Origin of the sequence: Polynucleobacter sp. QLW-P1DATA-2, assembly GCF_001870365.1 — a bacterium.
Taxonomy (GTDB): Bacteria; Pseudomonadota; Gammaproteobacteria; order Burkholderiales; family Burkholderiaceae; genus Polynucleobacter.
The window spans coordinates 113,406-168,426 of sequence record NZ_LZMQ01000003.1; the positions used below are offsets into that span (position 1 = coordinate 113,406).

Here is a 55,021-nt window from a genome sequence, read left to right on the forward strand (position 1 = left end):
TGGAAAATTAGAAGGATCTTGGTAGACCAAGAATATGCTCAGCCACGTAGGAGTAGATGAGGTTGGTAGAGATGGGAGCTACTTGATAAAGACGCGTCTCTCTAAACTTTCGCTCGACATCATATTCATTAGCAAAACCAAATCCACCATGGGTCTGTAGGCAAACATTAGCAGCCTCCCACGATGCTTTTGCAGCCAAGAATTTGGCCATATTAGCTTCGGGACCACAGGGCAGTTGTTGATCAAATAATTCACAAGCTTTAAAGCGCATGAGATTGGCTGCTTCAGTTTCAATATAACTATCTGCAATCGGAAACTGAATGCCTTGATTTTTACCAATCGGGCGATCAAAAACTACGCGATCATTGGCATAACGTCTAGCGCGATCAATAAACCAGTAAGCATCGCCAATACATTCAGCGGCAATGAGGACACGCTCTGCGTTGAGGCCATCTAGGATGTATTTAAAACCCAGACCTTCCGTGCCGATTAAATTTTCCGCTGGGATTTCTAGGTTGTCGAAGAAAACTTCATTCGTTTCATGATTCACCATATTGGCAATAGGCCTCACTTCCATGCCCTTGCCAATTGCATCGGCGAGGTTAACGATAAAGATCGACATGCCTTCTGATTTGCGTTGCACTTCATTAATAGGGGTTGTACGCGCTAAGAGAATCATCAAATCTGAATGCTGAATACGAGAGATCCAAACCTTTTGGCCATTCACTACATACTTGTCACCTTTTTTTGACGGCAGTAGTTTTGAGTTTGGTTGTATCTGTGCCTGTAGTTGGCTCAGTGACTGCCATGCTTTGCAAGCGCAGCTCACCAGAAGCAATCTTTGGAAGATACATTTTCTTTTGAGCTTCAGAGCCATGGCGAAGCAATGTACCCATGTTGTACATCTGTCCATGACATGAGCCAGAGTTGCCCCCAGAAAAATTAATTTCTTCCATGATTACTGAGGCTTCTGCCAATCCCAATCCAGAGCCACCATACTCCTCCGGAATGAGTGCAGCTAGCCAGCCTGCCTCAGTCATCGCTTTTACGAAGGCATCAGGATAGCTACGTTCATGATCAATCTTTTGCCAATAGGCTGAATCAAAGCTATTGCAAAGGTCACGCAATGCTTCGCGCATATCTTGGTATTGATCCGGCTTAGGTATGGGGTGATTCATGAATATCTCGTTTAGTAGGATTTACGCTGATTTTTGCGCTTAAGGCACTAGTTTAAGCAAGATTTGAAAATCCTGGAGATTGGGTAAAACAGGGCAAAATAGCTTCAGTAGGGTTCAGGGAACCCTCAGAAAGTTATGGATAAAGGGTGAGTATTTAATGGATCAAGCCTTACAGCATTTTTTTGGATGGTTTGGTATGCCCTCAGTGGGTTTGCCAGCAGTATTTATCAGCTCTTTTGTTTCGGCAACACTCCTTCCAGTTGGTTCAGAGCCCATACTTTTTGGGTACATCTCGCTAAATCCGCAGCTCTATTGGGTTGCAATTCTGGTGGCAACTGTTGGCAACACCCTTGGAGGCATGTTCGATTGGTGGCTTGGCCTCATTGCCCGAAGAAGCATGAAATCCGTTGGCGAGCCAAAAGATTCTCGCCTCAAGGATTGGCTGGAGGCCTGGGGCCCCAAGATTTTGCTCCTCTCATGGTTGCCAGGTTTTGGTGATCCCTTATGTCTTGCGGCTGGATGGTTGAGGCTCGCATGGCAGCCATGTCTGATATATATGTTTTTTGGCAAGCTTGTCCGTTACCTCACGCTAACCTGGTTATTGACTCTGGTGCCAGATAGTTTTTGGCACCAATTAGGCCATTGGTTGCATCTTATTTAGAGCCACTCGTTGTATCCTATATTTTTATTTCTTCATTCTTGAGAGCACTGATATGTCTTCTTTAAAAGGTAAAACAGCCCTAGTTACAGGATCCACTAGACGGTATTGGTCTGGGTATGGCAATTGCTTTGGCAAAGCAGGGCGCCAACATCATGGTTAATGGCTTTGGTGAAAAAGAAGAAGCATTGGCAAAGATTAAGGCTTGTGGCGTGGAAGTGGATTACCACGGCGCTGATATGAGTAAACCTGCTGAGATCAAAGATCTGATTGAGCAAACTGAAAAAACGTTTTGGTTCATTGGATATTTTGATTAATAACGCCGGTATTCAGTACATAGCAAATATTGAAGACTTCCCAACTGATAAGTGGGATGCCATCATTGCTATTAATTTAAGTTCTGCATTCCATACAACCCATCACGCGCTCCCAGGGATGAAAAAACGTAACTGGGGTCGCATTATTAATATTGCTTCCGTTCATGGTTTAGTAGCTTCTACACAAAAAGCAGCTTATGTTGCTGCCAAGCATGGCATCGTTGGCTTGACTAAGGTAACCGCTCTTGAAAATGCACGTACCGGAATTACTTGTAACGCCATTTGCCCTGGATGGGTTCTAACTCCCTTGGTACAAAAGCAGGTAGATGCCCGCGCTGAGCGTGATGGTGTTTCTAACGAGGTTGCCAAGAGTGCCTTGGTTTCAGAGAAGCAACCTTCCGGCGAGTTTGTCTCGCCTGAGCAATTAGCTGCGTTAGCGGTATTTCTTTGCGGCCCTGATGCCTCAGAGGTTCGTGGGGTCGCTTGGAATATGGATGGTGGCTGGACTGCTCAGTAGTAAAAGTAATTACTGAGAAGGCAATTCAGGAAAAACAATAACCGCTGAATCATTTATTCAGCGGTTATTTTTCTATCTGCAATAATTTTTCCCCAAGTAGCGGATTGACTAGCGATGTACTTCGCCAAATCTTCGCGACTTCCAGGGTTGGGTGTGAGGCCATGTTCTGCTAACTGTGCATTCGTGGTTTTGTCTTTCAGGACCGCCACCAAGGCTTTGTTCCACTTTTCCAAAATAATGTCCGGTGTTTTCCCAGGCGCCACAAATGCATACCAATTGCTGGCATCAAACCCAGGATAGCCAGACTCTGCAATCGTTGGGACATTCGGCAATGTTGGGGCGCGCTTTAAACCTGTTGTTGCAATAGGGATGAGCTTGCCGTTTTTAATGTAGGGATCGGCGGTTGCTAGAGCGGAATAATAGGATGAAACTCTGCCGCCTAGGAGGTCCACCATAGCGGGGCTGCCACCTTTGTAGGGGACATGTACGGTATCAATATCAGCACGTACGTTCAATAGTTCGCCTTGTAAATGGGATGCTGAGCCGCTACCTGTTGATGCAAAGGTAATCTTGCCTGGGTTCTTTTTAGCAAGAGCAATATATTCTTTGAAATTCTTGACCCCTAACTCTGGAATCACCACTAAGACATTTGGGAAGGTGACTCCCATCGTTAGTGGTGCTAAATCTTTCTGAGGATCATAAGGGAGCTTCATCAGATGTGGGGCAATTGATAATGGACCAATTGAGCCAAACAGAATGACAGATCCATCCGCAGGTGCTGTAGCGGTATAGGTATGAGCAATATTGCCGCCGGCACCGGGCTTGTTATCAACGATGACGTTTTGCCCTAAATCTTCACTCAGCTTTTTGGCGATGATGCGCGCTGCACTATCTGCTGAGCCTCCTGCTGAGAAACCAACCACCATCGTGATGGTCTTCTTGGGTGGGAATTCTTGAGCTTGGGCGCTAAGGGAGCATCCCAAGATTGCTATGAGGGCGCAATTGAGTGACTTGAGGAAAAGCGAGGTAGGCATAGACTGTCTCTTTTGGCTTATTGTTTTTTCTAATTTTGCCCTCTAAAGCAGGCTAAGTCACTATTTTAAGTAAGAATTCTGGGATTTTGCCAAGTGGCACACATTTAGCGGAATCGTTTATAGTTACAACGCATTCTAATAAAGGAGATCTTCACATGGCTTCAATTTTGACCTCATTGGGACGCACAATCTTTGCAGGTTTTGTGCTTCTCGTTTTAATTATTCTCGCTTTGGGCGGTAATTTTAGTTCTGCTGAATTGCCATTCGTATTTCGCTATTTACACGTGATGTTTGGTGTGATGTGGATTGGTTTGCTTTGGTACTTCAACTTTGTGCAAATTCCCTCCATGCCAAAAATCCCTGATGAACAAAAACCAGCTATCGGTAAAGTGATTGCTCCAGCAGCATTGTTCTGGTTCCGTTATGCAGCATTGTTTACAGTATTGACAGGTTTGATCGTCGCAACATTGAATGGTTATGCGCATCAAGCATTCACTTTGCAAGCACCATTCCGTGCAATCGGTCTAGGCATGTGGATTGCTTTGATAATGGCTTTCAACGTTTGGTTCATTATTTGGCCTAACCAGAAACGTGCTCTTGGTATCGTGGCTGTTGAGGCTGATGTAAAAGCTAAATCTGCTCGCGTTGCAATGTTGACATCCCGTTTGAACACATTACTTTCTATTCCAATGTTGTTCTTGATGGTTGCTCAATCACACAACACTACTTGGTTCGTGATTGTTTCTTAATCACACCTAAGGCATTAAAGAAAAGGCCCGCACTTGCGGGCCTTTTGTTTGCCGAGAATATATTGAAAGGGTTTTAAGCCAGGATGGGCGGCAGCTCTTTCGTCAGGGCCCCCCGTTGTGCTGTTGCTGTACCCATTAAAACAAAGCCCAACAGCTTGCCATCATTGGATTCAAAACGTGCCTCTAGCCCACCATCAACTGGCGTTGATTTCCATTGACCAACAGCACCCTTAGCTGGCGGAGAAACTACGGTTGCTAATGCAGGTGTTTTCACCATTACAGGCATCGCGGGATAGGTGAGGGCGGTGGGTTTTCCGGTAAGCGTAACTGCTAATGCTCTAGCTGCTTGCATGATGGGCATGACATAGGGAAGAACAAGTCCCTCTACTTCAGCGCAATCACCTAGTGCAAATACATCAGGTACGTTTGTTTCCAATTCACGGTTCACTTGAATCCCAACACCAGTGGCAATGCCTGCTGCTTTGGCAAGATCAAGTCTCGGTTTTAATCCTACTGCAGAGAGAACAACATCGCTGCTAATGCTTGCGCCATTCGCTAACGTAATATCGAGCTGATTCTGCTTGCGATCAATTGTCTGTACTGTAGTGTTGAAGTGCCAACGCACTCCCACAGCGCTAAGTCTTTCCTGCAAGTCATTTGCAGCAGCCTCAGGGATTAAGCGGCCTAGAGCTTGTGGCGCCAAGTCAATTACATCAACCTCAAAGCCGCCCAGAACGAGGTCATTGGCAAACTCGCAGCCAATCAAGCCCGCACCAAGAATTGCCACCTTCTTTTTGCCAGTAATAGCTGTCCGAAACTTTGCATAATCCTCAAGATCATTGACGGTCAAGACTTCATTAACCGCATTACCTAGCAAGGGAAGGCGAATTTGATCCGCACCTAATGCCAGAACTAATTTGCCGTAAGCAATTGCGCCTTTATTGGTGTTGATGACCTTAGAAGCATGCTCGATAGAGCTGACATCGGTTTCAGCTAGGATATTAATTTCTAATTGAGTAGCCATTCCATCTGCTGGCGTGGAAACCAATTGAGCTGCATCTTTCTTTCCAGCTAGTGCAGTGGAGAGCATCGGCTTGGAATAAAAGTATCCAGGCTCTCTCGTCACCAAAGTGATCGGAGTTTCTTTATCCAGTTTACGAATTTCACGTATGACAGTGTATCCAGCTAATCCGCTACCTATGATGACAATAGCGGATGAAGATTGAGATAAGTTTTGATCCAAAGCTGGGCTCCCTAGTAATGCATAAATACGTTAATTGGTATCGACTGGCTTAACCGATCTGAACCATTTCAAAGTCAGATTTCGCTACGCCACAATCTGGACATTCCCAATCTTCCGGGATATCAGCCCAAAGAGTGCCAGGTGCGATACCGTCTTCCGGTAAGCCTTTTGCTTCGTCATAAATGAAGCCACACACGATACATTGCCAAGATTTCATGTTAATTCCTTTAATAATTAATGTAAGTTTAAATTCAGTTCAGTTTTATTTCTTGCAAAGGCTTATTGAGCTGCAAATACTTTTGCCTTTTCTAAGGCTTGCTTGTAGTGATTGGCGTGACGCTCTTCCACATTAGCTAAGGCTGCAAAGCGCTTGGCCGCCTTAGTCAACAAGGCCTGAAACTGCTCAGCATGCACTTTAGACTCGGCAATTTGCTCGTCGATTTCTTGAATGGCAGCAGCATTACCTTCTTCCACAGCAGTTTTTCGGAACGATGGATACATTTCAGTGTATTCATAGGTTTCACCTTCAATCGCAATTTCTAATGCGCGTGCTGGCGAAATGGTGTTGGCAGGGTAAAGCAAATCTAAGTGACCAAATGCGTGCATCACCTCCTGATCTGCGGTCGCTTCAAAGATCTTTGCAGTTTCTTCATCTCCAGCAGCGCGGGCTAACTTTGCAAAATAGCGGTATTTAATGTGGGCCATGGATTCGCCTGCAAATGCGGACTCCAAGTTTTGGATGGTTTTGATTTCTGGACGTGCCATTTTCGATTCCTTTACTGATGTTTAAAAGTTTGTTGGGCTTGCAGATCCTGCTTGAATGCTTGCTCAACCATGTAATGGATTGTGGCCCTCATTACATAATCAGTCCAATGAATAATTATGCTACTATTTATCTAATTATTCGATAAGGAGGCATTATGGCCTATTTACCGTCATTAAAGCAGCTTAGTTACTTGGTAGCCCTGGCAAAGGAATTGAACTTTACCCGTGCAGCCCAATCCTGTTTTGTTGGCCAATCTACCCTCAGCGCCGGCTTAAAAGAATTAGAAGATGGCTTGGGCATCCAACTAGTGGAGCGTGATCGACAAAATGTATCGATTACTCCTGCAGGTTTAGAGGTGCTTGAACGCGCTAAAACAATTTTGACTGCATCCGAAGATTTGGTTGAGTATGCTGGCGCATCTGGTAAGCCGATGACAGCTACGATTCGTTTGGGAGTTATTCCTACGATTGCACCATTTTTATTGCCGACCGTATTGCCCGAGGTTCGTAAGCGATTCCCCAATCTCAAAATTACCCTGAGAGAAGACTTAACGGCAAACCTATTATCAAGAATTGCAGAGCATAAATTGGATTTCGCTTTGATTGCTTTGCCATATGATGTGAGTGGCCTACTTGTTGAAGAATTATTCAACGATGAGTTTTGGTTGGTTGCTCGAGCGGGTGATCCAGCACTTAAGGGCAAGGAAGTGATTTTGCCTGCCAAAATGGCTGAGCGACTGTTATTGTTGGAGGAGGGGCATTGTTTGCGTGAACATAGTTTGCAAGCATGCAAAAAAGCAGATATCCGCAAAGATGAGGGGATGGAGGCTACGAGCTTGCTGACCCTGCTACAGATGGTCGAATCCGGTTTTGGTATTGCATTGTTGCCTGAGATGGCCGTGAAAAGTAGTCTTCTAAATCATTCTGAGTTGGTTGCTAAGGCAATGGCATCGCCAGCGCCCAAAAGAGTGATTGCCTTGGTAGCAAGATCCTCTACTGCACATCTCGCAGAATTTGCGGCCTTGTCCGAATGCATTCGTGAGCGATTCGGAGTTAGCCTCAAAAGAGATCACAGTTAATCGGATTGCCCTTTCGAGGCTTCAAGCAAAACACGGCAAAACTTGTTAGAGTCACTCCAGTTGTTTCACTATTCACAAAGAAAGTATTTAATGTCCGGTAAAGAAATCATGTTCACTCCAGTTAAACTGGGTTCAATTCAGCTAAAGAATCGCCTTGTCATGGCGCCGCTTACTAGAATGCGCGCCATTGCTGGCGATGTACCTAATCCATTGGCTAAGACGTATTACGCACAACGCGCGAGTGCTGGACTGATCATTACAGAGGCAACCCAAATTTCACCTCTAGGTATGGGTTATCCAGCCACCCCTGGTATTTATTCAGCTGCGCAAACTGATGCCTGGAAAGAAATCGTTGATGCCGTGCATGCCAAGGGCGGGGCTATCGTTGCTCAGTTATGGCATGTGGGTCGCATCTCCCATTCCTCCTTACATCCAGAGCAAGGTTTGCCTGAGGCTCCCTCTGCGATTGCTGCTTCTGGTCAAACCTATGGTGCTGACTGGAAGCTGCATGACTATGAGACACCTAAAGCAATGAGCTTGGATGATATTGCGCGTCTACTCAAAGAGTTTGAGATGGCGGCAATGAATGCAAAAGCTGCAGGTTTTGATGGTATTGAAATTCATTCTGCAAACGGCTACTTATTAGATCAGTTCCTGCAAGACCATACTAACCAGCGTACTGATCAGTATGGTGGTTCGATTGAAAATCGATTGCGCTTATTGGGTGAAGTGATTGAGTCGGTAAGTAAAGTATTTCCAAGTGATCGGGTTGGCGTACGTCTTTCACCTTATGGGACATTTAACGATATGGCAGATAGCGACCCAGTTGCCCTATTTACTGCAGCAATCCATAAGTTAAATAGCTACAAGTTGGCCTATGTTCATATGATCGAGCCACGTTCCACCAGCGCTGGTGGGGGCGATCAAGTGTATGAAAATGCTCCGATTACATCAGAAATGTTCCGCAAGGCTTACCAAGGTCAATTTATTACCGCAGGTGGATACGACCAGGCGATGGGCGAAAAGGTTTTGGAAGAGGGTCTAGCGGATGCGGTAGCGTATGGTCGTCTGTATATCTCCAATCCAGATCTAGCTGAACGCTTCCAAAAGAATGCATCCCTTAATCCTTATAACCGCGCTACTTTTTATGGTGGTCAAGAGCTTGGTTACACCGATTACCCAACTCTCTAAAAGAACCGCAGTTAATAAATAGTAAAGGCCTCACCGCTTCGGCAGTGGGGCCTTATTTTTTATCTGTAGGATCGTTTAGCAAGTTGTAGTGATTGCCAATTAATATTAAAACAATGGAGAGACATCCCAGGGCAAAAAATTGCCATTGATGCAAAACTGCAGTGCCAACAACGGTCATGAGAGCTGTCCAACTGACTACTAGCTTGGCTTTTTTAGAAAGCGGCTTCATGGTGATATTTCCTCTATTTAGTTTGAAGTCTTGATTTTATTCAACATGCGACGTAGGGTAGCATCTTTTAGAATGTAGTGATGCCATAAGGCAGAGGCTGCATGAATGCCGATGAGGAAGTACAAGGCGTTACCAAGCCATTCGTGCGCTTCCTTAAAGATCTTCTTAATAGCCAGATTCGGAGTGATCAGCTCTGGCCAGACCCAACTGAAAAAATGAACTTCTTTACCGCCCGCCTGAAGAAAGACAAATCCCATAATGGGCAACGCTAGCAGCAGGACGTACAGTGCCCAGTGCATTGTTTTAGCGAAAATATTGAGAGCGCGATTAAGGTTCAAGGGCTCTGGAACTCCATAGATCCAGCGAGCAAGTAGGCGTAAAGCCATCGCGAAGAAAATGAGCTGCCCAAAAAGGCCGTGGATAGTTTTACATAGCTCGCGGGGTTCGCTGCCTTTAGGAAACTGACCTTTAAGTTCTATGACTCCAAGGGCGAGCACAACTAGAATAAAAATGAACCAGTGGAATACGATAGAAAGAGGGTGGTAGTGATTGCGCAACATACAGTGAATTTATAAAGATCAATTCACATGATAAAGATCTGAGTGGCAATGCTCCCTATAGGGCTAATTCAGAGTCTTAATTAGTCAGTCGAACTTTTGCGCTGAGTTCGCTGATAAGACCTCTTTTATCAAGCTGTGAAAGCCTGAGGGCCTCCACTTCAAAATCAAGCTGCCCAGGATGAAATTCATCATCATTCTGTAGGTGAATGACATAAGTCCAAACCAATTCACGTCCGCGGTTCTTAAACACATCTACAACACGTTTCATGATTACCGCCTATTTGGTAAAGCTTAATGGTTTGTCGAGGATGTATTGTTGAGATTCATCTTAGGAGTTAAATTTTGTTTGAGCGTCGTGAGATTGCGCGCTTCAATGCGAATCACGCCGCCTCTGGGGCTGTCGATATCTGCAATCAGAAAAAAGGAGACTGCGACCACAAAGGGGAAGATCATGAACAAGCCAACATTCCGCTTAAAGTTGCGCGCACCAAAGCCGACCAATATGTTCGCGCATACCGCAATCGCCGCCATCAAAGCCCAAGCGGGATAGGGGATGCGATTCCACCACGCCGCCTGCACATAGCCTTGGGAATTCAAAACATCATTCATTCCTGAGACTATTAAAGCGGTAGTCGCCCCTGGTTGCGATCTGGCGAATGGGAGTATTTCGTTCCACATTGCATTTTGTAGTTCATCGGTTTTTTGATGAATTTCTTCAATCTTTTCTTTGCTTTGTCTTGAATAGAAAAGGATGCGCTGGTCAAGGTACTGGTTGAGAAGATCCTTGGTTCTTGCAGAGGCTTTGCTTGGTAGAAGATCAGCTCGAAGATATTCAGTGCTAATCGCATTAGCCTCACCCTCTTCAAGGGTTTCTCGATTGTCATGGCGATCAATGGCCATGGAAAAGGTAAAGCCAATAATCAAGGCTAGCAATGTTAATGTTGCAGTTTGGATGACGCCAAGATCTTCTGAGGTTTCAGTATCTTTGGTGCGGTAGCGGCTTAGCACCGCGTTACCAAACCATACTGATAAAGCAAAGACTAGGAATGAAATTCCAAAGATAAGGGCCGGGTGGTTAAGAAGATAAGAAATTTAGAAGGTTCCTGGATAAAGAATATCTTTGGTTACATTTTGAATATCGCGATGACCTGTAAATGCCATGGTGATATCCATTTCATTATGAATAAGCTCCAAACACTTGGTAACGCCAGCTTCACCCATGGCACCCAAGCCATACAGGAAGGGGCGACCAATCATAGTGCCACGAGCACCCAAGGCCCAGGCTTTTAATACATCCTGACCTGATCGAATGCCGCCATCCATCCATACTTCAATATCTTTTCCGACAGCATCTACGATTCCTGGTAAAGCCTTGATACTTGAAATTGCGCCATCCAATTGACGACCGCCATGGTTGGAGACGATCAACGCATCTGCTCCAGAATTTGCAGCTAGGCGTGCATCACCTTCATCCAGAATGCCTTTAATAATGAGCTTGCCACCCCACAGTTTTTTAATCCACTCCACATCACCCCAGTTGAGACCTGGGTCAAACTGCTCTGCCGTCCAGGAGGACAGGGAAGACATATTGCCAACACCAGTAGCATGCCCAACGATATTGCGGAAGGTTCTGCGTGGAGTCATTGCCATACCAAGGCACCAACGCGGCTTGGTTGCCAAATTGATCATATTGGCGAGGGTCAATTTAGGCGGTGCTGATAAACCGTTCTTCAAATCTTTATGACGCTGCCCCAATATTTGTAAATCTAGAGTGAGAACTAATGCAGAGCATTTAGCAGCTTTAGCACGCTCAATCAGTCGCTCAATAAAGCCACGGTCTTTCATAACGTAGAGCTGAAACCAAAATGGTTTGGTGGTGCGTTCAGCAACATCTTCGATAGAGCAGATACTCATCGTAGATAGGCAGAAGGGGACACCAAATTTTTCAGCCGCTTTAGCTGCCAAGATTTCACCATCAGCGTGTTGCATACCAGTAAGACCGGTTGGGGCTAGTGCAACCGGCATTGCCACCTCTTGACCAACCATCGTAGTTTTGGTGGTGCGATTGGTCATATCAACCGCTACGCGTTGACGTAATTTAATCTTCTGAAAATCGGATTCATTAGCGCGATAAGTCGATTCGGTCCATGAGCCTGAATCTGCGTAGTCGTAAAACATCTTGGGGGTGCGCTTTTGGTGTAAAACTCTTAAGTCTTCGATATTGGTGATGATTGGCACAGTTAGTCCTTGTTCTATTGCTCTTTTAGATCGGCAGTTCTCTAATTAAGCTCTATCTTAGCAACACCGAGGATTTGTTTCTACAATGCTAGGGTACCCCTAATATTGATGCCCTCAAATGGCCGCCCATCCATTCCTTGACTAAATGCCTAAATTAAACCTTGCTACCGTAGCCTATTTATTGATTGCGACTGCTTTATGGGCTGGAAATGCGATTGCTGGGCGCTTATTGGTGGGAAGCGTTTCCCCAATTACCCTAAGTGCAGTTCGCTGGGGTTTGGCTGCACTGCTTTTACTCCCTTTGGGTTGGCGAGTTTTTAAGCCTAATAGTGCCTTGTGGCAGAACAAGAAGCGATTTTTATTGCTGGGACTTTTTGGGGTTGGAAGCTACAACGTTCTACTCTATCTTGCATTGCAAACTTCGACAGCAATCAACGTGACTTTAATTGGCGCAAGTATGCCCATTTGGATGCTCTTTATTGGCGCTGTGTTCTACCAAACCAAACCAAATCTCTTGCAGTTGATTGGTGCGATTGTTTCCTTGCTAGGGGTAGCGATCGTTCTCACGAGAGGCGAGTTAGCTACCTTACTCTCAATGAAGATGGTTATAGGTGATTTGCTGATCATGTTGGCCACTGTTCTATGGGCTATTTATAGTTGGATGTTAAGTCGCCCGGGCTCAAGTACTGAGCGTCAATGGCCATGGGCAGATTTTTTGATGGCGCAGGTCTTGGTGGGTCTTTTGTGGACCGGATTTTTTTGATAGCTTTGAGATTGCTAGCGGGCATGCATATTTGGATCTCAACCTGTGGACTGGCTCACTTATTCTGTTTGTGGCGGTGGGTCCTTCATTAATTGCTTATCGTTGCTGGGGAATGGGAGTGAGCGGTGCCGGCCCTACCGTAGCTGCTTTTTTTGCAAACTTTATTCCTTTATTTACCGCCATCTTGTCTGCGGCTATGTTGGGCGAACCCCCGCAGTTATTTCATGGGGTGGCGTTTGCCTTGATTGTTGCTGGAATCTGGGTTTCATCCAGCCAAAGTCGATCTGCCCGCTCTTGACCTGCGTCTAGGTAAAAAAGCCGAAAAAACAGTAAAGTATTTTCTTTTCACGCGAAGTCATAGTCATGGTAGATGTCTTAGTGATTGGCGGCGGTAATGCCGCCTTATGTGCTGCCTTAATGGCGAGGGAGGCTGGCGCCAGCGTTCTGCTTTTGGAGGCTGCTCCAAAAGAGTGGCGTGGCGGCAATTCATCCCATACTCGAAACATTCGTGCGATGCATGATGAGCCACAAGATGTCATGCTCGAGGCATACTCAGAAGAAGAGTATTGGCAGGATGTATTGAAGGTCACCAGCGGAATCACTGATGAGTTCTTGGCAAGATTGGTTATCCGCGCATCTTCACAATGTCGAGATTGGATGCGCCATCACGGTGTTCGCTTTCAGGCGCCTTTATCCGGCACTTTAAATCTCTCACGTACTAACGCTTTTTTCATGGGTGGTGGTAAAGCATTGGTGAATGCCTACTATCGCAGCGCAGAAAAGTTGGGCGTGGATATTCGTTATGAGTCTCCTGTTTCTTCTGTAGAGATCCAGGATGGAAAATTCATCGCTGCCTATATTGGTGATGAGCGGATTGAAGCAAGGACGTGTGTATTGGCAGCGGGTGGCTTTGAGTCCAATCGTGAATGGCTCAAAGAGGCATGGGGCACTAATCAATATGGCGAATCTCCCGCAGATAATTTCTTAATTCGAGGCACGAGATATAACAAGGGCGTTTTACTCAAGCAACTCATCTCGCTTGGAGCTGACTCAGTGAGCGATCCAACGCAGGCTCATATGGTTGCTGTCGATGCACGCGCACCTTTGTATGACGGTGGCATTTGTACTCGTATTGATGCTGTCTCTTTTGGAATCGTGGTTAATAAAAATGCACAGCGTTTTTCGGATGAAGGCGAAGACTTTTGGCCTAAGCGTTATGCTTTTTGGGGAAGGTTGGTTGCTCAGCAGCCAGGTCAGATTGGCTATTCCATTATTGATTCAAAAGTACTGGGCCGTTTTATGCCACCCGTATTTCCTGGTGAAAAGGCGGATACATTAGAAGAGCTAGCCATTAAGCTAGGTATAGATCCAAAAGCTTTACAAGAAACCGTAAAGACCTATAACGCCGCTTGTCGAGTTGGGACGTTTGATCACACGATCTTGGACGATTGCCATACCGAAGGTTTGGAGCCAGCTAAAACCCATTGGGCCTTGCCGATTGATACCGGACCTTTTTATGGTTATACGGTTCGTCCTGGCGTGACATTTACCTACTTAGGCTTGAAGACCGATGAAACTGCAGCGGTACGTTTTAATGGCGTATCAAGTGCTAACTTATTCGTTGCTGGAGAGATGATGGCAGGTAATGTATTGGGCAAAGGATATGCCGCTGGCATTGGTATGGCAATTGGCACAGCCTTTGGCAGAATTGCTGGAACGCAGGCTGCTAAAGCCGCACAAATATTGAATCAATCTCAAGGAGCTGAGCATGCAACAGCTTAACGCTCTGGTTAAAGAAGCGAATGAGTTAGCAATGGGCACGCCAGAGTCTGAGGCAGATCGCATGTTGCAGATTTGCAATGCCTGCCGGTATTGCGAAGGATTTTGCGCTGTGTTTCCGGCGATGACTCGTCGCATTGAATTTACTCCAAGCGTTGTAAATTACTTAGCCAACCTCTGTCATAACTGTGGTGCCTGCCTTCACGCTTGCCAATATGCTCCACCACACGAATTCGGAGTCAATATTCCGCGTGTGATGGCTCAGGTTCGCAAAGATACTTATATGACGTATGCCTGGCCGAAGTCATTTGGCGTCCTTTATAAGAGTAATGGAGTGGTAGTGTCGGTAGCCATATCATTATCAATTGCATTCTTCCTCTTGTTAAGTGCTTTGCTCAATGGCTCACTTTCTTCTGGACCACTGGATGGTAATTTTTATGCGGTCTTCTCACACAACACGCTTGCTCTGATGTTTGGTGCAGTCTTTGGTTTTTCAATCCTTGCCATTGCGATTGGTCTTGTCCATTTTTGGAGAGGAATTTCTGCTGGAGCGATTTCTGCTAGTGCTGCAGCAGAGGCAACGCATGATGCGCTGACCTTAAAGTATCTTGGCGGTGGACATGGCGATGGTTGCAATAACGAAGACGATGCTTTTTCTCTTTGGAGAAAGCGTTTTCACCATTTCACTTTTTATGGCTTCATGATGTGCTTCGCAGCCACTAGTGTGGCAACAATCTATCACTACTTCCTGGGCTTGCATGCACCATACGCACTCAATAGTTTGCCAGTCATCCTGGGTACTCTGGGCGGCATTGGATTATTGATTGGGCCTGCAGGTTTGTTATACCTCAATCTACAAAGAAATTCTGAGCATGGAGATGCAAGCCAAAAACCAATGGATAGAGCTTTCATAGTGCTTTTATTCATGATCAGCATCTCAGGCTTGCTTTTGCTGGCCTATCGAGACACGTCGGCGATGGTGGCTTTGCTTGCAGTTCACTTAGGCTTTGTCATGAGCTTCTTCTTAACTATGCCTTATGGCAAATTTGCCCATGGTTTTTATCGAGTAGCAGCTTTATTAAAGAATTCGATTGAAAAGCGCCAGAAGAACCATTTGCAATTTGGTGCCGATTAATTGATTGGTTCGTAATTCAAAAACAGTAGAAAAAAGAAAACAATATGAGACTCATTACCTTTACTCGTGCCGGCTCTACTCATGCTGAAATCGGTGCACGCTTACCTAATCCTGCTGGCGATCAAATTTTGCCTTTCGCTGATGTAGCAAACAAGCTAGGTATTCAAGATTTCCCAGGTGATATGAAATCCTTCTTACGGGCTGGCAGCAAAGTTATGGAGCAAGCGAAGTCTTGGGTTGCTGCTTCTGGCGACTACTCAGCACTATTCATCAGTCCAAAAACGATTACCTATTTGCCGCCGATTACCGATGCTGAGAAATTTCTCTGTGTTGGTAAAAACTACCGCACCCATTTGGAAGAGCTCAAGCGTACCAACTTGATTAAAGAGATTCCGCAAGAGCCCACTTCATTTATCAAGCTTAACTCCTGCTTGTCTGGCCATGAAGCAAAGGTGGTGCGCCCACAAGGAATTACTCGTCTCGATTACGAGCCTGAGTTGGTATTTGTGATCGGTAAAAGAGCCTTGGGTGCAAAAAAGGCAGAGGCGATGGATTATGTTGCTGGCGTTACCATCTTGAACGATTTGACTTGTCGTGACCTGCAATTACGCGAGGTTGCTTCAGGCTCTCGTTTTTGGACTGGCAAGAATATTCCAGGTTTTGGTCCCTTAGGGCCCGAGATTGTCACGATCGATGAGATTCCGGATGTCTATGATCTGTGGATGACGTGCTCTGTAAATGGTCAAGAGCGCATGCGTGTTAATACGGTAGATCAAATCTGGAAGATCTCCGATATCTTGGAGCATTTCTCTCGCTTTATTCCTATTGAAGCGGGCGATATGTTTTCAACCGGTGCTCCTGGTGGTGTAGCGGTGGGTAAAGAGAATGCAGAGGATCTCTACCTCAAGCCCGGTGATGTGGTTGAATGCGCAATCGATGGCATTTCAACTTTGCGCACTACCATCGTCGAGTAAATATGATGAAGCGGACTTTATGTTGGGTCGTCGCTTTATTTTCCTGTTTGGCTTTGGTCCCGTCGCTGGCAGGGGCCGCCGATAGCTATCCCAGCAAGTCGATTAAAGTAATTGTGCCCTTTCCACCGGGAGGTGGAGCAGATACTCTCATTCGCTTGATAGTTCCAACAATGACCGAGGTCTGGAAGCAATCCATCATTGTCGAAAATCGTCCAGGTGCAAGTGGCCTCATCGGCGCAGAGCAAGTAGCTCAATCGCCTGCGGATGGATATACCTTATTAATGGGTTCGACTGCTGCAGTCACGGAAAAAAATATTGCGCAGTTTTCTCCGGTTGCCTTAGTGTCTGCCTCTCCTTATGTGGTCACTGTTAACCCTAGTTTGAATATCAACTCAATCAAAGCATTGATTGCCTATGCCAAAGCAAACCCAGGAAGCGTCCGATATGGCTCATCTGGTCCTGGTTCGGCATCTCATTTGGCTGGAGAATTATTCTCTTCGATGGCTGGTGTGACATTGCTTCATGTTCCCCTATAAAGGAACTGGTCAGGCCTTAACTGATTTACTGGCGGGTCATATTGATTTGATGTTTGCTCCTGCGCAAACCGTGATGCCGCAAATTGAATCTGGAAAATTATTGGCCTTGGCTCAAACCGGTGCGAAGCGCTCAGAAGCGCTGCCAAATATTCTGACTGTTGCAGAGGCGGGTTTGCCGGGTTACAGCGCAGTAGGTTGGTTTGGTTTATTTGCCCCAGCGAATACTCCTAAACCTGTACTACAAAAAATCAATCAAACGGTGATGTTCGTCTTGGGTCAGGACAAAATTCGTAAGGCTATGTTGGAGCGGGGAAGTGACCCTGCTAGCGGTAGTGCCGAGGAATTTGCGGCTTTTTTACGCCTAGATCAGTCAAAATGGGCCAAATTGATCAAAGAAAATAAGGTTGCAGTGCAATAAACCCTTAAATCAGTATCATTTAGGGCTAATCACTGAAATCCCTAGGAAATTACTATGCCAGGCTTACTTCCCAATGTTGATCCAGATGGATTGCTAGAGTTCTCGGTTGTTTATACCGACCGCTCCTTGAACCACATGTCTGAAGAGTTCAAGCGCGTGATGGTCGACATTTCTAGCGTTCTTAAAGACGCCTATAACGCAAGCTCTGCTGTCATCGTTCCTGGTAGCGGTACTTTCGGTATGGAAGCTGTTGCCCGCCAATTTGCGAACAATGAAAAATGTTTAGTGTTGCGTAATGGCTGGTTTAGCTATCGCTGGACGCAGATTTTTGATCTGGCAAATATCACTAGCGACGTGACAGTCATCAAAGGTCGTCAACTAGAAAATTCTGCTCAAGGTGTATTTGCTCCTGCGCCAATTGAAGAGGTAGTGGCTTTCATCAAGAAAGAAAAGCCAGCTGTGGTATTTGCTCCTCACGTAGAAACTTCTGCCGGCATCATCTTGCCTGACGATTACCTCAAGGCCGTTGGAGAAGCAGTTCGCTCAGTGAACGGTTTGTTTGTATTGGATTGCATTGCCTCTGGCGCTATGTGGGTTGATATGAAGGCGTGTAATGTGGATGTGTTGATCACGGCCCCACAAAAAGGCTGGAGCAGCTCCCCTTGTTGTGCTTTGATTGCTCTTGGAGATAGAGCTCGTGAGCGTATTGATGCTACTCAAAGTAGCAGCTTCTCTATGGATTTGAAGAAGTGGTTGCAAATCATGGAGGCTTATGAAAAAGGTGGTCATGTGTATCACACGACTATGCCTACTGATGCATTAAAGATTTTGCGTAACGTGATGAAAGAAACTCAGTCACTTGGTTTTGCAGCCTTGAAGGCCAAACAAGTTGAGCTGGGCACTAAGGTACGCGATCTATTGGTTTCACAGGGCTACCATTCTGTTTCCGCAAAAGGTTATCAGGCTCCTGGCGTAGTAGTAAGCTACACCAAGGATCCAGATATTCAATCCGGTAAGAAGTTCATTGCATTGGGTTTGCAAACAGCTGCAGGGGTACCTTTGCAGTGTGATGAAAGACCTGATTTCCGTACATTCCGCATTGGCTTGTTTGGATTGGAGAAGTTGGCTCATGTAGACCGTACTCTTGGCCACTTATCTGCTGCATTAGAAAAGATTACTGAGGCAGAAGCTCAGCCTGCGTAATACTTGCATCACATAGAAAAAAGGCCATCTGATGATGGGCCTTTTTTTTGGGGTGTCGTCGGGCTGGATGGTAAATATCAAAAAATGAAGCATTTATGTCAGTTTTTTGGTTATTATTAAATCATCTACAAACCCTTTTGGAGAATTGCATGATTTCTCGTATTGTTCGCTTTAGCTTGGCCTCTCTTGTTTCTGCTGCTATTGGCTTAGCGCCAATGTCAGTCATGGCTGCTGATCCAGCTCCTGCGCCTGCAGCCGCTCCAATGGCAACTCCAGCTGCGGCTCCGGCTCCTGCAGCAACGCCGGCAGATAAAGCTGCCGAGAAGAAAGCTAAGAAGCAGGCTAAGAAAGAAAAGAAAGCTGAGAAAAAAGCCAAGAAGAAAGCAAAGAAAAAAGCTAAAGCCGCTGCAGACGCAGCTGCTCAGTAATTTCAAAAGCAGTATTGGAGCCGCTTAATTCAGGGGCTCAGCATTATCAAAGTCATCAGATGTTTTAGAGTCTGATGACTTTTTTCTTGGACTGTCATTACGTACCAATAGCCACATTGCAGCAATGACCAGTGTCATGCCGCCAATCTGGGTCCAGGTAATGGGTTCAGACAAAATAAAGTAGCCTAGAAAAATGGTAGAAACGGGCCCTAGGATTCCCGCTTGCGCAACGAGCGGCGAGCCTATGCGATTGATGGCAATCATGATGAGCAGCATTGGAATAACAGTGCATAAGCTCGCATTTAGAAGGCTGAGCCAATAGACTTGTGTGACCTGTTCGAATATAGCGCTTGGATTATAAAAAGAAGATTGCAAAATACTCAGTACCGCAGATGCTGAGCTGGCATAAACCACTAAACGTACGCTACCAATACGTTTGACCATCTCACCGGAGCCAATCATATATGTGGCATAACTACAGGCGCTACCAAATACCAATACCATGCCAAGCCATGCATGAATACCAGTGGAGCTTGCATCTTGAATAAATACTATGAATACCCCAAGATACCCTACGACAAGGGCATACCATTGCATCCGTGAAATCGATTTTGATAACGCAAAATAAGAAATTAATAAAACAATCGTAGGGGTGAGGTAGAGAACAATACGCTCTAGTCCGACAGAAATATATTGCAGCCCTAGAAAATCAATATAGCTAGATAAGAAATATCCCAAGAAACCCAGAAAGAATAATTTTCCGCGATCAAGCCAAGTGATAGGGATCATCGGCTTTCTGCGTGATTCCCACCAATATACGGACCAAAACAAAGGGAGTGCTATTAGCATCCGTAAAGCTAGTAGAGTTTCTGCATTCGCGCCATATCCAAATGCCAGCTTCACTAAAACGGCTTTGCCAGAAAACAGCATTGAGCCAATACCGGCCATCAAAATACCATAGAGGTAACGTCGGTGATGATGTGCTGTGCTCTGGGATTGCATACTGATTTATAACAGTTTATTGAGCAGACTTCTCATCTCAAGGATCGTTTCTGAAGGGGTCAGTCCAATTGGTCCAGTCCCTTGTTGAACTAGGCTATCAGCCGCAGAGGCATGCAGTTGAACTGCGATGCAACTTGATTCCCAAAGATCAAGATGATGGCGAACGCCTTGTGCTGCAATCGCAGCAATGCTTCCGGTTAAGATATCACCCAAACCGCCCGTTCCCATACCAGGATTGCCTGCTGTGCATTGGACAGCGGGATGGGATGGAGAGCCTATTAAGGTGTGTTGACCCTTAAGGACAACGATTGAGTGTGTAAGTTCAATTAATTGCTGAAGTGATCCTAAGCGATTATCTTGCACGTCGGTGGTAGAGGATCGTAACAATCTTGCTGCCTCACCGGGGTGCGGGGTAATCACAGTTTGATCTGGATATTGCTGGTTACGTAATTGAAGAGCACTCAATAATTCCGCGGTGTCAGCGATCAGATTCAGCGCGTCAGCATCAATGATGACTGGAACTTTGGGATGGTTCAGACAAGCTCGAAGCCATTTCATCGCCAAGGCAGACTTACCAAGTCCAGGACCAATCGCAATGACATCGGGTTCATTTTGATTTAAATAGTCGCTCACTTCCTCTGTGGCCAAGCGAATCATCAGCTCTGGTTGATTGGGATCTGCTTGTGCTGATGCAGGATCCAGCATCTCTAAAATAGTCCATCCCGCACCCAGATGTAAACAAGCATTACCTGCAAGCAAAAGGGCGCCAGCCATCCCCGGTGCACCACCAATCAGAATAGCTTTACCTGCATCACCTTTGTGCTCAGCGGGTTCGCGTCTTAAGCGTTTAGCTAACCCAAGGGATTGAAGTGTGGCGGGCTTGGTGGATGCGGATGTCATCTCAATAGTATCGCTCTGATTCGATAGGGATTGAACTCATTGTAAGAGAGTGTATGCTGAAGGAATGAAGATTCAGTTTCTTGGTGCTGCAGGCGAGGTAACCGGTTCACGGCATTCCATTGAGGTGATGCTGGCCGGCAGACCCCGGCATTTCATGGTGGATTATGGAATGTTCCAAGGTGGTCGTGAGGCAAGCAATAAAAATCTAGAGCCCTTGCCGATTAATCCCAATGATCTTGATTTTGTGGTGCTCACACATGCGCATATTGACCATAGTGGCTTGTTACCGCGTTTATGCGCGCAAGGTTTTAAGGGCCCCATTTATTGCACTACTGCTACCTATGAGTTATTAAAGATTCTATTACCGGATAGTGCGCATCTCCAATTTGCAGATCTTGAGCGCGCAGAACGAAAAGCTAAACAGGGAAAGTGGCATGGCGATATGCCGGTCGCACTGTATTCAAGAGTAGAGGTAGATATGACTCTTGCGCAATTTGAACCCTTGGATTACGGGAAAGTACTGGAGCTTGCCCCTGGGATTCAATTGGAATTTCGTAATGCTGGACATATTTTAGGTTCAGCTATCGCAGTGATGGATATACAGGAAGATGGCACCCCAAAAAAAACGCTGTGTCTTTTCAGGGGATATTGGCATGAAAGGCAAAGTGCTGATGCCTAACCCAGATTTAATTGCCGATGCCGACTTAGTTGTGGTCGAATCGACCTATGGTGATCGCTTGCACCGTACTCTCAGTGAGACCGAGTCTGAGTTAATAGAAGTGATAAGCACCACCATGGCGGGTCAAGGTAATGTCATCATTCCGGCATTTGCAGTGGGTCGCACTCAAGAGATTCTATTTTTGCTGATTGATCTGGTCAGAAGGGGGTTGTTACCACATCTAGCTATCTGGGTAGATTCACCCATGGCAACGGCGGCAACCCATTTAACAGAAAAATTCTTTTCACAACTTGACGAGCAATCTCAAGCCACTTTTAGTTGGTATAAAAATAATCCAAATGCCGTTGATTTGCGATTTATTGCAGACGTGGAAGAATCAAAATCCTTAAATAGAATCAAAGGGGGAGCCATCATCATTTCGGCAAGCGGAATGTGTGATGCTGGTCGAATAGTGCATCACTTGGCCAATAATTTACCTAGAGAACAAAATGCCATCGTGATTACTGGATTCCAGGCCTATGGAAGTTTGGGTAGGCGGCTAGTTGATCGAGCTAAATCCGTACGTTTGTTTGGAGAGGATGTGCCGGTGAAGGCCTCAATTCATACTATTGGTGGTTTATCTGCTCATGCGGATCAGGCTGGACTACTAGATTGGTTGCGGGGCTTTGAATTGCCACCTAAGACGGTATTTGTGGTTCATGGTGAACCAGAGGCAGCCTCTGTATTTGCGGAGCGCATTCGGGAAGATCTTGGCTGGAAAAATGTGATCATACCCGAGCGCCTGCATATCTATAGCTGCTAACAAATAAGATAAATGTCAGTCAGCAACTTTCGCACCTTCAATGTGGTGGCGTTGCATGGCTTGCGCAATAAAACCCGATTGCTTTAATTGGGTGATAACTTCAGTTAAGTAAACCGTGGTCTTTTGGTATTGAGGTCTTGCTTTAGGAATTCCAATCGCTTGATTAATTTCCATAAAGCGACCTGGCAGCATTCGCAAGCCTTGGTACCGCTTAGCGTCACTCTCTAATTGCTGTTTTACTCCAGCAGCTACATTGCCTTTCCCAGACATGAAATCATCAACAACTGCTTGTGAGCTAGCAGCCCTTAAGATGGCCGCACTTTTAATCTCACGCGTGAGGTAGAGGTCATAGGCGCTACCTTTGCCAACAACAATCTCATTGCCAGCAACATCAACCTGTTCATTCTTTTTGATAGGGGAATTGGATTTCACCATATAAGCCCCTTCAATCTGAATATAGGCAGGGGTGTAGCTAATATCTGCACCTCTGACTGGATCGATCGCCACAAAGACTAAATCAACATCCCCATTCTTGACTGCATCAACGGTATTACCTGCCGTCTTAAATGGAATGAGCTCGATAGGCAATCCAGTGCGCTTCCCAATTTCGTGGGCGATATCAATGGTGACACCTTGTGGTTGCTGAGTAGCTGGATCTTCGTTCGCCAAAATGGGGTTACCCAAATTAATGCCAACACGCAGTGTGCCTGTTGGAGCAAATGAAGCGATCATGGCTGGGTCAATAGTTTTCATAGTGCGTGTGGTCTGACTAAGGCAGGATTGAGAAATGCAGAAAGTGCAGAGTGCTGCAAGATACAAGGAGGGGGAGACTAGAATGTTCTTCATGGAGAGAGTATAAAAAAACCGCGGCGGACCGCGGTTTAATTTGCTATTGAAAAATTACTTCTTAGCATCAGCTGCAGGGGCTGCTGCTGGCGCAACTGGAGCAGCAGGAGCATCCTTCTTCGCTTCTTCAACATGAGTAGCCTCAGCACCATGTTTTTCACCGCTCATATCAACGTTGCCGTCGCCCTTGAGGAGTAAGTAGGCGGTGGCGCCAATTAATACGAGCACCATAATGATGATTGAACGATTACTCATGTGTTTTTCCTTCGGTTTAGTTGAAATTTAACTAATCTTAACTCTACTTACGTGTTCGGTAAATCCTCCATAGCCCTAGTACTAGGTATAAATACTGACTTTTTAGGCATAAAGGGTAAGATGGCATGACACAGATGTTTTAAGGTTGCAATATGAGTCCAAAGCTTCCCACTAATAATGCTCAGACTATTACTGAGTTTCTAAATCTTCATCACAGTCAAGTCTCTGAGGAGGATTCTCAGGACTCTTATAAGTTTGCCTTTGATGATGAGGCCTTTCTATCTCGCAGGGAAACCATTGGAATTCGGTTTGAGTTGGAGTTGCTTAAGCCTGAGATCCTCCTGAAAGAGCATGGCATTGAACACACAATTACTGTTTTTGGTTCTACACGTTTTCTAAGTTCTGAGCGTGCTCATGACTTAGAAAAAAATGCGAAGACTCCAGAGGAGCGGCAGGCGGCAACAAAGGCAGTATTGCATAGTAAGTTTTATGAATCCGCAAGGGAGTTTGGCTCCTTGGTGGCCCAATACAACGCAACGCAGGAAAAGAACTCGAATAAGCTCCATATTTGTACTGGTGGTGGCCCCGGAATTATGGAGGCCGCTAATCGGGGTGCTTTTCAGGCAGGCGATCAAACTATTGGATTTAATATCAGCTTGCCGCGAGAGCAGCATCCAAACCCTTATATCAGTCCTGGCTTAAGTTTTCGCTTTCATTACTTTGCCTTGCGCAAGATGCATTTCATGTTGCGCGCCAGAGCAATCGTTGCCTACCCAGGGGGATTTGGATCATTTGATGAGTTGTTTGAGGTTTTAACCTTGATGCAGACTAAGAAGGTAGTTCGTATCCCAGTCATTTTGGTTGGCAGGGACTTCTGGAATGAAATGGTGAACTTTAAGCAAATGGTTGAATTTGGTGTCATTGATCAAGAGGATATGCAAACGATTCATTTTGCAGAGACAGCACCAGAGGCTTGGCAGGTGATTCAGGATTGGTATCAACTGGGCTAGACCAGCTATCAAAGTAAAATAGCAATAAGACTTTTCCTTTTATATATGAATCCAACCCAAACCAATTTCGCTACTGCTTTAGATCTGCCTGGCTACCTTTTGGGTGGAGTCATGCTATTGGTAGTGATGGTCTTTCATGGTGTACTTTTGCTGCAAATTGCGAAGCGCTACGAAGTCAAAACCTATTTATATTTAGCTGAGAAAAAATATTCCGCCGTTGCGCTGTGCTTCTATGTAAGTGTGTTCTGTTTATTTCTAACGCATATTGCTGAAATTCTCATCTGGGGATTTTCTCTCTATGCCTTTAAATTGCTGCCTGCTTTAGGCCAAAGCATTCTCTTTAGTGGTAGTACATATACCGCGATGGGCTTTATGGAAGACATACTGCCAGATGGCTGGAAAATGTTGGCAGTCATTATTGCTTTTTCTGGGATGTTCTCATTTGCTTGGACGGCATCTGTCATGATTTCAATGACAAAGAACTTCCGTCAGGCATATACCAAGCTGCATATGAAAAAACTCAATATCTCTTCTGAGATGATTGATCGCTTTGAGTGATGCATAGCTAGGTATGACAAAGATATGGGATGCCATCGTAATTGGCGGTGGAGCTGCAGGTTTATTTTGTGCTGGAGTCGCTGGCCAGCTGGGGAAAAAGATTTTAGTGCTCGACCATGCGCCAGTGTTGGGTGAAAAAATTCGGATTAGTGGTGGCGGGCGGTGTAACTTTACCAATTTACATAGCAGCCCAGCAAACTTTCTGTCTCTCAATCCCCATTTCGTAAAAAGTGCTCTTGCGAGATACCCCTCAGCAGAATTTATCAAGCTGGTAACAGCTTATGGCATTAACTATCATGAGAAACATCAAGGGCAATTATTCTGTGATGATTCTGCAAAACAGATTATTGAGATGTTATTTGCAGAATGCGCAAAAGGTAAGGTTACTGTTCGTCATCCGGTTGAAGTAGAGACGATTGCTCAGGAGAGTGCGCACTGGATAATCCATACCAGCGATGGTATTGAGAAGGCTAAATCAGTAGTGATGGCTACCGGTGGCTTGCCCGTGCCAGCGATTGGCGCAAGCGCATATTCACTGGATATTGCTAAACAGTTTGGCCTCCAAGTGATTGAACCTAGACCTGCTTTAGTACCGCTTTCATTTACTGCTGAGACCTTTGGCAATCTCAATGACTTAGCGGGTTTAAGTGTTCCCGTCAGAATTGCTTCGGGCTCTAAGGGCCATCGCTACGGCGCATGTCGCTTCATTGAGGATTTATTACTCACTCATAAGGGCTTATCGGGACCCGGTGTACTTCAGGCTAGCAGCTATTGGGTCGAGGGAGAGCCTATTCATATTGATTGGCTCGGTGCTATTGAGCGACCTGGCGGCTTTAATTGTGATGAACTTTTTAACAACGAAGAAAATCGTCTAAAGCTCACTGAAACTATTCTATCTTCTGTGCTACCACAACGCTTGGCAAAAGCCTTTGCCGAGCAACAAAACCTGATGGGACGCAAGTGGGCAGAAGTTTCAAAAAAGGATCGTCAAGCCCTCAAAGAGTTGATTACCAATTGGTCTGTGAAGCCCGCCGGAACACTAGGCTGGAAAAAGGCTGAGGTGATGTTAGGCGGCGTGGATACAAAAGAGATGGATGGTCAGACGATGATGTCGCGTAAGCATCAGGGCCTCTATTTCATTGGAGAGTGCGTTGATGTCACCGGCCATTTAGGTGGCCATAACTTCCAATGGGCTTGGGCAAGCGGCTTTGCATGTGCTCAAGCACTCTAAAGTGTGCTTAACCCAGTTCATTTTTCTCAAGCTTCGACCGTCTTTTCTTTTCACGCGAACGAATATTTAATAGTTCCACAGTTAGTGAAAATGCCATTGCTACATAAACATAGCCCTTAGGTATATGAACCCCCATGCCTTCAGCGATAAGCACTACGCCAACGACTGTTAAGAAGGAGAGGGCGAGAACTTTAATTGAGGGATGCTGGTGAACAAAGTCTCCAATAGGTTTAGCGGCGATCAGCATGATAAATACAGAAGCAATCACTGCTGCAATCATGATGCTAATTTGATCGACCATCCCTACAGCAGTAATGACACTATCTAGGGAAAAGATAATATCGAGTAAGCCTATTTGCAAAACTGAGCCAACAAATAAACTGAGCATTGGCTTTGATGTTCCTTGACTAGCAATATTCTCACTACCATTCTCGTGATCGCCGATCTCTACTTCGGTGTAGATTTCCTTAGATGCCTTCCAGATTAAGAAAAATCCACCTAGTAATAAAATGAGATCTCTGCCACTTATAGAATGCTCAAGCAATGAGAAGAGTGGGTTGGTAAGGCTCATGACCCATGACAGACTCAAGAGCAATAATATTCGGGTAATTAAGGCAAACATCAAGCCGAAACGACGCACTTTCTCGCGGATTTCTAGGGGTAGGCGATTGGCGATGACGCTAATAAAGATAATGTTATCGATGCCTAGAATAATTTCTAGAGCCGATAGGGTAAAAAATGCAATCCAAGCATTTGGATCACTTAATAACTGAAGGGCGCTTTCGATCATGCTTTATTTCACTAATTTAGTTGGGTTGATTTCTCATCCAGTCGGCAGTGTTGAAAAAGGATTCCTCCAGCTGTTTTGCAACATCGCCTTCAATACCGCACTCCTCTAGAGCGCGGTACATGCAAGCTAGCCATTGATTGCGCTCAGCAAGTCCAATTTTAAAAGGTAAGTGCCTGGCCCGTAGCATGGGGTGGCCATACTTAGGGGAATAAATATCCGGTCCACCCATCCAGCCTGTTAAGAAGAATTTGAGCTTTTCACGTGAGCTAGAGAGGTCCTGGGGGTGCATGCTGCGCAGCTCCCCAAATTGAGGCTCTAGCGCCATTAAATCGTAGAAGCGATCGACCAACTCATCAACCTTATCGATGCCCCCAATCGCCTCATAGATATTCTGTTTTTCCATCATATTGTCATTTTAATGCCTTAAATTCAGGATAATTGGCAGTGAGCCAATTTCGGTATAGAGTTGATATAAAAGATTTAATAACCCCTAATTAATAGGAGCTTAATGATGGATGCACAAGAATTACAAAAATGGCAACGTGAAAAAGCAAAAGAGCTATTTGATTACTCGCACACCTTGCTTGAGGCAGCGAAAAAATTAAGTGAGCACCATTTGGCTGAGATTGAGTGGGGCATGAAAAATGCTCTAGATAGCGCCAAGTCTGCCGCTAAAAATGATTTGAGCAAATTGAAGAGTTTGCAAGAAGATGCTGCGAAAGAAGCTACCAAGCGCGCAGCTGCCTACCAAAAGAAAGTTAAGTCCGTTCTTAAGGAGCTTGGTGAGGGCGCTGCCGATGAAACCGAGAAGCATCTTGAGAAAGTGCGCAGCTCCTTGGTAACTTGGTTAGAGGATGCGGAAAATAAAATGCCTGCCCATGCTGACAAGCTTTCTAAAGTGGTTCATGAAATGTCTACAACCGGTCAAAATATGTTCAAAGAAGGGCGCCGCATTGTTAATCAAGTAGCAGAGACGGCAGAAAAGAATATTGATGAGCTGGTAAAAAAATCGTCATCAGGTAAGAAAAAAGAAGACTAATCTTATTTTCTTATAAATCAAACCGCCTTCAGTATTGAGGCGGTTTTTTATTTCCAGCCCTGTATCCAAAGCTCACTGTTCGTCAGATCGCGCCAAGCGATCTGGGTGGTTTTCTTGCTGTAGACAGCTTCTATCTCAACAAACTCAATCTTTTCTTCTGGGGGCTCTGGAAGGATAACTTTACTGACCAAGAAATGCTTTTGCTTGGCTATCGGTTGCACTGCAGTCCACTTAGTTAGCAATAATTTTTTAGGACTTAATTTATTCATTGGAAATGCTTACAAGACGGTACATTGGTACTCTTGGCCACCGCTTACCATCAAGCCAGAAGAAGGTGTAAACACAGTATTTGACTGCTCTGTTTGAACGGTGCATTTCTGATCAAAATAGCTTAGATTGCCTAAGCTGCCGCAAAAGTCTAGCTTGCTGCCTTTAAATTCCATTTGGGCTTTTCTGAGAATCATGGGGATATTGGCCTCGGTAGGAGTGTTGCAGCTCCAGGTGCTATAGGTCTCGCGCTCGCAGGCAACAAGCCCCAGCAAGATAGCCGTACAAGCTAGCAGGCGAATAACACATAGGCTTCTTAAATGATGCATGGCCAAAGCATAGCGAAGTTTCAAATATTCTGCCCAAGATTGGCTCAAGAGGCAGTTTTAGTATTAATATTTACATCAGATTGTTTAATAAACAAGGTATTAAAGCTAAAAAAGCTGCATAAAAATTAACAAAGGAGACGCTGTGGATACAAATCGGAGAGATGCGCTGAAGTTAGGTGCATCAGCTGCTATGAGTGGCATGTTTATTTCTAATGTGATGGCTGCTGCTGACGGTCAGCCACCAATCGTAGTTGAGCCAATGACAGGTAAGGCTGGCTTGCGTATCGCCAACTACTTGCCAAAGATGGGCGCTACTTCAAGACTAGGTTTAGTAACCAATGATGGCTTAGTAGTGGATATTCCGGCTGAGGCAACGCGCCAAAAAATGCAGCTCTCCTTTGATCCAGCATCGATGATTTCCTTGGCTGCTTCTGGTAACCGTGGTCTAGTAGAGTTGGCCGCTATTTTCAAGAATCGCGGCTCAAACCTCCAGAACGTAAATCAAGTAGTGCTCTTATCTCCTATTCCAAAGCCACAGGCCAATATTTATTGTGTGGGCTGGAATTATCTCGATCATTTTGAAGAGGGTCTAAAGCATCGTGCGGATACTGCGGTCAAAGAGTATCCAAAAGTTCCCGTGTTATTCACCAAGGGCACTCAAACCATGAATGGCCCATTCGATAACATTCCTTATGATGCTGGCATCTCCACCATGATTGACTGGGAAGCTGAGTTAGCAGTAGTGATTGGTAAAAAGGGTAAGAATATTTCTGAAGAGAATGCAATGGACTATGTCTTTGGCTACTCTGCCTACAACGACACTACGGCGCGTGATATTCAGCAAAAGCGTCAATCTGGTCAATGGTTTAAAGGCAAGAGCTTAGACGGTCACGGCCCAATGGGTCCATGGGTTGTTACTGCAGGTGGCGTGAATTTAGATGACACTCGCATTATTTGCCGTGTGAATGGTGTTGAAAAGCAAAATGCGAGTTACAAGCAAATGTATTTCAAGATCCCAGCCATTATTGCTGAGCTATCACGCGGCTTAACCCTTCTGCCCGGTGACATTATTGCGACTGGTACACCATCTGGAGTTGGTGCAGGCAGAACGCCTCAAGAGTTTATGAAGCCCGGCGATATCATGGAAACCAATATCACTGGTATCGGCATCCTGCGCAATAAGATTGCGTAACATCAGTTCTTAATACAACTGCAAGGACCTAGAGGACCCAGAAGTGATGGGTTCCGTCCTTGCCCAGTTGCTCAACTAATCCAAACTCCCAGTCTAAGTAAGCCTGCATCGCTGCAGGATCTACGCTGGTACCTTCGTATGGACGCTTGTAGCGATCCAGTGGAGGAGAGGCCAGGTGGCTCGGACCTTTTTCGAGATCTAATCCGGCTGCAACCCAAGCGGCATTTCCGCCTTCGAGCACCACTACTTCAGCTTGAGTGAGTGCCTGAAACTCTGGGGCAACAAAAGCGCTTAGTTCTGCAGGAGTGCTAGTTAATACATAGCGATCTACCTGCGGAATTTTCGCAATAGCCTCAGTCAGTTTTGAGCGTAAGGCATACCAACTGCCAGGTATATGGCCCTTGACATAATTTGCATGCGTACTGAAATCAATCGCAATCGTATTGCTGTCAGTCTTGAGCCAATGAGAGACGGTAACTGCATCCACGGTCTCAAGCTGGGGCAGGCTAGGTAGCGGCGCTTTCCAGAGACTTTTTTCGCTCAGGTCGGCAGGCTGAACGTGATCTAAAACATAAACATCCCAGGCCATCTGTGCTAACCAAGAAGCGGGCATATTTGCTCTTACACTGCCTCCACTAGGATCAACCAAGACCACTCGCGCACCGCGCACTGGTGCCACCATTTCTGTTTCTTGAACGAGTTGACCGCCAGGTACAGAGCGAAATCCGGGAAGATGACCCGCTTCATATTCTTCAGGGGTGCGAGTGTCAAAGAAATACGTTGTACGCTCTGCTTGTGATTTCCATTGGACGATGTCAGCAAGAGTGGCACGCTTTACGCCAGCGCGATCAGCGACGCTACGAGCACGTTGTGCAGCTTGAGCAGTTGTTTCCTCGCCAACTTCCTTAAACTTTCTACTTTGGCCTTTGTCGAGCTCTTGACCGGCCAAGGTCCAGCCGATGGTTCCGTTACGCAATGCATTCACCTCATTCGGAATGCCAGCATTGATTAAAGATTGGGTGCCAATAATGCTGCGTGTTCGTCCTGCGCAATTGACAATGATTTTGGTCTTCGGGTTAGGGGCGAGCTCAGGCAAGCGCAGGACTAGTTCTGCGCCTGGAACGCTAATCCCCGTTGGAATACTCATCGTGTTGTATTCATCAAAACGACGTACATCAACTACCACCACATCTTCTTTGTTGTCGATGAGTTGTTTCACTTCTTGTGCAGATAGGGAGGGTGTATGGCGCTTGGATTCAACTAGTTCACCAAACGATTTGCTTGGAACATTGACGTCTTTAAATACTTCACCGCCAGCAGCCTTCCAGCCTTGTACTCCACCATCAAATACAGAGACATTACTAAAACCGAGAGCGCTTAATCTTTGGGCTGCTAATTCCGCATAACCTTCCCCGTCATCTAAAGTAACAATAGGAACATCTTTTCTCGGGATCTTTGCATAGGCATCAATCTCAATCCGAGAGAGTGGCAGGTTTGCAGCAAACAACGGATGCTCGCGCGCATGCGGATCTTCTTCGCGTACATCTAAGAAGGCGATCTCTTCTTGCTGTAAAAGTTTGTTGCGTACAAAAGAATAATTTTTAGTTTGGTAGCTCATGCGAGTGATGTAAGGACTTAGTAGACGTAAATGATAGGGGGGCTTGTCTGACCCCCGTTTCTGGATGGCTCTATTTTGCTGCAACTGCACCAGAAACGGTTTTTTCAGAAGGGCCGAAGCCGTAATAGGGTGGTTTTAAGCTAGGTTTTGACAATATCTTGCTCAGAATGCCCTAAAAGTGGGTTTTTTATCGTATTTCGAGTAATGATGGCTCTGATTACCAGGATCTCTGTTCCCCCTGCGTAGGCCTGATTCTAAGAGTTATCCCTGATCAAAACCTGCATTTTTTATAGTTTTTATAGGGATATACTGACTTCGTTGTTAAAACGAATATTTATTTGATTACTGGGAGACACGATGTCACAACACGATACATTGTTAGCTGCTTTTGAAGCATACAAAGCTGAAAACGAAAAGTTTATTGAAAAAGGTATTAAGGCATCTGCCGCTCGCGCTCGTAAGGCATTGCAAGAAATTGCTGGTGCTTGCAAAGAGCGTCGTAAAGAAATTACCGCTACAAAAGAAGCAATGGAAGCTAAGAAGTAATTCTTACCCAATTGATCTAAAAGCCTAGCCTTACCCGCTAGGCTTTTTTTATTCAAGAAATACAAGATGAAGAGACATGAGTTTCTGCAGATGCTAAAAGCAGCGGGATATCCAGAGCCGGTCGAAGTGAGTCAAGTACCTGACGGTCACATAGGCGATCATCAGCATCCATTTGCAGTAAAAGCGCTGGTAGTAGAGGGCAGTATTGAATTGCTTATTGACGGCACAGCTAAGCAATATGAAGTGGGAGATGTATTCCAGCTGGGCTATGAGCAAGTGCATACTGAGACCTACGGGCCCAAAGGCGTTAGATATCTAGCATCTAGAAAATCCTAGAGCACTTAGAAAAACTTCATTAGGAGCAATATGAACATCGGATTTATTGGTTTAGGAAACATGGGCCTGCCAATGGCCATTAATTTGCAAAAAGCGGGTTACCAAGTCGCGGGATTTGATTTGGTTCAAAGTCAATTAGATGCTTTTGCTAAGGCAGGTGGAAAAACCGTCGCCAATGCAAACGATGCTGCAAAGAATGTGGATGTATTAATCAGCATGCTGCCAGCATCGCAACACGTTGAAGGTTTATATTTGGGTGACTCTGGCCTATTGGCCAATACCAATCCTCAGACCATCCTGGTCGATTGCTCAACGATTTCACCAAAGGTGGCCCAAGCGGTTGCTAGTGCAGCACAAGCTAAGGGCTTTGAGATGGTCGATGCACCCGTCTCGGGTGGTACTGCAGGTGCTCAAGCCGGAACGCTAACCTTTATGGTGGGTGGTCAGCAGTCTGCCGTAGAGCGGATTCGTCCCCTCCTAGAAAAGATGGGTAAGAATATTTTCCATGCGGGCGCTAATGGCGCAGGTCAGACTGTGAAGGTTTGTAACAATATGCTCTTGGGTATTCAGATGCTGGGGACCTGTGAGGCACTGCGTCTGGGTATTGCAAATGGTATGGACCCAAAAATTCTTTCGGACATCATGTCTAAGAGTTCCGGGCGCAATTGGGCTTTGGAGCTATATAACCCCTGTCCTGGCGTCATGGATAACGTGCCTTCATCTAAGGATTATGCAGGCGGTTTCGGTGTAGATCTCATGCTCAAGGATATGGGCTTGGCGACAGAAAATGCGGAGGCTTTAGAAGCTAGTGTTCCGCTAGGCAAATTAGCGCAGCAACTCTACGAAGCGCATAGCAAAGCGGGTCATGGTCAGCTTGATTTCTCAAGCGTATTTAATCTGAAGTAGAGATTGGTTAAGAAACAACCAAGGACTTACCGTGGCGTTTGCTCATCTGACCAATGACTCTGGCGCCTAAGAAGTGATGTTGATTAAAGATATCCAGAACTTCTTTCACACAATCTGGGCTACAGGAAACTAGTAAGCCACCACTCGTTTGTGGATCAGTCAATAGGGCGCGTTGAGCCAAGGTAAAGTTTGCTGGAATACCCACTTCATCTCCATAGCTCAACCAGTTGCGATCGGATGCGCCAGTAATCACGCCATCATCTGCTAATGCTTGCACATTGGAGAGTAGGGGGACTTGACTCCAGTCAATATGCGCAGTGCAGTTTGAGCCTCGCGCTAGCTCAAGCGTATGACCAGCCAAGCCAAAGCCAGTGACATCGGTTAATGCATGCACGCCAGTGAGTTTAGCTAAATCAGGCCCTGCAGAATTGAGCTTTGTGGTGTTGGAGATCATTTCTCGATAGCCGTCTGGAGCCAGGAGATCTTTTTTCAGGGCGGCTGACATCACACCCACTCCTAATGGCTTACCCAAAATCAGAACATCACCTGGCTTAGCGCTAGCATTGCTCTTCACGCGCCTGGGGTCAACAATGCCAATCGCTACCAGACCATAAATGGGTTCAACCGAATCAATCGTATGACCACCAGCAATCGGAATACCGGCACTACGACAAGCTTCAGCACCACCCTCAAGAATGCGTGCAATGGTTTTATTGGATAGAACTTTGATTGGCATACCAACTAGGGCAAGTGCAAATAATGGTGCGCCGCCCATCGCATAAATATCGCTAATCGCATTGGTTGCGGCGATCTTGCCAAAATCAAACGGATCATCCACGATCGGCATGAAGAAATCTGTTGTAGCTACGATAGCTTGGGATTCGTTGATTTGATATACGGCGGCATCATCCGATGTTTCAATACCGATTAGTAATTCTTTTGGGAAAGGTAGCTGCGGAACATCTTTCAAAATCTCAGAAAGTACGCTTGGAGCAATTTTGCATCCACATCCGCCACCATGAGATAGGGAGGTGAGGCGCGGTTCAGTCAACTCAGGAATGGTGGTTTGTGTATTCATATTATTGGCGTAAAAGTGCTTCTACTTTACCTTTAACTTCATCGCTATCGACATTTTCAATAGCTCCAAACCAGACTCCTTCAATCTTGCCCGTTTTGCCAATGAGAAAGGTAGTTGGAATACCGCGTGCTTTCCAAGACTTGTAAGTGATGCTATTGCGATCCATCAAGATCTCAATGCCATTCTCGGGCAGTCCATTGCCCTTGAGGAACTGTGCGATTCGAGGCTTCATTTCCGCTAAATTCACAGCAAGAACCACCAGTCCTTTAGATCGATAGTTTTCTTGTAGTTGTATTAACTCTTCAAACTCTTCGCGGCACGGCTCACACCAGCTAGCCCAGAAATTCACAACTATTACTTTGCCTCTATAGCTGACAATATCAATCGCTTTGCCCGATAAGTTGTTTAGCACTAAGGGGGGAGATTGGGTTAGGCCTACTTGTGCAGCTGGACGCCATTGTGCCTGGACATTCATACTCAGACATAGGAGAAAAGAAAAAGCCAGCGCAAGAAGAGAGTCTATAGCTGGCTTGGTGAAGCTCATCAAGATCAATCTACGTAATCTATTAGCCAATACGACGGCTAGTAATTTTGTATTTAAAGTTATCTGGGTCTAGTGAATCAAAACGACCTTCAGTATTTTCTGCTTGCGGGTACATTAAGAAAGGAATGTCACCTTTGCTCCCAAGCTTGGATCCAGGTAAAGCAATGTCATGATCATAGTTGTATGCCATCCAGTTCATTTCCCAATTACCAAAGAGGTAATCTCGAATCGCGAGCACCTTAGGATCGTTTACTGCAAGACCCCCAGTTTCCTCAAGGATTACTTTGCGGACATCAGCAGGATCTACTGGAAACCAGCCATAGCCAGAGGCATAGAACTCGGCGCGGCAATGCTGTGCTTTAGTAATATCACCAGATTTGCCAAGGCTCTTATAGCCACGAACAGAGTCAGCAATGCGGATACCGTAGACATCGCGAGCAGGGATCCCCGCTGAACGCGCCAATGCCACAAATACAGCATTGATATCAGCGCATTTACCACCTAGATTATTGGTTTCGAGCATGAGTTTTACATCACCTTGGCCGCAACCACGTGTTTTTGGATCACGATGAGTGTTATCAACCACCCAGTTGTAAATGGCTTTTACTTTTTCAATGTCAGTAGCGTTAGCAGGAACATTAGCGAGCGCTTCTTGAGACTTCGTTTTCACAATGCCATCAATCGGCAGGTATTTAGTACCACGAGTCCAAAAGCGTTGTTCTTCTTTAGAGAGTTTTAATGCCGGATTAGGAGAGACAATCTCTAAGTTGCGATTACATGTGCTGACTAAGATCGACACTTTAACGCTATGACTTGTTGCTGATGCATCCCATTTAGTCCAAAGCATACGAGCTTGTTTATCTGGTGTTACATAAACCTGATTGACTGCTTTCGGATCGCTTGCTTCTGGTCGGATAGCCAAAGTACGGAAATAATTCGTATCTAAAACTAATGGCAATGGGATCCAACTTTGCGCAACACCGTTGGGCGACTCTAAATTGACCTCTGTCACGATCTCATAAGTAGTCCAGTTGGGTGCAGACTGTGCAAATGCAGCGGAGATAGGATTAAAGGCTGGCAGCGCTAAAGCGCCAGCAATGGTTTTCATAGCGGAGCGGCGTGACGTAGTCATATCAAATCTCTTGGATGGTAATAAAAGCAAGAATGCTTATTTTAGCGAATCAATTAACGATTAAAGCTTCTCTTGGGTGGGCTACTGCGCTTGGCGGGTGCTTTTTTAGCTGGAGCACCACCACCGCTAGCTCCACTAGGCCGAGGGCTTTCTAGATTGGTGGTGTTGCTGACTACGCAATTGAATCGGCTGAGCAACTGCATTGGGATCTGGTTCAAATCCAGCAATGACCTCTTGTGGCAGTTTTTGCTTAATGAGTTTTTCGATATCTCTGAGCATTTGATGTTCATCAACACAGACTAAAGAGACAGCAACGCCATTCGAGCCGGCGCGACCTGTACGACCAATACGGTGAACATAATCTTCAGACACATTTGGTAGGTCATAGTTCACTACATGGGGCAGTTGGTCAATATCAATTCCTCGTGCGGCGATATCGGTTGCCACTAAAGCGGTGAGTTTGCCTGCTTTGAAGTCAGCTAATGCTTTGGTGCGTGCGCTTTGGCTTTTATTGCCGTGGATCGCCATACTAGTGATGCCATCTTTTTCTAACTGTGTCACGAGCTTATTGGCACCATGCTTAGTACGGGTAAAAACCAGTACTTGCTTCCAGTCATTGGTCTGGATGAGGTGTGCTAATAAAGGATGCTTCTTGGTTCTATCTACCGGGTGAATGAGCTGCGCAATAGCTTCATTAGTACTATTGCTGCGGGCCACTTCAATAAGTTCGGGGGAGTTTAATAAGCCATCTGCTAGCTGCTTGATCTCTGTAGAGAAAGTTGCAGAGAACAAAAGGTTTTGGCGTTTCTTAGGCAGTGCCGCCAAAATCTTTTTAATATCGCGCAAGAATCCCATATCCAACATGCGATCGGCTTCATCCAATACGAGAATTTCAATATCGTTAAGTGATACACAATTTTGTGACATTAAATCTAGCAAGCGACCTGGTGTTGCAACCAAAATATCTAGGCCACCAGCAATTGCCTTGATCTGTGGATTGGCGCCAACGCCACCAAAGATAACGGTTGACTTTAAGCCAGTGTATTTGCCGTAAGTCACAACGGACTCTTGAACTTGAGCAGCCAATTCGCGAGTAGGAGTCAAAATCAATACACGCAACACTCTTTTGCCACCAGCTTTCGGAGTTGTGCTCAGGCGCTGCAGAATTGGCAAGGTAAAACCAGCAGTTTTGCCAGTACCTGTTTGCGCTGCTGCTAAAAGATCCCCGCCTTTTAAAACGGCAGGAATCGATTTTGCTTGAATGGGGGTGGGGCTGGTGTAGCCTTCTTCAGCAATAGCGCGAAGAATGGGTTCTGATAAACCAAGATCTGTAAATAACATAAGGGCCAATAATGTATTGACCCGTATTCAATTAAACGACTATCCCGGTCAATGGGGTGAGCTGCCACGCTAGAGCGTTTGCAGTAAGAGGCCTTATTTTAAGTCATTTACTTATTTAGGCTGGATTCCAGAGGTTGGGCACGACTGTATTGGCATAACCGGATACAAACGATTTCTCGGCACCAGTGATGGGGTCAAACACGGAGCGATGGATTCGCCCGATATTCCCTCCATACACATGAATGCTGATGGATGTTTGATCCTGAAGATTGTTTTCGACAACATGAATATCGTGTGTATTAGGTGAAACGGTGTCAACATGGCCTGGAGGGGAGATGCTGGGCTCGCCAGCTTTAAACCCACCTTCTTCTTGGCGATAGTAAGGCGTCCCTTTTTCTTTGCCACGTAATTGACCAACCATACCCCAAACCGTGTGATTGTGCACAGGTGTTTTTTGACCTGGACCCCACACAAAGCTGACAATGGAGAAGCGATCCAAGGGATCGGCATAGAGTAAATATTGCTGGTAATACTGTGGGTGTGGTTTGGTGAATTCAACGGGCAACCAATCATCAACTGCAATCAGATTCTCTAAAAGTTTTTTGCCTTTAGTAAATACAATTTCTTCACTCGGCTTTTGCTCTAAGAGCAAACTCAGTTCTTTGACGAAGGTTAGCAATTTTCCATCAGACATATCGCACTCCAGTTCTCGCATTACTGATTGGGGAAAAACCAATCAGGCCAGGCCTTTGGTTTCAGAGTGGTTGTGTCTACACAAACAATATGCAAAGTAGCGCTAGCAATGACTTGCAATTCTTCGCTATCCGGCAGCTTTCTCTGTGCATTTTGTTTTACTGAAACCTGTGTGCGACCACGGTGTTCAATGACTTGGTCAATATAGAGAATGTCATCCAGGCGACCTGGCTTATAAAAGTTCATCGTCAGTTCGCGCACAGGCATCACAATATTGTGCTCATTTATCAGCTTGGTAGGGCTCAGGTTGTATTGCGCCAACCACTCTGCACGGCTACGCTCAAAAATTTCTAGGTAACGGCCGTGATATACGAAGCCAGCAGCATCTGTATCGGAGTAACAAACCCGATGAACATAAATGAAGGGTAAGGCGCTGGATGTGGAAAGGGCGGTCATAAAGAGTTAAATTGATTTAGGCAATATGAGCATCATATTACGATGAGGGATGCCTGCTTCCTCATACATAGGCCCTTGAACAAGAAAGCCTAGCTTTTCATAAAAGGGGATGGCAGATACTTGGGCGTGCAAGTTAAGGGTGCTCGCACCTAGAGACTTTGCTCGATCAATCAGGGTTTTTAAGATCTCCAAGCCAATGCCTTGCCCCCGGAAATTAGCCAATACCGCCATGCGGCCAATTTGAAAAGACTGCAGTCCCGAATCCACTAGCCTGGCAGTCCCTACGCACTGGTTTCCTAGGAGGGCGAGTACATGGTGTGCCGCAGCATCAAACTCGTCTAGCTCCATTTCTTCAGGCACCCCTTGCTCGTCAATAAATACTGCTTTGCGAATGCGAAAAGCCTCTTGGGAGGCTTGAGTCCAAGGTTTGATGAAGATTTCTAGGGAATTCAATGGATTAAGAGGCTTATGAGTGGGTTAACTGGGCTTAATTTACCAAATATGAGTAGCGTGAAGGGTTATCGTTCGATACCGCACAAGATAAGACTCAATCCATGTTTACAATGAATTAGAGGCTTCTTTTGGGGCCCATCTAAATCCTTCACTCAATTAGGAGTTATCTTGAAGAAATCTTTACTGGCTAGTTTATTTGTTGCTGTAGGCATTGCTTGCGCATCTTCCGTTTTCGCACAATTGCCAGCAAAAATGTTGCCATTGGCAGCTGATGTTGCTGTATTGAGCGCAACGGTTGATTCTGTTGATGTTAAAAAGCGCATTGTTGTGTTGAAAGATGCTAATGGTAATTTGGCGCAGATGAACGTTGCTAAATCAGTAAACGATTTGGATAAAGTTAAAAAAGGTGATGTGTTCTTGGTTGAGCATGCACAAGCGATTGCAATCGGCTTAACTGCTGCTGGTAAAGATGCTAAGCCAGGTGTTTCTGGTGTACGTTCTGTAGTGATCGCTGGTAAAGGTTCTGCTAAGCCATTCGAAGAGACAACAGATACGATTTATGCAACTGTAAAGATTACAACAATCGATCAAAAAACCCGTATCGTGACTTTCACATTGCCAAGCGGCGAGAAACAAAAGGTTAAAGTTGATCAATCTGTTCTCGGTCTTGAGAAATTCAAGGCTGGTGATGACGTAATGGTTGAGTTTGTTGACGATACTGCTATTGGTTTCATGACGCCGAAGAAGTAAGCAGCATACCGCCAGTAGATATGCTGGTGATAAATAAAAAGCCCGCAGATGCGGGCTTTTTTAATGATCAGTCTCTACTAAGAATTACCTCTTAGCATTAGGAAAGAAAAGTTGTTCGCCACCAATTTGGTAGCTGGCAATGACATCCTGACCATTCTTGGAAATCAGCCAATCAATAAAGGCTTGGCCTTCGGCTTTTTTCACAGATGGGAACTTGGCAGGATTTACTAGCATCACACCATATTGATTAAAGAGCTTCGGATCACCTTGAACCAAGATTGCAAGATCACCACGATTTTTAAAGCTAAGCCAAGTAGCCCTATCAGTCAGGATGTAGGCATTCATAGCGGAGGCGGTATTCAGGGCGGGACCCATTCCTGAACCTGTCTCTTTGTACCAAGTCTGGCTTGGTGAAACAGTGATACCAGCCCCTTTCCAATAGCGCAACTCAGCTGCATGAGTGCCGCTTTTATCGCCACGGGATACAAAAGGAGTTTGCGCTACTGAAATCTTTTGCAGTGCTACTTGAATATCTTTGCCACCGCCTACTTTGGCAGGGTCAGACTTTGGTCCTACCAAGACGAAGTCGTTGTACATCACTTCATTGCGTTTGTTGGAGTAGCCCTCTTGAACAAAGATCTCTTCAGCAGGTTTGTCATGGACAAACACCACATCTGCATCACCACGACGGCCAATGTCCAGCGCTTGACCAGTGCCAACTGCAACTACTTTGACGGTAATCCCAGTTTTCATCTTAAAGATAGGGAGGATGTATTCAAACAAGCCAGATTGCTCGGTAGATGTAGTGGAGGACACCACAATACTTTTTTCTTGGGCGATTGCGAGTGAACTAAAGGTCGGGGCAGCAAGAAGAGCAGCCAAAAGAAGGCGGAAAAATACGTTTTTCATCTGATAATGACTAGGTTTGGTAAATTTCTATCATCGCATAAATTAGCCGAGCCATTTGGGGGCAATATTTCTTGGGCATCCGCTAGAATAACTTCAACCATGCACCTTCGAATAACTTCCATATTGGCTTTGCTCTTTTGCTCGGTCAATCTTGTTTTCGCTCAGAGCGCAACAGTTGCCGTTGCTGCCAATATGAAAGATGCTTTCTCTGAAATTGCAATTGCTTTTAAGGCTAATGGTAAGCAGGGCATGAGGGTAGTTTATGGATCTTCCGGAAACTTCGCCACTCAGATTATGAATGGCGCGCCATTTAATCTCTTTATAGCTGCTGATGAGCACTTTCCTCTTGAGCTTTATAAGCATGGTAAGACTGTAGATGAAGGTGCGGTATATGCAACTGGTAAGTTAGCCATCATCGTTAAAACATCATCCGGAATTGTCTTGGCGGATAACAAAGCGGATATCGCTAAGGTTATAGCTAAAGCTAATAAAGTAGCTATTGCCAAGCCTGAGTTGGCGCCCTATGGCAAAGCAGCTGTTGAATATCTCAAGGCAGAAGGCTGGTGGGATCTTGCTAAAGACAAGTTGGTCTACGGAGACAACATTGGTGTCGCCACAACCTATGTCGTTACTGGTGCTGCCGATGTTGGGTTTACTGCTTTTTCTTTGGCCAAGTCACCAGAGGTCGCAAAAGAAACCAGCTTCTTGTTGATAGATAGCAAGCTCTATGAGCCCATCAAGCAGCGCATGGTTTTAATCAAGGGTGCCTCTCAGGAGGCAGTCGATTTATACCAATTTATGCAAGGCGTTCAGGCTCAATCCATATTACGCAAGTACGGCTACAGCACGCCTTAACGCATGTATTCCCGCATGGCTTGCAAGATCTCTTGCGGCGATTGTTCAAGCTTCGCTACGACAGCGTCATAGTCTTCTGCAGGGCGGTTTTGGCTAAGCTTGAACTTGCCAAGCAAACTTTGAACATCAATCTCAATTCCAATAATGGCTTTGAGCATCATCTGCACATATTCTTCGGGGGCGTCATCTAGCTTCCAGTCTGATTGGTATGTAGGTTCATGAATATTGGTCATTTGAGCTACATGATTTCTAAGCCACTGCGGATCATCAATGAGTTTGATGTTGCCTTGTGCATGTACGACAGCATAATTCCAGGTAGGCACTACTTTGCCAGTTTCTTTTTTGGAAGGGTACCAAGCTGGTGTGACATAAGCTTGTGGACCATTGAAGATCGCGGTTATCGCTGTATTGCTGCTGGCAGCAATTTTCGCTAATGGATTAGTTCGGGCGATATGACCATAGAGCTTGCTTCTATCGCTACTGAGCATCAATGGCAAATGGTTGACTTCTAATTGATTCTCTAAGCTGCCAACAATGGTTGCTAATGGATATTCAGCGATGAGCTGTGCCAGTAGGGCTGGGTCATCAACTGCAAAGTGTTTTGGTAGGTACATAGCGCTTGACCTTGGTGGTATTTCTGAAAAGAGTTAAGCGTATCTTACATCTCAATATGGGCGCGTAAACCAAAGAAATTGACGGGTCCACGATCTGCGTTATATGCAGGATTGGCTATGCGCTGGTAGTCTGCTGAGAGCGATAGGCTTTTATAGACATTCCAGCTATAAAAGGTCTCAAATATTTGTTCTTTCTTGTAATTAAGCCTGCCATCACCAATAAACATAGTCACGCCACCTTGTTGTAGATAGGCAATTTGCTGGGAAGAGATGCCATTTAATGCCGCACCAATTCCGACAGTATCTTGAGGTCTACCCCAGCTTGTCCCTTTAATAGATAAGCCGCCGGATAAAGAATTGCTGATGTCAGTAAATGCTTGAGTTTCAGTTTGACCATTATTCCAACTCCACCTTGCAAATGCGCCAATATTTTCGGTGATCGCTTGTTCGCCGTTTAAGGCGTAACCCCATTTGGTTTGATAACCATATCTCGTATTGAGGATGTCTGGCGTTGTATTTGTTTGCTCTCCAAAAGCAATTGCATTGTTATAGGTCGACATAATTCCGCGATTCTGAAAGACCAAGACTCTTGCTTTACCAGGTTGCCCATTAATGGTGTGGAGGTGAGTAAGCTCGACAGTGTTGCCATATTGCTGCGTCAGGTCGTAATCTAGGGCCAATGAGTTTGGTGTCTTAGGCATTGCCAAGCGCGCAAGACGCATGACCCATTCTTCATCATGGTAGTACTCGCCTACAAAGCCATAGGTATAGCCGCGTGAGTTTGCAGCATAGTCGTAAGCACCGCTGGCCATTAAAGACCAGTTTAAAAACTGGGTGCGGGGATCATGGCTATAAGTATTGGCATCAAAGAAATCGAGTGCCGAGAAAGTTCCGTAACTGACTACTAGGCGACGTTTATCTACGTTCCCAGCCAATTGATTGGCAACACCTTCAATATGTTCTTGTCCACCACCTAGGCCAAACGTTTGGCGCAAAAACATTCTAGCCATGTAATAGATTGGTGGAATGGCAGTGCCTTTTTGTAGCTCACCATTGCTAAAGCCCCCTAAGCCACTCAGACCGGAGAAGGGGATGCCTTCAAACATTTCTGGGTTGATATAAGCTTCAGCGCCTTCCCATAATCTAGCCCCTAAAAATGCAGTTGCAGAGAAGGTATAGCTCTTAGTGATATCACCATCACTTTTATTTAAAAGACTTTTGGCTCCGTAGTAGGGGGAGTTGAAGTTATTTTTAAATTGATTGATGTAGGTTGTTTGCCCATGAATGCTCCACCATTCGGTTTCCCCTTCTAAAGGAGATGAGCTATTAATCATTGGAGAGCTGCTCACAGGTGACTCGGCCAAGATGATTGGGGTATCGCTCACCGGGGATTCCGCATGAGCAGTGGAACATATCCCCAGCATAAATAGGGGCAAAAGCAAGGTCCTGAGAATACTTAATTCAACATTAATGCCAAATCTGCAAATTCCTTTGCGATAGGTCAAAACCTGTTTTTTTGTATGTGAGAACATGTTTTTACTAGATTTAGCCACTTTGTAAATGAGAACTATTCTCAATTATAAGGTATATAATGAGAATCGTTCTTATTAATTGATAAAAGTGACAATCCTCCATGCATTTGGACCAGGTTGATTTAGATGCCACCTACCGTGTCTGTTCGGTAAATGCCCCCAAGGGCGCGCCCCAAATTAAGGGGCAGCTGGAGGATATTGGCTTCTTGCCAGGCGAGCAGGTCACGCTGCTCCGCAAAGGCTTGCTGAAAAAAGGACCCTACCTAGTCCGAGTTGGAGCCTCCACTTTTGCATTGCGTCAATCAGAAGCAAGCATGATTGAAGTTGAGTCAGTGGCACATGCCTGAATCCAGAGTCCACTTTTTTCCTAGCGAGCCTCTAGTCGCGCTATTGGGTAATCCTAATTGCGGAAAGACGGCCCTATTTAATTTGCTAACCGGCAGCCGACAAAAAGTAGCAAATTATTCAGGTGTCACTGTAGAGCGCAAAGAAGGGCGCTTAACTCTCGACTCCGGAAAAAATATTCGCGTTCTAGATTTGCCGGGTGCCTACAGTCTTTATCCAAGATCCTTGGATGAGCGCGTTACTTGTAATGTGTTGCTAGGTAGAGCGGAGGGTGAGAAACGTCCTGACTTAGTACTTTGTATATTAAGTGCCATGAACCTGAGACGCAATCTGCGCCTGGTTCTCGCCGCTAAGCGCTTGGGACTTCCCTGTGTGGTGGTGCTCAATATGCTTGATATTGCCAAGCGTCAAGGGCTGCGGATTGATACTGCCGCACTCTCGCATGAGTTGGGCTTACCGGTAATCACGAGTGTTGGCATTCAATCTAATGGTGCAGATGAGATTAAGAATTTCTTATCAGAATTAGATTGGAAAAATCTCCACGCTTTACGAACTGGCACTAGTGATGCCACCCTCGAAAACGTAGCATCCCATATTGCTCATACGGAATCTGACAATGTGCAGGTTCAGCGTATTTTGCAGAACTTGGGCCTTGATCAAATCATTCCAGACCATTTCAGCGATCGCCTAGACGCGGTGCTGTTGCATCCAGTATTGGGCCCTATCATTTTGGTGGCCTTGCTCTTCTGTATATTTCAGGCGGTCTTTAGTTGGGCAACCTTGCCAATGGAGCTAATTAAGACCTCTGTTGAATACCTCGGTGCCCAAATTGGCGCGCTATTGCCGGACACTTGGTTGCGAAGTCTCTTGATTAACGGAATTTTGGCTGGCCTTGGTGGGGTAGTGATTTTCCTTCCGCAAATTTTGATTCTGTTCTTCTTCATTCTTCTGCTTGAAGAGTCGGGCTATCTTCCAAGGGCTGCTTATTTATTGGATAGGGTAATGGGTTCGGTAGGTCTATCGGGCCGTTCTTTTATTCCACTACTTTCCAGCTTTGCTTGTGCGATCCCAGGGATCATGGCAACGAGAAGTATCTCCAATGCGCGCGATCGCTTGGTGACCATCTTGATTGCACCAATGATGACCTGTTCTGCGCGCTTACCGGTATATGCTTTACTAATCTCTGCATTCATTCCAGAGAAAAAACTGTGGGCCACGATTGATTTGCAGGGCTTGGTATTGTTCTCACTCTATCTTGCTGGCATCTTTGGCGCTATGGCTGTAGCTTGGATCTTGAAACGCTTTACAAGTGAGCAGTTCAGAATGAACGCACTCATGATGGAGTTACCTAGCTACCACATGCCACGCATTGGCAATCTTGCTATTAGCTTGTGGCAACGTGCAGAAATTTTCTTACGCCGTGTTGGTGGGATCATTTTGATCATGACTATTGGGCTTTGGATTCTGTCCAGTTTTCCACTGCCACCCGAGGGGGCAACGCTATCTCCGATTCAGTACAGTTTTGCCGGAATGATAGGGCAGGCATTAGCGCACGTATTTTCTCCCATCGGATTTAACTGGGAGATTAGTATTGCTTTGGTACCTGGTATGGCAGCCCGCGAAGTGGTAGTGAGCTCACTGGCAACCGTATATGCCTTATCAAGCTCGAGCGCAGATGCAGCTGAGGCTCTGATTCCACTGATCTCCTCGGGCTGGTCATTAGCAACAGCGCTTTCACTCCTAGCCTGGTTTGTCTTTGCACCTCAATGCCTTTCGACAATTGCTGCTGTCAAACGTGAGACGGGTGGCTGGAAGATTCCAATCATTATGCTGAGTTACTTGTTCGGATTAGCTTATATTGCTTCATTCATTACCTACCGAATAGCGATCTTCTTCGGTCTAGGTTAAGGCTCCCCTAGTAGTAGCTCATCTAGCTAATATTTTTGCTGCACCACCGCATAATTTGCTGCAGTAATATTCCTTTTGTAGTGACATATTAGAAATAAAAATAATTCACAAAAAGCAAAAGGAGATTTGAATGAGTTCTCGTCGTCAATTTATGAAAACTGCTTCAGCAGCTGGTGCTGGTTTAGTAGCAGCGTCTACCATGGGTGTAATGAATGAAGCATCTGCACATCAAACTTCTGTTTGGGGTGGTGAGCCTTATACGGGCCCACGCGAAATGGTAAAGAACAGCAAAATCCTTGCCATCATGAATGCCGATGGCACAGAAACTTTGGGCGTAGTTACTGCTAAGGGGGTGATTGATGTTCGTGCTGTTGCTAAGAAAATGAAAATTGCAGCACCAACAACCTTAGACCAATTGCTACAGGAGGGCAATGCTGCAGGATTTAATAAAGTAGTTGCGAGTGCCGATAAATCTGGCGTGCCTTACTTAAAAGAATCCGATATCACTTTCGGCCGCCTCTTTAAGAACCCTGGAAAGATTGTGTGCGTGGGCCTGAACTATCGCCAGCATGCAGATGAGGTGGGTATGGCTCGTCCTAGCGTGCCACCATTATTTAATAAGTACAACAATAGCTTGGCAGCACATAATTGTTTATTGCAAATTCCACCGCCCTCAGTTTCTTATAAGTTGGATTATGAGACGGAGCTCTTGATTGTGGTTGGCAAGCAAATGCGTAATGTCCCTGAATCTGCTGCCTTAGATTATGTAGCTGGCTATTGCACTTCCAATGACTTTTCATCACGTGATCTACAGATTGAGTTACCTAGCGGTCAGTGGATGATTGGTAAAACTTTAGACCAATATGCGCCGATTGGGCCATACTTCGTGACCTCAGATTTAGCTGGTGATCCAAATAATATGCAGGTTAAAACCTGGGTAAACGGCGAGCTGCGCCAGAACTCAAATACCTCTGACTTTATTCACAATACCCAGAAGATGTTGTCCTACATCAGCACCTATTGGACTCTAGAGCCGGGCGATATTGTCTTTACTGGTACCCCGCAGGGTGTGATCTTAGGAATGCCAAAAGATAAGCAAGTATGGCTTAAGAAGGGCGATAAGGTTGTGAGTTCAGTTGGTCAACTTGGTGAGTTGAAATTTACACTCGCCTAAGCGAAGGAGTAGCCCCATCAGAAAAGCCACCCTAGGGTGGCTTTCTTTTAACTAACTCAAAACCGTTTTACTTAATTAGCAACAAACGTATTTTCAAGTTTGCCAATGCCACCCATCTCTACAACTACAACATCACCATTGACTAAATATTTTGGTGGCTTAAAGCCGATACCAACACCCACTGGTGTGCCGGTAGCAATGAGATCTCCAGGGTAGAGGGTGATACCAGCAGAAACCGTTGCAATCATGTTTGGAATATCAAAGATCAAATCTTTTGTATTGGAGTTTTGACGTAGTTCACCATTCACCCAGCACTTCACAGAAATATCCTCAGCATCAACCTCATCAGCGGTCACTACCCAAGGACCCATGGGGCAGAATGTGTCGAAGCTCTTGCCTAAAAACCATTGCTTGTGACGTTGCTGCCAATCACGTGCAGTCACATCATTGATGGCGGTGTAACCCCAAACGTGCTTCATGGCATCTGCTTCGCTGATGCCCTTGCCGCCTTTACCGATCACAATCGTTAATTCCGCTTCATAGTCAATGCAGGTAGAGACGGCAGTGGGAATAATGACATTGGTATTGGGACCGGTCACGGACTCTGGCGGCTTAGTAAAGAAGATTGCGTGGCTTGGAATGTCTTCGCCAGGCTTAGCGCTCCCATCAAAGCCGCTGTTAGAAAACTCTTTTGCATGCTCGTGGTAATTTTTGCCAACACAGAATATATTTCTGCGAGGTCTTGGAACGGGGGCGAGCAGACGAATATCGCTCAATGCGTGAGTCGCAACTGGCTTAGGTAATTTACCTGCTAGGTCGGATTTGAGAATGGCAACAATGCCATCTTCACTCACATCCACGCCCAAATCGAGTTCCTGCACTGTCTGCCCATCGGCTGATACTATCCCGACACGAGTCTTGGACGGCTCTTTTGCTAAAGAAAACGCTGCGTATTTCATGATTGCTATCTCCGTTGGGGTTATAACTACACTAACCCCTGTTTATAGTGATAATTCTTGTAGTAGGATAAAGAATATAAATAATAACGAAATTACATTTTCGAGACAAAAATGAGACAAAAATTCATAGTCAGCTATGCGCTGGGCTGCATCGCAAGCGGTTTCTTAGCAATCTCTGCGTTTGCCCAGACCCCGGAGCCATGGCCAACCAAGGCAATCACAATGGTAGTGCCATTTCCTCCGGGCGGGGTAGCTGATGCTGTTGGTAGACCGGTAGCTGAGGCGTTCTCCCGAATTTTGGGGCAACCCGTGATTGTTGAGAACAAAGCAGGTGCAGGTGGCGGCATTGGTATGGCTGCAGTTGCAAGAGCAAAGCCAGATGGCTACACCATTTTGATGGCGCTCTCTTCTATTTCTATTATTCCTGAAGCAGATAAAGTAGTAGGGCGCGAACAATCCTTTCAGTTAAATCAACTGAAACCAATTGCTCGTTTTACGGCGGACCCAACTGTATTGGTAGTGCGCGCTGATAGCCCATGGAAAGATTACAAATCATTCGTGACGGCAATGCGCGCCAATCCCGGTAAGTACAACTTCGGCTCTTCTGGAAACTATGGAACGATGCATGTGCCCATGGAGATGCTTAAGTCTTCTGAAAAGTTCTATATGGTTCATATTCCCTACACTGGAGCCGGTCCAGCGATTGTTGGCCTGCTAGGTGGGCAGGTGGATGCAATTGCGACTGGACCATCTTCGATTGTTCAGCAGATCAAGGCAGGCAAGGTCAGGGCATTAGCGCACTGGGGTGATGGCAGATTGGCAAGCATGCCAGACGTGCCTAGCTTTAAAGAGATGGGTGTGAAGGTCGAGTTCTCACAATGGGCAGGATTATTTGTGCCTAGCGCCACACCTGATTACATTGTGACCAAGTTACGTGAAGCCTCTAAGCAAGCTGCAAACGATGAACGCGTGCGCTCAGTGATTAATGGTGCAGGTAGCCCCATTCAGTATATGGATGCCCCAGAATTTAAAGTCTACTGGGATAAAGAATCGGCGCAAATGGGTGAGGTCGTGAGAAAAATTGGAAAGGTTGAATGATGAAAAGAATTCTGATCTCATTACTATTGCTGGGCATAGCCAATGCGAATGCTGCATCCGTTCAAGAGCAAATGGAGCAAGACCCCAAGATCAAAGCAGCGGTCGAAGAGCTAGTAATTGCAAATCATATTTTGTATGACCAAAACGCAGTCGATGGTTACGGTCACATTAGTGTTCGCAATCCAGCCAATCCCAATACCTTCTTTTTGGCTCGTAGTGTTGCTCCATCAGTAGTGCAGGTAGAGGACATTATGGAATTTGATATGAACGGCAAGGCACTCAATGGCGATACTCGAGTTGCCTATGGCGAGCGCTTTATTCATAGTGGCATTCTAAAAAATCGTCCCGATATTAATTCAGTGATTCATGGGCATGCGGCCCCAATACTCCCTTTTGGTTTAACGGGCACTACGCTTAAGCCCGTGTATCACATGAGCGCATTCTTAGGTGAGGGCGCCCCTATTTTTGAGATTCGTAATTTTGCCAAACCCAATCCTGATACCGATATGTTTATCAGTAACGTGGATTTAGGAAATGCGCTATCTCAAACCATGGGACTACAGTATTTTGTCTTGATGCGTGGCCATGGATATGCTGCAGGAGCTGACTCGATTAAAAAAGCAGTCTTTAGAGCGGTCTATGCAATCCAAAACGCTAGTATTCAGAGTGAGGCGATGAAGATGGGGCAGGTTCAATACTTGACGCCTGGCGAAGCGGTAATTTCACAAGAGACCATTGAAAAGACGATTGGACGTCCGTGGCAGCTCTGGAGTGAGCGCGTCAAAAAACCGCAATAGTTGTTAAACTCATGCATCATGAAGATGCAGTCAATTGGGCTTAGGTCGCTGATACAGCGGCTTCTAAAGCTACTCCTCGCCCCAACAATCATTTTGGCAAGCTTAATGCTGTTGCCCACTGCGGCAATGGCGGTGCTGCAAGATGAGATTCAGGTGTATGACGATGAGATTAATGCTAAGGGTGAGCAAAGTCTTGAGTTGCATGTGAACAATACGCCAAGAGGAATTCAAACGCCGAGCTATCCCGGCGAGGTCATGAATAACAGCAACACGCGCATTACGCCTGAGTATGCATATGGTCTTGGACATGACCTAGAGGCAGGCTTATATATTAATTCAGTTGTCAACAACTCCACTTGGAACTATGCAGGCGCGAAAGTGAGATTGAAGTGGCTCCCTTACACCGAAGAAAAGGGAGATCCTGTATTTGCGGGTCTCAATGTTGAGGTATCTAACACACTCCCGCAATATGAGCCTTCTCGCTATAACTCGGAAGCGCGCTTTATTCTGGGTAAGCACGTCGATAAATGGCTCTTTGTAATCAACCCAATTTTTGATCAACCGCTATCGCAACCCTATGTCCATCAAGGGCCCTATTTCAATACGGCAATACGTGCATCTCGTGAAGTTGCGCCGAACTGGGCACTTGGCGTTGAATATTATTCAAACTACAACCAAGTCTTGTCTGGGCCAGTAGTTTGGCCCAATACACAGCAATTGGCGTTCTTAAAAGTCTATTGTGATACTGGACCTTTGCCTTTCCAAGCCGGTATAGGCAAAGGTTTTACTAATAGCAGTGATACATTGACGCTGATGGCAATCATCTCTATCCCGCTACCCAACTAAAGCGAGATAGAGAGAGTTTTTATTTCTGCTCGCGGTCTTCCAGGTTTGGACTTTCTTGTGCGCGAATATCAGCGGTATAGAACTTGCCGGTATCTGTTAAGGTGATCTTCTTCAGGTAACCACCCTTGTTGCCATTGCGAAGTGGGTAGAAATCAACCGATACCTTATCTCCTGCTTTGATGGAGTTTCTAGTCCAGCCGCCCGCACGAGTCAGGTTGCCAGGACTTGATACCTCCATAATCCAAAGCGCTGGAGTATCGCCATCTTTGAGGGTGCCCGTGACAAAGATACCAACGTGTGGGTTAGTCCATTGCACTTCTTTGACTACCCCAGTAATGGTAATGACTTTATCTCGGTCAAACATGGTGGTGGCATGGTGCGCTAAGGCTAGTGCTGACGCTGATAGCGCGATGACAAATACCGCTAGTCTCGTTAATGTGCTTACTTTCAAGATCTTATCTCCTAAGAATGATGTCTATATAAATTATTGAGGTGGAATGCGATTGCCGCCCACATCGTATTCGACAGGAACGAAAATATCATTGCCACGTTTATCTTTGCCTGGGGCAAATGAGCCCTCTAAGCAAACACCCTCGACGATATCGTATTGACGAGCGCGTTGACGGAAGTAAATACGAGTTGTTTTCCAAGGCTTGGTTAATACGTTGGGAGCAATGATTTCAAGGTCATCATGCAATTCATTTTTACCCACTAAATGGATGCGTTCGATGATATGCATATCGCCATTGTTCGGAACACCAGCAGCTTCGCTAATCGCAATATAAGCCTGCGGTACAACGCCAACAGTATCGACTACTAGCGTATCGCCTTCCCATTTACCAATGGAGTGACCATGGAAAGTAGGATCTGGATCTTCCGGGTGGGGTCGACCATCGGTATAGATACGGCGCAAACGATTGCCGTCAGATTCTCCTAGGAGAGTCACTCTACCCGGGGTGAACAAGACTTCCATAGCATTGTGGGTAACCAACATCCATGCGGGCATCGATTCAGGCAAACAGTTCACAAATAGTGGGGGAGGTCTACCAGCCTTTTCTTCTGCAAGCTGATATTGGATGAGTTCATTGGCTGCAGGAGTCCAGGGCGGCATATTGGTTTTAGCCTGCTTATCTTGATCTGAAATTTTTGGATTCCAAACACCACTCCAATCAGGAAGTTTGGCTAAATTATTCCAGTCCTTAGTGGTGGGCGGTGGATTGATCACTGGCTTAGTCGACTGTGCATGAGTTGCATTAGCTAGAGCTAACCCAAATCCTGCTGCCAATAACAGGCTGAGCATTTTTCTTTTCATTGTCTCCCTCTCTTTATTATGAAACTGCTAATACTGGTTCAAGCGTAAAACCAATCCATCGTCCAAAGAAAATAATGCTCACCCACAATGCTAGTGAGATAGCTCCAGATAGGCGGGCAGAAGTAGGTAGCTGTTGATAGTGATTCCAGCTATCAATATTTTTGCCAATGATGAATTGAAAGCACATCATATTTACACCAGCCAAGCCGAGCAAAATCATTTTTCCTAGAAAATGAAAGTTCTGGCTGTAGCTCAGGGCATTCGAAGTAAACAAAAGGGCGCCCGTTACGGCTGCGACTAAAAATGCCATCCAGGTAATCGGTAAGAGCTCTTTGCTGATATTGCTGATTGGGCGATTGAGGGCGCGAATACCAATCAAGCGCAAATCTACTAGGGCAATAGAGCCAATTACTAGGGTTACTGCGAGCACATGTAAGGACTCAATCCAGGGAAAGAGAATTTCGTTTTCACGAATGGTTTCGGCAACCGGGTTGCCATAAATCAAAATCAGAATGTCGTTCATCTTTTTTGTTCTTATGAGTTATGCGTATGCAATCCAACGGCCTGCGGCAACTATGCCAATCCACAATGCCAGAGAAACGATGGATAACAATCGGTTGCCTAAATCTGCGTGAGCATAAGAATGGTTGTTGCGCCACGTTTTTTGAAAGTGTAGGGTGATGAGTATTACTATCGCTAGCATCAACATTTTCAGCTGAAAGGCCGGGTTGGTTAATGATCTTGCAGGCTCACCCACAATCATGATGCAACCAGTAATCAGCAGAACTGGTAAGGCGAACCAAATTAACGCTTGGTAACGAGTGATGACTGTTGCAATCGGCTCGCTTTGCCCATGAATACCAAGAATCCTCAGATTAATTAGGAGTACCCCCACTAGAACTGATGCAATGGCCAGAATATGGATGCTCTGCATAGTGGCAACAATCCAGAGATTATCTTGAATGACTGCATTCAGAGAGGTGCTCTCCAGGTAGTAGCAGAAGTGGAGTAATGCAGAATTTTGCATAGATATAAACAATTATTTAATATTTGTGAGAAGAGTTTATATTACTCAAATAACTAGAAAATTTTATCGGAGACACCATGACACGGATTTCTACCAAACTTCGTAGATGCTTGGGTATTTTTGCTGCAGTTGCAGCATTTTTATCTCTAGCTTTGCCTGTGAATGCTGCAGAGCCATTCCCTAATAAACCCGTAAGAATCATCGTGACTGCTGCACCAGGAGGAACTACCGATATCTCGGCGCGCGCACTCTCGGAGGCCTTAGGCAAAGAGCTCAAGCAATCAGTCATTGTTGAGAACAAGGCGGGTGGTGCTGGCATTATCGGCATTCAAGCATTGCTCTCAGCACCCGCTGATGGATACACCATGGCAATGGGCAATATTGGCCCTAATGCGATTAACTACAGTCTTTATAAAAATCTTCCCTATAAGATGGAAGATATGGAGCCAATCACGATCGTGATTGCAAATCCTAACGTCTTGGTTGTTAACCCAGAAGTGCCGGCGAAGACGGTTGCTGAGCTGGTTGCTTTGGCGAAAGCCAATCCGGGCAAGTACTCATTTGCATCGTCTGGGCGCGGTCAGTCTATTCATATGTCTGGCGAGTTGTTTAAGACACAAGCAGGAATCGATATTATTCATGTCCCATATAAAGGGGCTGGCCCAGCTTTAGCGGATCTATTGGCCGGTCAGACCAGCATGATGGTGGATAACTTACCTAGCTCAATGCAGTACATCAAGTCTGGAAAATTACGCGCTTTGGCCGTGACTAGCAAGAACCGTGTTGCAGAGTTGCCAGATGTACCTACCATGATCCAATCGGGCTATCCTAATTTTGATGTGACTGCCTGGTTTGGTTTGTTTGTTCCAGCAGGAACACCAAAACCAATTATTGATAAGCTCTATGTTGCCGTGAAGAAGGCGCTCGAAACCCCTGAGATTAAACAGCGCTGGAAAGATTTAGGTGGCTGGGCAGTCGGCGATACACCAGCCAATACCAAAATCTTTATTGCTGCAGAGAAGAAGAAGTGGGAGCAGGTAGCGCAGCAAGCCAAGATTGAAGCTGAGTAAGACAGGTGAATAAAAAAGCGCTTCCTAAGGTACTAGCATTTGATGTGTTTGGGACTGTGGTCGATTGGCATGGTTCTATTTCTGCAGAGGCGGCACGCATCAATCTTCCAGTGGATCCAAATGTCTTTGCAAGCGCTTGGCGAGATGGTTACAAACCGGCGATGGCAAAGGTACGCTCTGGGGAGTTAGGCTGGACCAAGATTGATGATTTGCATCGCATGATCTTGGACCAAGTGTTGCAGCAAATGAAGATTGAGACCTTAAATGAGGCTCAAAAACGAGATCTCAATTTAGTTTGGCATCGCTTAAAGCCTTGGACAGATACAGTTGAGGGGCTTACTCGACTCAAAAAACAATTTACGATTGTCACGCTTTCAAATGGCAATCTCGGTCTCTTAGCTAATATGGCAAAAAATGCAGGGCTACCATGGGATTTGATCTTATCCGCAGAAGTCTTTCGCCATTACAAGCCTGACCCAGAAACGTATTTAGGGGTGGCGTCTACCTTTGATGTCCAACCAGAAGAGGTGATGTTGGTTGCTGCACATAAAGATGACCTAGCAGCTGCTAGCAAGTTAGGTCTACAAACTGCTTTTGTTGAACGTCCACGTGAGTTTGGCCCCACTCATCAACGCAATGATTTGCAGGTAGAAGAGTGGGTGGATTATCACGCAAGCGATTTCAATGCGCTCGCGGATCAACTCGCTAGTAAATAAAGCAGTTTTTAAAGCTGAAGACTTAATCAGCCTTTACATTCGCATCCTTAATAACTTTGCTCCACATGTTGATTTCGCGGGTAATGCGCTTGCTCGAGTCTGCTGGAGAAAG

At 45.6% G+C, this 55,021-nt stretch carries 64 protein-coding genes and 4 pseudogenes (1 of these 68 running past the window's edge); 33 read left to right on the forward strand and 35 right to left on the reverse strand.

What is annotated here, in order from left to right:
• Positions 1-7: 7 nt before the first annotated feature.
• Positions 8-1,178 (reverse strand): annotated as a pseudogene (locus A9236_RS03135) (acyl-CoA dehydrogenase family protein).
• Between the two features lie 157 nt (positions 1,179-1,335).
• On the opposite strand from A9236_RS03135, the gene A9236_RS03140 reads away from it, so the two are divergent.
• Both A9236_RS03140 and A9236_RS03145 read left to right on the forward strand, forming a co-directional pair.
• A complete protein-coding gene (locus A9236_RS03140) occupies positions 1,336-1,839 on the forward strand; it encodes a YqaA family protein (protein ID WP_071465403.1) in 504 nt (167 codons plus the stop codon).
• Between the two features lie 52 nt (positions 1,840-1,891).
• Positions 1,892-2,670, forward strand: a pseudogene (locus tag A9236_RS03145) (3-hydroxybutyrate dehydrogenase).
• Between the two features lie 53 nt (positions 2,671-2,723).
• Here A9236_RS03145 and A9236_RS03150 read toward each other — a convergent pair.
• On the reverse strand, positions 2,724-3,704 hold the full coding sequence (locus A9236_RS03150) for a tripartite tricarboxylate transporter substrate binding protein (RefSeq protein WP_071465405.1): 981 nt from the start codon (positions 3,702-3,704) through the stop codon (positions 2,724-2,726).
• Positions 3,705-3,859: 155 nt separating this feature from the next.
• On the opposite strand from A9236_RS03150, the gene A9236_RS03155 reads away from it, so the two are divergent.
• Positions 3,860-4,453: a urate hydroxylase PuuD gene (locus tag A9236_RS03155; RefSeq protein ID WP_071465406.1), complete on the forward strand. Its 594-nt coding sequence runs from the start codon at positions 3,860-3,862 to the stop codon at positions 4,451-4,453.
• A gap of 73 nt (positions 4,454-4,526) precedes the next feature.
• Here the strand turns inward: A9236_RS03155 and A9236_RS03160 are convergent, their stop codons facing one another.
• From A9236_RS03160 to A9236_RS03170, 3 genes are all read right to left on the reverse strand, one after another.
• Positions 4,527-5,696: an NAD(P)/FAD-dependent oxidoreductase gene (locus A9236_RS03160; RefSeq protein WP_071465407.1), complete on the reverse strand. Its 1,170-nt coding sequence runs from the start codon at positions 5,694-5,696 to the stop codon at positions 4,527-4,529.
• 49 nt (positions 5,697-5,745) lie between these two features.
• Positions 5,746-5,913, reverse strand: coding sequence for a rubredoxin (locus tag A9236_RS03165; protein ID WP_071465408.1), 168 nt, complete (start codon positions 5,911-5,913; stop codon positions 5,746-5,748).
• 62 nt (positions 5,914-5,975) lie between these two features.
• Positions 5,976-6,461, reverse strand: a complete 486-nt coding sequence (locus tag A9236_RS03170; protein WP_071465409.1) for a rubrerythrin family protein — start codon at positions 6,459-6,461, stop codon at positions 5,976-5,978.
• Positions 6,462-6,616: 155 nt separating this feature from the next.
• Between A9236_RS03170 and A9236_RS03175 the strand changes: the two genes are divergently transcribed.
• The gene (locus A9236_RS03175) at positions 6,617-7,540 is read left to right on the forward strand and encodes a hydrogen peroxide-inducible genes activator (protein ID WP_071465410.1); all 924 of its coding nucleotides are present in this window, start codon (positions 6,617-6,619) and stop codon (positions 7,538-7,540) included.
• A gap of 90 nt (positions 7,541-7,630) precedes the next feature.
• Positions 7,631-8,731 (forward strand): alkene reductase, encoded by a 1,101-nt coding sequence (locus A9236_RS03180; protein ID WP_071465411.1) that lies wholly within the window; start codon positions 7,631-7,633, stop codon positions 8,729-8,731.
• A gap of 52 nt (positions 8,732-8,783) precedes the next feature.
• On the opposite strand, the gene A9236_RS11145 is transcribed toward A9236_RS03180, so the two are convergent.
• The 5 genes from A9236_RS11145 to A9236_RS03200 form a co-directional block, all read right to left on the reverse strand.
• Positions 8,784-8,960, reverse strand: a complete 177-nt coding sequence (locus A9236_RS11145; RefSeq protein ID WP_201721708.1) for a hypothetical protein — start codon at positions 8,958-8,960, stop codon at positions 8,784-8,786.
• A 17-nt stretch (positions 8,961-8,977) separates the two neighbouring features.
• On the reverse strand, positions 8,978-9,520 hold the full coding sequence (locus A9236_RS03185; RefSeq protein WP_071465412.1) for a cytochrome b: 543 nt from the start codon (positions 9,518-9,520) through the stop codon (positions 8,978-8,980).
• Between the two features lie 76 nt (positions 9,521-9,596).
• Positions 9,597-9,788: a hypothetical protein gene (locus A9236_RS03190; RefSeq protein ID WP_071465413.1), complete on the reverse strand. Its 192-nt coding sequence runs from the start codon at positions 9,786-9,788 to the stop codon at positions 9,597-9,599.
• Positions 9,789-9,811: 23 nt separating this feature from the next.
• On the reverse strand, positions 9,812-10,528 hold the full coding sequence (locus A9236_RS03195; protein ID WP_201721709.1) for a hypothetical protein: 717 nt from the start codon (positions 10,526-10,528) through the stop codon (positions 9,812-9,814).
• Positions 10,529-10,612: 84 nt separating this feature from the next.
• The gene (locus A9236_RS03200; protein ID WP_071465415.1) at positions 10,613-11,758 is read right to left on the reverse strand and encodes an alpha-hydroxy acid oxidase; all 1,146 of its coding nucleotides are present in this window, start codon (positions 11,756-11,758) and stop codon (positions 10,613-10,615) included.
• Positions 11,759-11,903: 145 nt separating this feature from the next.
• Here A9236_RS03200 and A9236_RS03205 point away from each other — a divergent pair.
• The 8 genes and pseudogenes from A9236_RS03205 to A9236_RS03235 all read left to right on the forward strand — a co-directional run bounded on the left by A9236_RS03205 (position 11,904) and on the right by A9236_RS03235 (position 18,994).
• Positions 11,904-12,819, forward strand: a pseudogene (locus A9236_RS03205) (DMT family transporter).
• 65 nt (positions 12,820-12,884) lie between these two features.
• Positions 12,885-14,303 (forward strand): FAD-dependent tricarballylate dehydrogenase TcuA, encoded by a 1,419-nt coding sequence (gene tcuA, locus A9236_RS03210; protein WP_071465417.1) that lies wholly within the window; start codon positions 12,885-12,887, stop codon positions 14,301-14,303.
• Complete coding sequence (tcuB, locus tag A9236_RS03215; RefSeq protein WP_071465418.1) at positions 14,290-15,435, forward strand: tricarballylate utilization 4Fe-4S protein TcuB; 1,146 nt, start codon at positions 14,290-14,292, stop codon at positions 15,433-15,435. The genes tcuA and tcuB overlap by 14 nt, the downstream gene beginning before the upstream one ends.
• A 44-nt stretch (positions 15,436-15,479) precedes the next feature.
• The gene (locus A9236_RS03220) at positions 15,480-16,409 is read left to right on the forward strand and encodes a fumarylacetoacetate hydrolase family protein (RefSeq protein ID WP_071465419.1); all 930 of its coding nucleotides are present in this window, start codon (positions 15,480-15,482) and stop codon (positions 16,407-16,409) included.
• Between the two features lie 5 nt (positions 16,410-16,414).
• Positions 16,415-16,945, forward strand: a complete 531-nt coding sequence (locus tag A9236_RS10850) for a tripartite tricarboxylate transporter substrate binding protein (protein ID WP_161485600.1) — start codon at positions 16,415-16,417, stop codon at positions 16,943-16,945.
• Positions 16,932-17,363, forward strand: coding sequence for a tripartite tricarboxylate transporter substrate-binding protein (locus tag A9236_RS10855; RefSeq protein WP_083398915.1), 432 nt, complete (start codon positions 16,932-16,934; stop codon positions 17,361-17,363). The genes A9236_RS10850 and A9236_RS10855 overlap by 14 nt, the downstream gene beginning before the upstream one ends.
• A gap of 54 nt (positions 17,364-17,417) precedes the next feature.
• Positions 17,418-18,566, forward strand: a complete 1,149-nt coding sequence (locus tag A9236_RS03230; protein ID WP_071465420.1) for an aminotransferase class V-fold PLP-dependent enzyme — start codon at positions 17,418-17,420, stop codon at positions 18,564-18,566.
• A gap of 149 nt (positions 18,567-18,715) precedes the next feature.
• Complete coding sequence (locus tag A9236_RS03235; protein WP_071465914.1) at positions 18,716-18,994, forward strand: protein tyrosine phosphatase; 279 nt, start codon at positions 18,716-18,718, stop codon at positions 18,992-18,994.
• Positions 18,995-19,018: 24 nt separating this feature from the next.
• Here the strand turns inward: A9236_RS03235 and A9236_RS03240 are convergent, their stop codons facing one another.
• A complete protein-coding gene (locus A9236_RS03240) occupies positions 19,019-19,996 on the reverse strand; it encodes a DMT family transporter (RefSeq protein WP_071465421.1) in 978 nt (325 codons plus the stop codon).
• A gap of 6 nt (positions 19,997-20,002) precedes the next feature.
• Positions 20,003-20,896, reverse strand: a complete 894-nt coding sequence (locus tag A9236_RS03245; RefSeq protein ID WP_071465422.1) for an NAD(P)H-hydrate dehydratase — start codon at positions 20,894-20,896, stop codon at positions 20,003-20,005.
• A 64-nt stretch (positions 20,897-20,960) separates the two neighbouring features.
• On the opposite strand from A9236_RS03245, the gene A9236_RS11520 reads away from it, so the two are divergent.
• Together A9236_RS11520 and A9236_RS11525 are read left to right on the forward strand one after the other, a co-directional pair.
• Entirely contained in the window at positions 20,961-21,575 is a 615-nt protein-coding gene (locus tag A9236_RS11520; protein ID WP_369821196.1) for an MBL fold metallo-hydrolase, read from the forward strand.
• Positions 21,550-22,377 (forward strand): MBL fold metallo-hydrolase RNA specificity domain-containing protein, encoded by an 828-nt coding sequence (locus tag A9236_RS11525; protein ID WP_369821197.1) that lies wholly within the window; start codon positions 21,550-21,552, stop codon positions 22,375-22,377. The genes A9236_RS11520 and A9236_RS11525 overlap by 26 nt, the downstream gene beginning before the upstream one ends.
• 15 nt (positions 22,378-22,392) lie before the next feature.
• On the opposite strand, the gene A9236_RS03255 is transcribed toward A9236_RS11525, so the two are convergent.
• Both A9236_RS03255 and A9236_RS03260 read right to left on the reverse strand, forming a co-directional pair.
• A complete protein-coding gene (locus A9236_RS03255) occupies positions 22,393-23,130 on the reverse strand; it encodes an ABC transporter substrate-binding protein (protein ID WP_071465424.1) in 738 nt (245 codons plus the stop codon).
• 147 nt (positions 23,131-23,277) lie between these two features.
• Positions 23,278-23,478: a hypothetical protein gene (locus A9236_RS03260; protein ID WP_071465425.1), complete on the reverse strand. Its 201-nt coding sequence runs from the start codon at positions 23,476-23,478 to the stop codon at positions 23,278-23,280.
• A 152-nt stretch (positions 23,479-23,630) separates the two neighbouring features.
• Here A9236_RS03260 and A9236_RS03265 point away from each other — a divergent pair, with 152 nt between their 5' ends.
• The 3 genes from A9236_RS03265 to A9236_RS03275 are packed head-to-tail and all read left to right on the forward strand — an operon-like array spanning position 23,631 to position 26,277.
• Positions 23,631-24,488 (forward strand): LOG family protein, encoded by an 858-nt coding sequence (locus A9236_RS03265; protein ID WP_071465426.1) that lies wholly within the window; start codon positions 23,631-23,633, stop codon positions 24,486-24,488.
• Between the two features lie 45 nt (positions 24,489-24,533).
• Entirely contained in the window at positions 24,534-25,046 is a 513-nt protein-coding gene (locus A9236_RS03270; protein ID WP_071465427.1) for a hypothetical protein, read from the forward strand.
• A gap of 13 nt (positions 25,047-25,059) precedes the next feature.
• Positions 25,060-26,277, forward strand: a complete 1,218-nt coding sequence (locus A9236_RS03275; RefSeq protein WP_071465428.1) for an NAD(P)/FAD-dependent oxidoreductase — start codon at positions 25,060-25,062, stop codon at positions 26,275-26,277.
• 7 nt (positions 26,278-26,284) lie between these two features.
• Here the strand turns inward: A9236_RS03275 and A9236_RS03280 are convergent, their stop codons facing one another.
• Together A9236_RS03280 and A9236_RS03285 are read right to left on the reverse strand one after the other, a co-directional pair.
• Positions 26,285-27,067: a TerC family protein gene (locus tag A9236_RS03280; protein WP_071465429.1), complete on the reverse strand. Its 783-nt coding sequence runs from the start codon at positions 27,065-27,067 to the stop codon at positions 26,285-26,287.
• A gap of 16 nt (positions 27,068-27,083) precedes the next feature.
• Positions 27,084-27,473, reverse strand: coding sequence for a group II truncated hemoglobin (locus tag A9236_RS03285; RefSeq protein WP_201721710.1), 390 nt, complete (start codon positions 27,471-27,473; stop codon positions 27,084-27,086).
• A 102-nt stretch (positions 27,474-27,575) separates the two neighbouring features.
• Here A9236_RS03285 and A9236_RS03290 point away from each other — a divergent pair, with 102 nt between their 5' ends.
• Positions 27,576-28,106: a phasin family protein gene (locus tag A9236_RS03290; RefSeq protein ID WP_236638683.1), complete on the forward strand. Its 531-nt coding sequence runs from the start codon at positions 27,576-27,578 to the stop codon at positions 28,104-28,106.
• A gap of 47 nt (positions 28,107-28,153) precedes the next feature.
• On the opposite strand, the gene A9236_RS03295 is transcribed toward A9236_RS03290, so the two are convergent.
• Positions 28,154-28,375: a TIGR02450 family Trp-rich protein gene (locus A9236_RS03295; protein WP_071465432.1), complete on the reverse strand. Its 222-nt coding sequence runs from the start codon at positions 28,373-28,375 to the stop codon at positions 28,154-28,156.
• A 9-nt stretch (positions 28,376-28,384) separates the two neighbouring features.
• On the reverse strand, positions 28,385-28,750 hold the full coding sequence (locus A9236_RS03300; protein ID WP_143070574.1) for a hypothetical protein: 366 nt from the start codon (positions 28,748-28,750) through the stop codon (positions 28,385-28,387).
• A gap of 94 nt (positions 28,751-28,844) precedes the next feature.
• On the opposite strand from A9236_RS03300, the gene A9236_RS03305 reads away from it, so the two are divergent.
• Positions 28,845-29,894, forward strand: coding sequence for a fumarylacetoacetate hydrolase family protein (locus A9236_RS03305; protein WP_071465434.1), 1,050 nt, complete (start codon positions 28,845-28,847; stop codon positions 29,892-29,894).
• A 28-nt stretch (positions 29,895-29,922) separates the two neighbouring features.
• On the opposite strand, the gene A9236_RS03310 is transcribed toward A9236_RS03305, so the two are convergent.
• Positions 29,923-31,512, reverse strand: coding sequence for a rhodanese homology domain-containing protein (locus tag A9236_RS03310; RefSeq protein WP_143070575.1), 1,590 nt, complete (start codon positions 31,510-31,512; stop codon positions 29,923-29,925).
• A gap of 357 nt (positions 31,513-31,869) precedes the next feature.
• Between A9236_RS03310 and A9236_RS03315 the strand changes: the two genes are divergently transcribed.
• The 3 genes from A9236_RS03315 to mmsB all read left to right on the forward strand — a co-directional run bounded on the left by A9236_RS03315 (position 31,870) and on the right by mmsB (position 33,300).
• Complete coding sequence (locus A9236_RS03315) at positions 31,870-32,058, forward strand: hypothetical protein (protein WP_011903187.1); 189 nt, start codon at positions 31,870-31,872, stop codon at positions 32,056-32,058.
• Between the two features lie 66 nt (positions 32,059-32,124).
• Positions 32,125-32,394 carry a cupin gene (locus tag A9236_RS03320; protein ID WP_071465435.1) on the forward strand — a complete coding sequence of 90 codons (270 nt, stop codon included), beginning with the start codon at positions 32,125-32,127 and terminating at the stop codon, positions 32,392-32,394.
• Positions 32,395-32,424: 30 nt separating this feature from the next.
• A complete protein-coding gene (gene mmsB / locus A9236_RS03325) occupies positions 32,425-33,300 on the forward strand; it encodes a 3-hydroxyisobutyrate dehydrogenase (protein ID WP_071465436.1) in 876 nt (291 codons plus the stop codon).
• Between the two features lie 7 nt (positions 33,301-33,307).
• Here mmsB and selD read toward each other — a convergent pair whose 3' ends face one another.
• From selD to A9236_RS03360, 7 genes and pseudogenes are all read right to left on the reverse strand, one after another.
• Positions 33,308-34,378 carry a selenide, water dikinase SelD gene (gene selD / locus A9236_RS03330; protein WP_071465437.1) on the reverse strand — a complete coding sequence of 357 codons (1,071 nt, stop codon included), beginning with the start codon at positions 34,376-34,378 and terminating at the stop codon, positions 33,308-33,310.
• 1 nt (position 34,379) lies between these two features.
• A complete protein-coding gene (locus A9236_RS03335; RefSeq protein WP_143070576.1) occupies positions 34,380-34,922 on the reverse strand; it encodes a TlpA disulfide reductase family protein in 543 nt (180 codons plus the stop codon).
• 22 nt (positions 34,923-34,944) lie between these two features.
• Positions 34,945-36,054: a transglutaminase family protein gene (locus A9236_RS03340; protein ID WP_071465439.1), complete on the reverse strand. Its 1,110-nt coding sequence runs from the start codon at positions 36,052-36,054 to the stop codon at positions 34,945-34,947.
• Positions 36,055-36,225: 171 nt separating this feature from the next.
• A pseudogene (locus A9236_RS03345) lies at positions 36,226-37,395 on the reverse strand (DEAD/DEAH box helicase); the annotation flags it as partial.
• A 115-nt stretch (positions 37,396-37,510) separates the two neighbouring features.
• Complete coding sequence (locus A9236_RS03350) at positions 37,511-38,089, reverse strand: hypothetical protein (RefSeq protein ID WP_071465441.1); 579 nt, start codon at positions 38,087-38,089, stop codon at positions 37,511-37,513.
• A 20-nt stretch (positions 38,090-38,109) separates the two neighbouring features.
• Positions 38,110-38,544, reverse strand: a complete 435-nt coding sequence (locus A9236_RS03355) for a YbgC/FadM family acyl-CoA thioesterase (RefSeq protein WP_071465442.1) — start codon at positions 38,542-38,544, stop codon at positions 38,110-38,112.
• A gap of 6 nt (positions 38,545-38,550) precedes the next feature.
• A complete protein-coding gene (locus tag A9236_RS03360; RefSeq protein WP_071465443.1) occupies positions 38,551-38,997 on the reverse strand; it encodes a GNAT family N-acetyltransferase in 447 nt (148 codons plus the stop codon).
• Between the two features lie 168 nt (positions 38,998-39,165).
• On the opposite strand from A9236_RS03360, the gene A9236_RS03365 reads away from it, so the two are divergent.
• The gene (locus A9236_RS03365) at positions 39,166-39,747 is read left to right on the forward strand and encodes a hypothetical protein (RefSeq protein ID WP_071465444.1); all 582 of its coding nucleotides are present in this window, start codon (positions 39,166-39,168) and stop codon (positions 39,745-39,747) included.
• Positions 39,748-39,831: 84 nt separating this feature from the next.
• On the opposite strand, the gene A9236_RS03370 is transcribed toward A9236_RS03365, so the two are convergent.
• The gene (locus A9236_RS03370) at positions 39,832-40,656 is read right to left on the reverse strand and encodes a substrate-binding domain-containing protein (protein WP_071465445.1); all 825 of its coding nucleotides are present in this window, start codon (positions 40,654-40,656) and stop codon (positions 39,832-39,834) included.
• A gap of 99 nt (positions 40,657-40,755) precedes the next feature.
• Between A9236_RS03370 and modA the strand changes: the two genes are divergently transcribed.
• Positions 40,756-41,511: a molybdate ABC transporter substrate-binding protein gene (modA, locus tag A9236_RS03375; protein WP_071465446.1), complete on the forward strand. Its 756-nt coding sequence runs from the start codon at positions 40,756-40,758 to the stop codon at positions 41,509-41,511.
• Here the strand turns inward: modA and A9236_RS03380 are convergent.
• Positions 41,508-42,125 (reverse strand): FMN-binding negative transcriptional regulator, encoded by a 618-nt coding sequence (locus A9236_RS03380; protein WP_071465447.1) that lies wholly within the window; start codon positions 42,123-42,125, stop codon positions 41,508-41,510. The two genes, modA and A9236_RS03380, sit on opposite strands and share 4 nt — an antisense overlap.
• A gap of 44 nt (positions 42,126-42,169) precedes the next feature.
• Positions 42,170-43,510 carry a carbohydrate porin gene (locus tag A9236_RS03385; RefSeq protein ID WP_236638684.1) on the reverse strand — a complete coding sequence of 447 codons (1,341 nt, stop codon included), beginning with the start codon at positions 43,508-43,510 and terminating at the stop codon, positions 42,170-42,172.
• 248 nt (positions 43,511-43,758) lie between these two features.
• Here A9236_RS03385 and A9236_RS03390 point away from each other — a divergent pair, with 248 nt between their 5' ends.
• The 3 genes from A9236_RS03390 (at position 43,759) to A9236_RS03400 (ending at position 47,084) form a co-directional block, all read left to right on the forward strand.
• Positions 43,759-44,004 carry a FeoA family protein gene (locus A9236_RS03390; RefSeq protein ID WP_071465448.1) on the forward strand — a complete coding sequence of 82 codons (246 nt, stop codon included), beginning with the start codon at positions 43,759-43,761 and terminating at the stop codon, positions 44,002-44,004.
• Positions 43,997-45,910, forward strand: coding sequence for a ferrous iron transporter B (locus tag A9236_RS03395; protein ID WP_083393478.1), 1,914 nt, complete (start codon positions 43,997-43,999; stop codon positions 45,908-45,910). The genes A9236_RS03390 and A9236_RS03395 overlap by 8 nt, the downstream gene beginning before the upstream one ends.
• A 130-nt stretch (positions 45,911-46,040) precedes the next feature.
• A complete protein-coding gene (locus A9236_RS03400) occupies positions 46,041-47,084 on the forward strand; it encodes a fumarylacetoacetate hydrolase family protein (protein WP_071465450.1) in 1,044 nt (347 codons plus the stop codon).
• Between the two features lie 71 nt (positions 47,085-47,155).
• Here the strand turns inward: A9236_RS03400 and A9236_RS03405 are convergent, their stop codons facing one another.
• Entirely contained in the window at positions 47,156-48,043 is an 888-nt protein-coding gene (locus A9236_RS03405) for a fumarylacetoacetate hydrolase family protein (protein ID WP_071465451.1), read from the reverse strand.
• 111 nt (positions 48,044-48,154) lie between these two features.
• Here A9236_RS03405 and A9236_RS03410 point away from each other — a divergent pair, with 111 nt between their 5' ends.
• The 3 genes from A9236_RS03410 (at position 48,155) to A9236_RS03420 (ending at position 50,784) form a co-directional block, all read left to right on the forward strand.
• Positions 48,155-49,141 carry a tripartite tricarboxylate transporter substrate binding protein gene (locus A9236_RS03410; protein WP_071465452.1) on the forward strand — a complete coding sequence of 329 codons (987 nt, stop codon included), beginning with the start codon at positions 48,155-48,157 and terminating at the stop codon, positions 49,139-49,141.
• Positions 49,138-49,938, forward strand: a complete 801-nt coding sequence (locus A9236_RS03415; protein WP_083393479.1) for a class II aldolase/adducin family protein — start codon at positions 49,138-49,140, stop codon at positions 49,936-49,938. Before A9236_RS03410 ends, A9236_RS03415 begins: the two co-directional genes overlap by 4 nt.
• 105 nt (positions 49,939-50,043) lie before the next feature.
• Positions 50,044-50,784: a hypothetical protein gene (locus A9236_RS03420; protein WP_083393480.1), complete on the forward strand. Its 741-nt coding sequence runs from the start codon at positions 50,044-50,046 to the stop codon at positions 50,782-50,784.
• A gap of 19 nt (positions 50,785-50,803) precedes the next feature.
• On the opposite strand, the gene A9236_RS03425 is transcribed toward A9236_RS03420, so the two are convergent.
• Genes A9236_RS03425 through A9236_RS03440 form a run of 4 tightly spaced genes read right to left on the reverse strand, consistent with a single transcriptional unit; the run spans position 50,804 to position 53,123 of the window.
• Positions 50,804-51,235 (reverse strand): DUF6152 family protein, encoded by a 432-nt coding sequence (locus tag A9236_RS03425; protein WP_143070577.1) that lies wholly within the window; start codon positions 51,233-51,235, stop codon positions 50,804-50,806.
• Between the two features lie 33 nt (positions 51,236-51,268).
• Positions 51,269-52,096, reverse strand: a complete 828-nt coding sequence (locus A9236_RS03430; RefSeq protein ID WP_071465454.1) for a hypothetical protein — start codon at positions 52,094-52,096, stop codon at positions 51,269-51,271.
• A 16-nt stretch (positions 52,097-52,112) separates the two neighbouring features.
• Positions 52,113-52,619 carry a DUF6644 family protein gene (locus tag A9236_RS03435; protein ID WP_071465455.1) on the reverse strand — a complete coding sequence of 169 codons (507 nt, stop codon included), beginning with the start codon at positions 52,617-52,619 and terminating at the stop codon, positions 52,113-52,115.
• Between the two features lie 18 nt (positions 52,620-52,637).
• Positions 52,638-53,123 (reverse strand): DUF6644 family protein, encoded by a 486-nt coding sequence (locus A9236_RS03440; protein ID WP_071465456.1) that lies wholly within the window; start codon positions 53,121-53,123, stop codon positions 52,638-52,640.
• Between the two features lie 77 nt (positions 53,124-53,200).
• Here A9236_RS03440 and A9236_RS03445 point away from each other — a divergent pair, with 77 nt between their 5' ends.
• Complete coding sequence (locus A9236_RS03445; protein WP_071465457.1) at positions 53,201-54,193, forward strand: tripartite tricarboxylate transporter substrate binding protein; 993 nt, start codon at positions 53,201-53,203, stop codon at positions 54,191-54,193.
• 5 nt (positions 54,194-54,198) lie between these two features.
• Positions 54,199-54,909, forward strand: coding sequence for a haloacid dehalogenase type II (locus A9236_RS03450; RefSeq protein WP_071465458.1), 711 nt, complete (start codon positions 54,199-54,201; stop codon positions 54,907-54,909).
• A gap of 22 nt (positions 54,910-54,931) precedes the next feature.
• Here the strand turns inward: A9236_RS03450 and A9236_RS03455 are convergent, their stop codons facing one another.
• Positions 54,932-55,021, reverse strand: partial view of a tripartite tricarboxylate transporter substrate binding protein gene (locus A9236_RS03455; protein ID WP_071465459.1) — the 3' end only. 909 nt of this gene lie beyond the right edge of the window; only the last 90 of its 999 coding nucleotides appear in the window; the start codon falls outside the window, past its right edge; the stop codon is at positions 54,932-54,934.

Bases quoted from the DNA above. Each gene is read 5' to 3' on its own strand.
- A9236_RS03240 (WP_071465421.1), bottom strand. From the start codon at position 19,996: ATGCAATCCCAGAGCACAGCACATCATCACCGACGTTACCTCTATGGT.
- A9236_RS03310 (WP_143070575.1), bottom strand. From the start codon at position 31,512: ATGAGCTACCAAACTAAAAATTATTCTTTTGTACGCAACAAACTTTTA.
- A9236_RS10850 (WP_161485600.1), top strand. From the start codon at position 16,415: ATGAAGCGGACTTTATGTTGGGTCGTCGCTTTATTTTCCTGTTTGGCT.
- A9236_RS03350 (WP_071465441.1), bottom strand. From the start codon at position 38,089: ATGTCTGATGGAAAATTGCTAACCTTCGTCAAAGAACTGAGTTTGCTC.
- A9236_RS03355 (WP_071465442.1), bottom strand. From the start codon at position 38,544: ATGACCGCCCTTTCCACATCCAGCGCCTTACCCTTCATTTATGTTCAT.
- A9236_RS03270 (WP_071465427.1), top strand. From the start codon at position 24,534: ATGAATCCAACCCAAACCAATTTCGCTACTGCTTTAGATCTGCCTGGC.
- A9236_RS03265 (WP_071465426.1), top strand. From the start codon at position 23,631: ATGAGTCCAAAGCTTCCCACTAATAATGCTCAGACTATTACTGAGTTT.
- A9236_RS11145 (WP_201721708.1), bottom strand. From the start codon at position 8,960: ATGAAGCCGCTTTCTAAAAAAGCCAAGCTAGTAGTCAGTTGGACAGCT.
- A9236_RS03180 (WP_071465411.1), top strand. From the start codon at position 7,631: ATGTCCGGTAAAGAAATCATGTTCACTCCAGTTAAACTGGGTTCAATT.
- A9236_RS03335 (WP_143070576.1), bottom strand. From the start codon at position 34,922: ATGAGCTTCACCAAGCCAGCTATAGACTCTCTTCTTGCGCTGGCTTTT.
- A9236_RS03410 (WP_071465452.1), top strand. From the start codon at position 48,155: ATGAGACAAAAATTCATAGTCAGCTATGCGCTGGGCTGCATCGCAAGC.
- A9236_RS03400 (WP_071465450.1), top strand. From the start codon at position 46,041: ATGAGTTCTCGTCGTCAATTTATGAAAACTGCTTCAGCAGCTGGTGCT.
- A9236_RS11520 (WP_369821196.1), top strand. From the start codon at position 20,961: ATGAAGATTCAGTTTCTTGGTGCTGCAGGCGAGGTAACCGGTTCACGG.
- A9236_RS03170 (WP_071465409.1), bottom strand. From the start codon at position 6,461: ATGGCACGTCCAGAAATCAAAACCATCCAAAACTTGGAGTCCGCATTT.
- A9236_RS03295 (WP_071465432.1), bottom strand. From the start codon at position 28,375: ATGAATAAATTAAGTCCTAAAAAATTATTGCTAACTAAGTGGACTGCA.
- A9236_RS03140 (WP_071465403.1), top strand. From the start codon at position 1,336: ATGGATCAAGCCTTACAGCATTTTTTTGGATGGTTTGGTATGCCCTCA.
- A9236_RS03440 (WP_071465456.1), bottom strand. From the start codon at position 53,123: ATGCAAAATTCTGCATTACTCCACTTCTGCTACTACCTGGAGAGCACC.
- A9236_RS03275 (WP_071465428.1), top strand. From the start codon at position 25,060: ATGACAAAGATATGGGATGCCATCGTAATTGGCGGTGGAGCTGCAGGT.
- A9236_RS03280 (WP_071465429.1), bottom strand. From the start codon at position 27,067: ATGATCGAAAGCGCCCTTCAGTTATTAAGTGATCCAAATGCTTGGATT.
- A9236_RS03430 (WP_071465454.1), bottom strand. From the start codon at position 52,096: ATGAAAAGAAAAATGCTCAGCCTGTTATTGGCAGCAGGATTTGGGTTA.
- A9236_RS03175 (WP_071465410.1), top strand. From the start codon at position 6,617: ATGGCCTATTTACCGTCATTAAAGCAGCTTAGTTACTTGGTAGCCCTG.
- A9236_RS03185 (WP_071465412.1), bottom strand. From the start codon at position 9,520: ATGTTGCGCAATCACTACCACCCTCTTTCTATCGTATTCCACTGGTTC.
- tcuB (WP_071465418.1), top strand. From the start codon at position 14,290: ATGCAACAGCTTAACGCTCTGGTTAAAGAAGCGAATGAGTTAGCAATG.
- A9236_RS03255 (WP_071465424.1), bottom strand. From the start codon at position 23,130: ATGAAAACTATTGACCCAGCCATGATCGCTTCATTTGCTCCAACAGGC.
- mmsB (WP_071465436.1), top strand. From the start codon at position 32,425: ATGAACATCGGATTTATTGGTTTAGGAAACATGGGCCTGCCAATGGCC.
- A9236_RS03260 (WP_071465425.1), bottom strand. From the start codon at position 23,478: ATGAGTAATCGTTCAATCATCATTATGGTGCTCGTATTAATTGGCGCC.
- A9236_RS03445 (WP_071465457.1), top strand. From the start codon at position 53,201: ATGACACGGATTTCTACCAAACTTCGTAGATGCTTGGGTATTTTTGCT.
- A9236_RS03190 (WP_071465413.1), bottom strand. From the start codon at position 9,788: ATGAAACGTGTTGTAGATGTGTTTAAGAACCGCGGACGTGAATTGGTT.
- A9236_RS03290 (WP_236638683.1), top strand. From the start codon at position 27,576: ATGATGGATGCACAAGAATTACAAAAATGGCAACGTGAAAAAGCAAAA.
- selD (WP_071465437.1), bottom strand. From the start codon at position 34,378: ATGAATACACAAACCACCATTCCTGAGTTGACTGAACCGCGCCTCACC.
- A9236_RS03235 (WP_071465914.1), top strand. From the start codon at position 18,716: ATGATTTCTCGTATTGTTCGCTTTAGCTTGGCCTCTCTTGTTTCTGCT.
- A9236_RS03285 (WP_201721710.1), bottom strand. From the start codon at position 27,473: ATGATGGAAAAACAGAATATCTATGAGGCGATTGGGGGCATCGATAAG.
- A9236_RS03390 (WP_071465448.1), top strand. From the start codon at position 43,759: ATGCATTTGGACCAGGTTGATTTAGATGCCACCTACCGTGTCTGTTCG.
- A9236_RS03405 (WP_071465451.1), bottom strand. From the start codon at position 48,043: ATGAAATACGCAGCGTTTTCTTTAGCAAAAGAGCCGTCCAAGACTCGT.
- A9236_RS03415 (WP_083393479.1), top strand. From the start codon at position 49,138: ATGATGAAAAGAATTCTGATCTCATTACTATTGCTGGGCATAGCCAAT.
- tcuA (WP_071465417.1), top strand. From the start codon at position 12,885: ATGGTAGATGTCTTAGTGATTGGCGGCGGTAATGCCGCCTTATGTGCT.
- A9236_RS03435 (WP_071465455.1), bottom strand. From the start codon at position 52,619: ATGAACGACATTCTGATTTTGATTTATGGCAACCCGGTTGCCGAAACC.
- A9236_RS03315 (WP_011903187.1), top strand. From the start codon at position 31,870: ATGTCACAACACGATACATTGTTAGCTGCTTTTGAAGCATACAAAGCT.
- A9236_RS03150 (WP_071465405.1), bottom strand. From the start codon at position 3,704: ATGCCTACCTCGCTTTTCCTCAAGTCACTCAATTGCGCCCTCATAGCA.
- A9236_RS03155 (WP_071465406.1), top strand. From the start codon at position 3,860: ATGGCTTCAATTTTGACCTCATTGGGACGCACAATCTTTGCAGGTTTT.
- A9236_RS03245 (WP_071465422.1), bottom strand. From the start codon at position 20,896: ATGACATCCGCATCCACCAAGCCCGCCACACTTCAATCCCTTGGGTTA.
- modA (WP_071465446.1), top strand. From the start codon at position 40,756: ATGCACCTTCGAATAACTTCCATATTGGCTTTGCTCTTTTGCTCGGTC.
- A9236_RS03380 (WP_071465447.1), bottom strand. From the start codon at position 42,125: ATGTACCTACCAAAACACTTTGCAGTTGATGACCCAGCCCTACTGGCA.
- A9236_RS11525 (WP_369821197.1), top strand. From the start codon at position 21,550: ATGAAAGGCAAAGTGCTGATGCCTAACCCAGATTTAATTGCCGATGCC.
- A9236_RS03340 (WP_071465439.1), bottom strand. From the start codon at position 36,054: ATGACTACGTCACGCCGCTCCGCTATGAAAACCATTGCTGGCGCTTTA.
- A9236_RS03230 (WP_071465420.1), top strand. From the start codon at position 17,418: ATGCCAGGCTTACTTCCCAATGTTGATCCAGATGGATTGCTAGAGTTC.
- A9236_RS03370 (WP_071465445.1), bottom strand. From the start codon at position 40,656: ATGAAAAACGTATTTTTCCGCCTTCTTTTGGCTGCTCTTCTTGCTGCC.
- A9236_RS03165 (WP_071465408.1), bottom strand. From the start codon at position 5,913: ATGAAATCTTGGCAATGTATCGTGTGTGGCTTCATTTATGACGAAGCA.
- A9236_RS03320 (WP_071465435.1), top strand. From the start codon at position 32,125: ATGAAGAGACATGAGTTTCTGCAGATGCTAAAAGCAGCGGGATATCCA.
- A9236_RS03220 (WP_071465419.1), top strand. From the start codon at position 15,480: ATGAGACTCATTACCTTTACTCGTGCCGGCTCTACTCATGCTGAAATC.
- A9236_RS10855 (WP_083398915.1), top strand. From the start codon at position 16,932: ATGTTCCCCTATAAAGGAACTGGTCAGGCCTTAACTGATTTACTGGCG.
- A9236_RS03395 (WP_083393478.1), top strand. From the start codon at position 43,997: ATGCCTGAATCCAGAGTCCACTTTTTTCCTAGCGAGCCTCTAGTCGCG.
- A9236_RS03420 (WP_083393480.1), top strand. From the start codon at position 50,044: ATGCTGTTGCCCACTGCGGCAATGGCGGTGCTGCAAGATGAGATTCAG.